The following is a 54769-nucleotide window of genomic DNA, read 5'->3' on the forward strand; positions in this document are numbered from 1 at the left end:
TCTTCCCGGACGCCGTGATCGCCAACGACGACGACGCCGTCTGCCTGGGCCTGAACGCGGTCTCCGACGGCAAGCACGTCGTGATGCCGATCGAGGCCACCCACCTCGCCGAGCAGGTGGCGCGGCGCGGGTTCGAGCCCGTGTTCGTGGACATCTCGGAGCTGCGCAAGTCGGGTGGCGGCCCGAAGTGCTGCACGATGGAACTGCGCGGCTAGACCTCGCCCACGCAGTGCCGTTCCGCTGTTCCAGCGTGGAGGGCTGATATGCCGGTTGACCTGCCCCGATGCTGCCAACGACGTCAGCGTCGGCAGGTCACCGTCTGTCGCTGACTGCGGCCTTCTGCGGCTGTCTCTGGAACATGTGTGGAACAAGAAGAGCCCCCGGCGAGATCATCGCCGGGGGCTCTTCAGGCTCTGCACGTGGTTGGCTTGACTCGCGCGGCGGTATCGGCTGTTCGCACGTCCGTTCGGGTCCGTGGACGACTGTCGGTGCAGATGGAGACGTCTTAAGCATCCCCGATCGAGTGAACTTCTATTTGCTGCTGCGGTCGTTTACCTATAACGCTACGGCCATTAAGACCATTCTGTCATGGTCTCAATGGGGCATCGATCATTGATCCGTATGGCGTAAGGACGGCTAATCAAGCCCTATTTCCGCAGCTCAAATCATGACGGCATCCACGACGGTTCGGAAGTATTTCCCGCTTCGGTGGACTTGTTCATGTCGGGAAGGTTGCGCAAGTTCGCCCACTGCAGGCGCTAGAGTCTCGATTACTCCAATGCTCCATGTGGGTTTCCAAGGGTCACCCCTTGGACAGGTCGGCGGTTGATGACTGCCGACCTATTTGGATGGGTTCAGGCCCATCTTCCTTCGAGCAAAGGAGAGCAAGCGATGCCGATCGTTCCTCTGAGGAAGCCCTCAAGGCCTCCGCGAGAGCCATCGTGGTCGCGCAAGGCCCAGGAGATCATGGCAAAGATCGCCATGCTCCTGGCGGCCTTGCACGTGGTGCTAGTTGAGGTTCGGACCCTCGCAAGCACCCTCGGGCTCGTGTAGCAGCAGCCCACCCTCGGCGGGGTCTCTCTTTGGAGAGGCCCCGTCTTCCATGTCAACCACTGTGTGACGGTGGCTGACGTGAGCAGCATAGCTTTCACTCGATCGGGTGGCGACCCTGCATCTGCAGCTCGTCTGACCAGGCAAATCTGCAGTAACTTCGCCGAGAATCTAAGTGTAGGCTTTCACCCTTAAGGACGAGTGCGATCACTGATTTGCAGCAACGTTCGACGTGCTTGATCCGCCTTGTGGGTGATTTTGTCCCGCATCGCGACCGGCGCAGTGGTTCCGGTGGTGCGTACTTTGGCTACTCTAAGTTGCTGACGTAAACCCGAATGGCCTACTCTTGAGGCCTGCTCGCGAGATCAGGTGAATAGGAAATTGTCGATCTTCTGGTTCGACTTCTCCCGCTGTCCGTCCAGCACCTTCGCGTAAACCTTCAGCAGCACGTCGACTGTGTGCCCTGCCCGCTCCGCGACCTCAGCCGGAGGAAGGCCGGCCGCAAGCCACGTCGAGACCGCAGCGTGCCGGAGCGAGTACGGCGTGTCCGCCAACGGCGATTCGAGCTGCTCAGGCGTGAGTGCGAGCTCACGAACGCGACCCCACGCGTGGGTGTAGACCGTCGCGTTGATCGGTCCGCCGCTGATCGTCCCGCGGAACAGCCGCCCATCTGGCGTGGTCCCGAAGGTCTCCAGGTGCCACCGGAGAATCGCGACCAGCACCGGCGGAATCGGCACGCGTCGGACGGCGCCCTCAGCCTGCCTCTTCAAGGAGCGTGTCTCCCACAACTCGCCAGAGTCGGTGTACCGCCCGTTCGCCCGCGAAGCCGACTTCTCCAGGATGAGTTCACCCCAGTCGGTCTCGGGCAGCTTGCAGTCAGGTTCCCTAAGTCGGTTGACCTCACACGGTCGGAGGGCCGCGTAGTACATCGTCGCGAAGAACCCGTAGAGGTAGTCGTACTGCCCCGTCGTGGTGCCCGCGTAGGTCACGGCCGCGAGGCACTGACGCCCTTGAGCCGGGTTCACCACAGACCGCGGGTCAACCTCACTCGTGCCCCGTTGCGTCGAGGACTTCAGTCCGGTGACCGGATTCGCGTCAAGTTCGCCGACGTCGACCGCGAACCCGAGCAGGTGATGAAGCACGCCCCGCCGGGTTCGCGTCGTCCACGCCGCCGCAGCCTTGCCATCGAGGTTCCGACCAAGTGACCGAAGCAGCCGACCGGTCTCGATCTTGTCGGCGAGCTCGCGAACCAGACGCGAGTTCGCCTCAATCCAGTCCACCGCGTCCTGCTCTGTGCTCGAAAGCGACCTGTTGCGAGTGTTGTCCGGCAGGAGGTGCGTCGTCAGTACCCGCCGCAGCACGCGAGCCGGAGGCGCGCCCTTCTGTGACCCCACGAACGCGGCCACCGGGATGGCCAAGGTGTCGACGTAGCGCTTCCGCGTGTTGGGCGCCGCCTCCTCCCACGACTCACTGATGAACTCCTGTGCGAGCTTCAACAGCGAACGCGCGGACTGCTTCTTGACCTCCGACTCCGGCAACCCCGAAGTGATGTCGAAGGCTTCGCCCTTCTTGACGAACTGCTTCAGGTCGGAGCGGCGGTTGTCCGCGAGCGCCTTGGACTTGTACCACTCCGAGTGCTGCTTTCCGGCCGTCGCCCAGCGGACCCCGTACGGCTTCGGGCGGACCTTCCCGTTGGCGTCCGGCTTGAGGACTTTCAGCGCGTAGATGCTGATCTTGTAGGTGAGGTTCACGCGGCATCACTCCGCAGGCCGAGCAGCCACGCGGCGAAATCAGCGCCAGAGATACGCAATGCCCCGTTCTGCATCTTGTGCACGACAGGAGCGGCACCGGGGATCTGCCGCCACTTGTAGAAGGTGTCCTTCGAGATGCGCATCCGGGCGCAGAACTCGTCGGCCGTCATGAAGTCGTCTGGCTTAGGCAGCTCGGACATGGTGTTCCCCCTCCTGTTCGTTACTTGCGCAGGCGTTGAGCTCGGACCCGTTCGGCGATGCCGGCCGCGAGTTCGCGTTCCGCGTCGTTGTCGTAGCCGGACCCGGCGTACTGCCAGTCGTTGACGACGACCACGGCCGCGGGATCGAGTTCGAGGCGCTCGAACATTTCGAGCTTCCGGAACGTGCGGCGTTCTTCGCGGATGGCGCGGAACGTCGTGGAGTAGTGCTTGGACTTGGTGAGGAAGTGGCCGCGGAACCCGAGCATGTGCGCCCACTTGCGCAGGTTCAGTTCCTCGAAGTCGGCCAGGCCGCCGAGGTCCCACGCGGTCTGCACCATCCGCCGGTGGTGCTCGGAGATCTGGAGGATGTCGATGTCCAGTTGGGAGCGGATCGGCCGGTCCGCCGTGTCCTTCGCGCCCGTGCCCTTGGTGGCGTACTTGGCGACGTAGCCCGCCAATCGAGCCTCGCTGATCTCGCCGGACTCGTCCTCCACCTGGGAGCCGCGGATTCCCTTGGTGTCGACCTGTTCGCCCCACAGCAGCTGCAGCGCCGAGCCGTCCGGCCGCGTGGTGTCGATTCGCACCGCCCGTGCAGCCGCCTTGATGCAGTCGCCGAGCAGTTCGGCCGTGGCCCATGCCGGGGTGGGGTCGTGAGGCCCGTCGGGACCGTCGACACGAACGACGGCGTGGAAGTGGACCAAGCCGCGCCGCTGGTATTCGGCGACCTTCGCGTAGGAGAGCCGGGCGTGATCTTTGAACTCGGAGACCTTCAGGCCGACCGCGCCAGCGAGCTTGCGGCGCAGGGCGATGGTGAACCGGTGCCACAGCTTCCCCGCGTGTGCCTGCCAGAGAACCGAGCCCGTGTAGTCGTAGGTGCCGGGGTCGACGGCACCGCCGATACGAGGGTCGTCGCCGTGGTGCCACTCGCCGCAGCCCGTGCAGGGCCGGACCTTGCCGGTCGTGGCGATCGGTCGGTTGTGGACCGGGCCGAACGACGGCGCGGTGAGCGTCGCGAAGACCCGCGGCTTCTCGGAGACGTCCGCGGGAACGCCCTTGCTGCCACCAGCCAGGCCCGCATGCATCAGGTGGTAGGCGTCGGCCGCGTACCGGTCGGAGCAAGCCGGGCAGACCGACTCTCGGCGGTTACCGCACGGGACCATGACGTCCCCGCCGATGTGCTCGATCACGCCACCGTTGAGGTCCTGGAGTTGCAAGGCGCCGGACAACCGGATGGGCGCGGCGCAACCACCGATCGCGGTCACCCGGTCTCGCCACGCCCGGAAGTCGACCGCCTTGACGCGTGCGGAGATGCGGTCTTCCAGAGTGAGCACGGATGACGCTCCTTCTGTTGTGGAGAAACGAAAGGGCGGGGCACGACCGGTGTTCTGGTCATGCCCCGCGTTGATCGAGAAGGGTCAGGCCGCAAGCTGGGCCGCGATGCGCTCCGCGTAGTCCTCGGGCACGTTCAGCGCGTCCTGGACGTCCTGCGCCGTCAGTGCACGGCCTTGAGCGCGGACCTCGTTCGCCTTGGCGTCCAACGCGCCCTGTAGATGCCCAGGAAGCCGCACGGCGGACCGAACAGGTGCCGGGGCAGCAACAGGCTTGGTGGGAACGGGAGCGACGACCTGAGCGGCCAGATCACGCGCGGCGTTGCACCGCTGCTGAATGACCGGCATGACTTCGGCCAGCAGGAACACCACGAGCGGGATCACGAGGTGCAGGAACACCATCCCGGCGTTGATCTGCCCGTCCGGAGGCCGCAGCGACGACCACACGTTGGTGACGAGCGTGGCCCCGAGCAGCACCCGCTTGAGCCACTTGACCGGTCGATCATCAACCGCCAGGCCGTGAGAGAGCATCTGTGCTTCCCACCGCAGGAGCGTGATCAGGATTCCGGCGAAGGCCGGTTCCACGAGCCACGCGCCCCACCACATCGGGTCAGACGGCCCGAGGTGTCCGGCGAGGAACGCTTGCACGCCAGTTGCGGTGAAGCCGAGGCCGCAGGTCAGGAAGCACCACATGGAGCGCGTGACCGAGACCCGGAACCGGTCCGCCTGCACGGCCGCCAGCAATGGGTTCGCGGTGAGCTGGTGGATGTCCTGCGCTTCATCGAGCTGAGCCCGCAGGCGCCGAACGGTTCGGGTCTCGCGAGGTTCGGAGGACTCGGTTTCGTTGGTGTGCTTGGACTTCCCGGACACCTGGCCACCTACTTCCCGTACGCGGCCTTGCGGAGGAGAACCCCGAGCCACAGCAATTCGGCAACGAGCACCAGGAGCCCGACGAACCCGAACAGCAGGTACATGCAGATCAGCGAGGCCGCAGCGGCGAACACGATGTGCGCGACGCGGGCGAAGCTGCGGAGATTGACCGGGACAGCGAGTACGAGCTTCATCAGGCCACGTCCTTTGCGTTCCTGGCGGGGTAGTGGATGCGGCGACGTTCAGCGCCGGACAGGCCGCCCACGACACCGAAGGCGTTGTCTCGGTACCGAGCGGGTCCGTTCGCTTCCCAGCTGAGTTGGTTCTCTCGGCACTCGGCGAGGACCGGGCAGGTGGCACACACAGCCTTGGCGGCGGCGGTTCGGCCGGCGGTGTGGAACAAGCTCGGATCGGCGTCGGCGCAGGCGGCCCGGTCACGCCAGGCGGGCGGTTCGCCGTCGAACAGGAGCTTCATCAGCACGCGGTAGCCGTGAGGTTCGGTGTTCACGCGGCCACCGCCAACGGCGAAGACGGGCTACGGCGTGCGGCCTGGACGACCTGGGCGACCTCATCGAAGGTGACCTGTTCCGGCAAGCACGCGGAGAGCCGGAAGGCGTTGGCAAGCACCGCCGCCGAGTTGGACTTGACCTTGCCGCCCAGTTCGACCACCGAGGCCGACGCCGCCAGCCCCAGCGTGATTCCGGAGCCGGTCCGTCCGGTTGCGGCAACCGACAGGGTTCCCGCGGCTTGCAGGGACCACGTCAGCTCGACCCCGTGCAGCGAGGCCGCCCAGACCAGCAGGCACGCGAGCCGATCAGTCGCGGTGCCGGAGGTGAACTCGGCATGCACCGAGCCGGACGGTGTTGAGATGACCAAGCGGTCCGGCCGGGGCAGGCCGAGTGTGCGGATGTGGCCGCGAATCGAGCGGAGCAGGCCGTCCAGACGTCGAGGTGCGCTGTTTTCAGGCATGACAAGACCTCCACGATTAGTGGCGAAAAGTGTTGGGGTGAAAGAAAGTCAGGCGATCGAACGGATGGAGCCGGTCTGTCCGTTGCGGACGAACTCCACGAGTTCGCGGATGTTGTCGTCCGTCGTGTACGCCGCGCGGACCCGGCGGGGAACGCGTGAGCGTTCGTCGGTGCGGTAGCCGATGCCGGCCGTTTCCGGGATGGCGGGGATCTGGTCGGCGATCGCACCTCGTTCGCGTGCGCCCTCACCCAGCACCATGTCCGGATGCGTCGGTGACGTGGTGCGCAGGCAGATGCGATTGGGGAACAGATCCCGGATCGACAGCGTGTCCTTGTCCGGTTCCTGGATGTAGGCGTCCGCGATGTGAAGGGTTGCGCGGCCCATCGAGGTGCCCCGAGCCAGCAGGGCCGTGATCTGTCGGGCGTATTCGGGCCGGTAGGCGACCAAGGAGCCGATCTCGTCCACGATCAGCAGGTTGAGCGGGTACTCACGCGACGGCTGGACCGACCGGAGCCCTGCCCGCTGCATCCGCTTCTGGGTGCGTTCCATGTCGTCGACCCACATCTCGATCAGCTCCAGGCACTCGCCCGCGTCATCGGCGTAGCGGTTCTCCGTGATCGGTTTGATGGCCGCGAACTCCAGGTATTTCGGGTCGCAGACCCACAGGCGGACGATGCCGTCCCTGATCAGCGGGGCCATCGAGCGCAGCTTGGCGAACGCCAGCGAGTTCTTGCCCGACCCGGTTCCGCCCGCCGTGAGGGTGTGCGTGCCCTGGACGGGTTCGGTCCAGTCGCCGCCGTACTCGTCCTCACCGAGAAGCACCGCCCGCAGGTTCACATCCTCGGAGTGCTCGGGCATGTCCGGCGCCGGGATGATCTCCGTGAACGGTTCGTCACGCTGGACCACGAGCGCCACGTAACCGGGCTTCATCAGCTCGATCGCAACGCGTTCAGCCTCGATCGAGTGCGCCAGCTCTTCAGCCTGCCGGGCGAAGTGCATCGGTGACTGGCCCTTGGCGAGCTTCACCAACACGGTGTCGATCGACGGCGAGTACGACCGGACCCGCACCACACGCGGGTAGTTCGTGACCCTCTTCCGGCGGTGCTCGGTCGTGAGCTTGTGGACGTCCATCAGGTCTCGCCAGCGTCCACCGGAGTAGGCCCCGAACCACCGACGCTGCCAGGCCCTCAGGACTGGCGCAGCCAGCGTGTCGAACGAGTCCGGGTGACCCCGGTACCAAAGCCCGGTCGCACCAGCCGCGCCGCCGAGGACGTAGCCGGTGGTCGTAGGGCCGAGCGTGCAGGCACCGGTAGCGACAACCGACGGCGCGAGCATCCATTCCGGGTTCCTAGCCAGCCACCGCGCCGCGCGGAACTCGGCGGCCACAACGCGCTTGCTTGCGTTCCACTTCCAACCCACTGTTGAACTCCCTGGTAGATGCGCGGCGGCCGACCCTCGAACGTGTCGAAGATCGGCCGCCGTGTTGATCAGTGCGGATCTAGTCCTTGGGCAGCTGCCCGCGGGCATAAGAGGTCTCCGTGGTCAGCACGCTGACCGAGCGGACGAACCGGCGCCGCAGGTCCGTGAAGCCCTCACGGCGAACCGGGATACCGTCCATTGCCGTGCGAAGCTGCTTCATCGCCTGGTCCAGGTTGGACACGGCGTTGTCGAGCTGGTGAGACATCGATCAGGCTCCCCACTCTTTGGCCTTCAAATTGATCTCGTGCCGCTTGGCCTGCTCCCGAAGCGCACTGAGGTCGTTCCGCGCGGTCCGCAAGTAGCCCTTGAGGTCGTCTGGCGTCGCAACCCGCCAACTGCCTGCCTTTCCAGGCTTCTCACTCATCTTGTTGATGAGCTTTTCCAGCGGCATGAGCAGTTCCTCAACGAAGTCCATCGCGCCCACGAACGCGCCGTACCGCTGCTGCGCCCGCTCGTTCAACATCTCTTGGATCAACTGGCCAACCTTTCAGTCCTCGGGTCTCCCACGTAGATGAAGCGGTACAGCGCCTGCTGCAACTCCAGGTGGTCACGCCAGCTTTCGCCGACGCCCGGGAAGCCGTGCTTCGCAAGGACTTCGCCGACCTCATGAACGAGGCCGAATGTGAAGCGCGGGTCATCACCGTCCGGATCAGCAAGCTCGATCGGGTACGAGCGCTCATCCATGCTGAAACTCCTTTCGGGAGGCATGGCAAACCCAGGAACAAAGGCGTACCTGGGCTCACCGAATCTCCCGGAGCACACGAAATGCTCCGGATTTAGGCATGGTTCGACTCACTGTGGAATTCTCAAAGAACAAAAATGAGCGTCCTGGCCCGACTCGAAGCGGGCTACCGGCCTACCGGGCAGGGCTCACGGGACTAAGCCGCGGGAGCCACCACGACCTGCGCCGCCGGGGTGAGGCCGTCTGCCTTGAACCACAGGCCGGACGCGGTGATCTTCCCGTCCTCCCCACGCATCTCGTAGGTGTTGATCACGGGGTTGACCAGCTCGATGTAGTCGCCCTCCTCGAACCCCGCACCGGGGTCGCGGGGGAGGTTCACGCGGATCTCTTCGCCCTTCGTCTTACGGCGACCCTCGGTCGGTCGGGGCTTGGCGAACAGCACCACCACGAACTGCTCTTCGTTCGTGTGGCGGTCGATCACGGGCACCAGCTGCCCGCCGTCCAGCTCGCGCATCTTCACGCAGGGCGCTTCGGTGATCAGGAGCTTGTAGTGGGACAGGATCACCGGGATGTCGTTCAGGGCCACGTTGGTACCTCTCGTAGTAGGTCTTGCTCTATCAATACAACCAACATAGCTAGTAGAGATAGAAGAGTCACTGGTCCGATCGGGTGATATTCAGCTTTGCTAGCTTTGTCGCTACAGTGTGTGCATGGCACTTGATCCCGCGGACCCGCGGCCGGCGTATCAGCAGATCGCTGATGACCTGCGGCGATACATCGCGTCCGACGCCGTGCAGGTGGGGGACAAGCTGCCGTCTCTGGCCGAGTTGCAGACGAAGTACGGCCGCGCCGTCATGACCTTGCAGAAGGCACTGGACGTGTTGCGCACCGCCGGACTCGTCATGTCCCGCCAGGGCGAGGGCACCATCGTGGTGAAGAAGCCAGAAGCCCACACGGAGGAGCCGGAACTTGGCTCCCCGCATGAGCTTCGGGCGATTTTGGAGAAGATCAGCGGCACACTCGACAACCTCAGCGAGCGCGTTTCCGCCGTTGAGACGGAGGTGTTCGGCTCTCCTTCAGGTGGTCCTCGATCCGGGTCAGACGATCGCTGAGTTCGTCCACCTTGGAATCCAACTTGGAGGCCAAGGCATACAGGTCACGCCACGTCTCCGCGGTCCATCCGGTCTCTGACACCTTGCCCTCCTTCGCTGCTACCGGTTGTTCTTCTGGTGTGTTGGCGGTTCTGCCCTCCGTGCGGTGAACCGTCGCCAGGCGACGATGCCCGCGTAGACCACGGCGAAGGACGTCAGAGCTTCTGCTGCTCGACCGATCACGCCGGCCTTTCCGGCCCTCCAGGACCGGTCTCTCCGAACCACTCCGCGTCGACTGTCAGCGCGTGTCGCCCGGCGAGCTGATCCGGCAGCTCCTCGGGCGTCGTGCCGACCTTTGCGGCGAGATCCGCGAAGTCGAGCTTCGGCCAGTCCGCCGTGAGTGCGTCGACTCGATCGGCGAAGGCCGTCGCGGCGCGCGAAAGGTTCCGCGCGAAACCGATCGCGAGCTCAGCCGCGTCCTGCCGCCCTGCCAGCTGCACGGTGATCTGGGAGTCGCCGCACATCACGACGAGCGACGGGTGGCCTTGTGCGTGTTCGACCAGCGATGCTTCTGCGTCCTCTTCTGGCTGCACCAGTACGTAGAAGCCCATGTGATCCACCTCCGTTAGCGCCTGGGTCTTGTAGAACCACAGTCGCCCGCACGGAGCATCGATCCAATATCAACTACCGATGGCCGTATCGCTGGCATCGATAAGTCCAGGTTAAGGGCGTAATCGACCCGCTACACTCGGCTCAGGTTCGGGGGTTGACCAGCGGGGGAGGGGTCGCGCGTGAGTTCGTCCAAGCAGCGCTGCCGCACCTGCGACACGATCTTGGCGAGCGACCGCAAGGGCGACCTGTGCGGCCGTTGCGAAGCCGCCCACGCCACCCACGCGCCGGTCCAGCGACCAGACTTCTGGCTTCAGCCGTCGATCCAGGACGCCCTGCGCACCTTCAACATCGGCCAGGTCTTCCGCGCGTACCGCCAGGCCCACAGCCCGACGTTGCCGCAATCGACCCTCGCGGCGTGGCTCGACATCACCCAGGGCCAGGTCAGCGTCATCGAGCGCGGACGCCGGCCGGTCACCGATCTCGAACGCCTTGAGCGCTGGTGCAACGCCCTGCGCGTGCCGCACGAACACCGGTGGTTTCGTGCGGGTTATCGCGATGCGGAAACCCAAGCGCCGCAAGAGAAATCACTTTCCGACCTTGGTCTTGCCTACGCGGCCTCTCTCCCGACTACGGTGGAAGTCGTAGCCGAGCTTGGGAGGCACGACATGGAGCGCCGCACCTTCCTGTCCAGCGCGTTGTTCTCCGTCGCCGCATCGGTCGCACCGAGCCGAGACTGGTTGCTCGCCACTCTGGACGAGGCAACCACGGCCACCGGCAAGATCAGCACCGAGCAGGTCCAGGCAATCCGCCGCACCTTCGGTGTCTTCCAGGAGCTCGACGTGATGCGCGGAGGCGGTCACGCCCGCGAACAGCTCGCGTCCTACCTGACCTCGCACGTCGTGCCGCTGCTGAAGTCGAACGACCCCGAGACCCCGAACGGCGCCGCGCTTTACGAGGCAGCCGCGGAACAGCTCTACCTTCTCGGGTGGATGGCGTTCGACAACGGCGAGCACGCCTTGGCTCAGCGCTACCTGATCCAGTCGCTCCGCCTGGCGGAAGCCGCGGGAAGCCCGGACCTTGGCGCGCACGTTCTGGCCGGCCTTTCCGACCAGGCGACGCTGACTGGCGAGCCGGAGCAGGCGGTGCAGCTCGCGAAGGCTGGACGCGCCGGGCTGCTCGCCAAGGGCAACTCGACCGCGTGTCTCGCCGACCTTTACGCGCTCCAGGCTCGCGCCGAGGCAGCGATGGGGGACGGGAAGGCCGCTGCGAAGAGCGTGCATCTGTCCGAGACGACGTTCGAGAACGTGTCTGTGGAGAACGAGCCCGAGTGGGCGCGGTTCATAGACCCCGCATATCTCAATGGCGAGCACGCCCACACTTTCCGCGATCTTGAACGCCCGGACGAGGCTGCGCACTTCGCTGGCTTGTCTATCGTCGAGTCCGAGCGACAGAATCGGGCGCGTCGTGGCTCAATGGCCCAGGCAGCTCTTGCGCGTTCAGCGATTGACGCCCACGACCTCGACGTCGCCGCTTCCGCAGGTATGGCAGCCGCCAAACTCGCTGCCACGGTGAAGTCGTCTCGCTCGGTCGAAGCGGTCGCAGATCTCCGTGCACGCTTGCGGTCTCACAGCGAATCTCCTGCTGTACGGGACTTCCTCGACGTATCGGGAGCGTTGCTTCCGTCTATGGGACCACGCCCCTAGTTTTCCATGTGATCACGGAATATTTTCCCGGGGAATGATCTGCTAGCCAATGGCAGTTCATCTCTGGAGACTCTGGGCCGGTCTGCGTAAACTCTTTGTGCTGAAGTCAGCCACGAGGAGAGGGTCGAGAGAACGCACATGCCCACAGGACTAGAGCTAGCTGTTGTGAAGGCTGTAGAGGGCTCCCTTAGGGCGGCTGTGACCCAGGTAGGAAAGCGTTTATGGAGGACGAAACTCTCACCAGCTGCTAAGCGCGATAAACTAGCCGCCAACATAGTTGACCAGCTAGTGAGCCATGACTTTACCGGTCAACTTCGTCTCACTGTCGTGCTTCCTGATCTTTCTTCCGGCGTGTCGCTTGCTCAGGTCAAGCGAAGTCTCACCGGACCGGTCTTTCAAGGTTTGCTGCACGAGCTTGTCGCTACTCGAATCATGGGTATGCCTGACCATGCTGCTCACCGAGTGCGTGAGAATCTACAGATAGCTACACGTCTGGAGTTTGCGCACGCTGATGGTGAAAAAATGATGGAGTTCGGCGGGATTCTGTTCGACGAGCTTGATCGTGTTGTGCAAGAATTAGTCGGCAAGCTCGAAAAAAGAGACAGCGGGCTGGCGGATCTCCGGCAAGCTGCTTCCGTAACGCTGAGCAATTCTAGCGTAGATGGCATAAAGCGCCACAATGCGTATCTGAAGCGCACGGTCAGTCTTGCCGAGGCTGCTGAAGCCATTGAATGGGAAGCTGCGTATCGAACCCAAGTTAGAGCTGCGCACGGATATATTGAACCTCCAGATTTTGAACGGAAACGAAAAGTCGCTATCAGTGACCTGTTTGTCTCGCCGAGTATCGTTTCTGTGGGCGTGGAAAGTCCAGTCACTGATGTATGGAGCCTGCAACCAGAGATCGACCGTAGTGTTCTCCTCGGAGATCCAGGCGGAGGTAAGTCGACAACAAGTAACGTAGTGGCTTGGTTTTCAGCAGGCGATGCTGACGGTCGTGTGCCGTTTCTTGTGATTCTTCGAAATTTTGTTGACGACAGCCAGTCAATCGTAGAGCACATAGAATCCAGGCTGTCTGCTCACTATCAGTGCCCGCCTCCAGCTGGTGTGGTTGAAGGTCTGCTTTTGTCGGGGCGCGGAATAGTAATCTTTGACGGCCTTGACGAACTCATCGACACCTCTCGTCGACGTGAAGTGACGAACCGAGTCGAGTTGTTCTGTGCACGGTACCCGTTGGCCAGAATTTTAGTTACCTCGCGACGAGTTGGCTACGACGAGGCCGCGATGGATCCTGCCGTGTTTGATGTGTATCAACTTTCTGAGTTCTCCGAGGGCAATGTCGAGGAGTACACCAAGAACTGGTTCAGCTGTGTGGATCTCGGCAATTCCCAGGACTCCAATTCGCTAGCCGACTCTTTCCTGGAGGAAAGCTCTGCGGTCAGAGAGCTTCGAACCAACCCGCTAATGCTCTCGTTGATGTGCATTATCTATCGGGGTCAAAAATGGATACCTAGAAATCGTCCTGAGATGTACGAGCACTGCGCGCGTTTGCTGTTTGATAAGTGGGATAGTAGCCGTAAAATTTATGTAGAACTAAAAGCAAGTGCATACGTTGACGGAGCCATAAAGCAGCTCGCGTATTGGATGTTCACGGATCCTGAGGCGGGCAACGGAGTAACAGAGAGCTCCTTGATTAAGGAGGCTGTGGAGTTCTTGCGACCCGCATTCAACTCCGAACCTGAGGCCGAGCAGGCAGCTCGACAGTTCATCGGATTCTGTCGAGGACGTGGGTGGGTGCTGACCGATGTCGGGACAACGGCCGACGGCGAGACTCTGTTCTCATTCATGCATCGAACTTTTATGGAGTACTTCGCCGCATATGAACTCACCAGGCTTTCTGATGGCCCAGAGAAAGTGGCAAAAGTAATTCTGCCGCATGTAGCGGTGGCAGAGTGGGAGATCGTTGCTGAGCTCGCCGTTCAGATCTCAAATAAGCACTCCAAGGATGGCGCGGCGAGACTTCTGGAGGCCCTCTTAAATGATAAGCGCTATCGAAGCGCGGCCTCGAAGCAGAATATTGCTCGATTCGCTATGCGATGCTTGGGATTCGTCCACGTCCCAGTGCCCCTCGCCGTGCGAATAGGCCGAAGCTTCGCGGAGTCTCTACACGATTTCTGTTGTCGGGAAGTCTATGTAAAGCCTGAGTATTTCGCAGTGCTTCCAGAGTTGCGTGCCGTGGTTTCGAACGAGATCGAATCGGTCCTGCGTGAAAAAGTAGGTTCGAACGACGAGGCCTGTAGGCAGGCCGCCATTGAACTCATTATGGAGCTTCCGACGGTCATGGCGGACCCTGATCTGACGAATGCGAAAAGCGTGGACTACGTAGAATGGTGTACTCGTAGAAAGTCAATCTTTGAGGAATTCTCGGAGCAGATTCTCTCGTGTGGGCGACCTGTCATCTGGTTTTCCGCTTGGCGACACAATTTCATTTCTCTTGAGAGGTACATGTGTGACGTGCCCGATCGTGAACCCGATCCGCTAAGTACGCTATTTCGCGGCCACAGATTTCCCGTCCAAAAGCGAGGATGGGGAGATTGGGGTTCATTCATTCCATTTCGTCTGCTTCAATCCGGCATGGATGATAAACCGGGCTTTCCGGTAACGGTTGACGAGCTGGAGTGGCTAGGCTCATTTATTGATCGGCTCGGATCGCCTCCTTGGGTGTCGTCCGTCGACATCACCAAATTCAGGTCCCGCAAAGGCTTCGATGAAGGTGATCTGTTGGTTGAGAAGTTTTCGACCGATCAAGGATGGACTCTTGTTAGGTTGATGTTGATCGGAATCGAGGGAGGTCAAGACGCGACTAAAAGGTCAGACTTGGAATCGAGGGGGTATGTATCTGTATTGGATCTACTGGCAAGAAAGAGAGGCGAAGACCAGCCGATTCCGGGATGGCTGGCTGATGCGATCAACGGCATGCAACCAGACCGTCGCGACTTTGTGTGGTCGTGGCTCAATCGGGAAACTGATCTTGTCAGGGCCTGAATTCCTCAAAGCAGGTCACGCTCTCCGGCGTGTTCAGAGTTTCTTTTCTTCATCAAGGCGGCCCCTGCGGGGCCGCTCGGTCGCACTGGCTCATCCCGTCCGGCAGGTGCTTCACGGCCCCGTCCCTTTGTCGCTCGGGTAAGCGGGCGGGGCCCGGCCTTCGGCCACCCACCCGCACCCGGCGACGGGAGGCAGGGCCTACACCGACCGGACGGGACAGCGACCGACCGACCCCACAGGCACCGCGAACGCCGGCAGAAACTGCACTCGCCGAGGGCGCCTCTAGGATTCGCCGATGCTGTTCACCGCGCTCCGTCACATGTTTCAGATGCTCTGGCTGACGCTCCGTGAGGTCGGTCAGAGCGTGTTTCTGGGCATCGCGACTCTTCTGAACCCCGCGCTTGCGGAGGCCATCTGGCGACCAGAACGGACGCAGGGTACCGAAGCCGCCCTTGAGGTCCGACTGGAAGAACTCTCGAACACTATGGCTAGATCGGCCGAACTGGTAGCGGAGGTAGAAGCCGCCCTTGAGGTTCGCCAAGCGGCAGTGGCGAAGCTCAAGTCCGAGGCCGAGACTGCGCAACGCGTGGCTGAGCTCTCTGAGGAGCATCGGAACGCTGTAGCCACCCTCCTGCGCGGAACCGTTGCGAAGGAGGGCAAAAAGACCTTCTGGCTTGGAGCGCTGGTCAACCTGTTCTTCTTTGTGGCAGGTGTCGTTGTGACCCTTCTTGTAGGTAAATAGGTCGTACTGTTCACCGGCTGTAGGTCCGCCAATGCAGTTCCAGGAGGGACGGGTGCGCAGTAGCTCCCCCGCCGCCCTGCTCCCGGCCATCGTTTAACTCCCAGAGAGCTGCGCCAAGAGCGCTACGCGTCCCTACGGGATGGCCTGCGGCCACTCTTGACACAGCTCTCTGGGAGCTAAGCGCAGCAGGGACGAGGGGACGGGGGAGGAGTGGTCGTTGTCGCTGTGGCCCCGGTAGAGTGCGGCGGAGGCGGATCGACCATAACGCCTGGTCAGAGTGGCAGCAGTACAGCAACGCGAGTGGCCAGAGCCGACCATGACCGACCAACATCGGCCGTCTGACCTCGACAAAAGCCCTGGTAAACCCTTGTGTGGCCAGTTCGCATCGAGAAGGTCAGGTTGGGAAGAGCGCCAAGTGGTCGGCTTGATCGAGCTGGTCACCACTGCTCCCAGTCGCGAGGTTGATGCTCCAGAGGCCGGTGGTACCAGCGAACGCGCTTCGGGCGCCTGCCACGGCTCGGGGTTACCTCCCAGCGCCGACCAGCGTTATCGATCACCAGCGCCCACTTCACTCGGCAGTCAAGGCCGTGAAACATGGCAGGTTGGCTCGCCGACTCCGGGGCCATGTGAGCGAAGTTGACCTCTGATGACCAGTTCAGAGTGTCCTGTGGAGGAATCTGCATCCGCTCGCTAAAGATCATTTGGGTTGTTACGCCCGGTGTAACAGTCCAGGCACGGGGCTCGGGGTGTTCCTTGTCCGCACCTGGTTGAACATCGGGGACATCCCAACGCGTGCGAATCTCGTATGCGACTCGGATCAGCTCGACAGGCAGGTCGGTGGAGTTCCGGGCAAAGAACGTGATCTTGCCGGTCTCGACCCTGTCCTCAGACCACGGAAGCTTGCGTTCGTACTCGGCGGTCGTCCAGATGCCGACTCGCTCAACCTGTGCGCGGTCGCGTTCGTTGCGATCGCGCATGAAGACCAAGAACGCGATAACGATGGAAAAGGCTCCCAGCCACGCTGGGACAGTGCCCATGTCCAACGCCATGATCGCGACCGTAGCAGTGCGCGCGTAGCGAGCACCGGATGCGCGCGATGCGACGAGCGCGCTCGCTTGGCTTGGCTTGGCTTGGCTTGGCTTGACCGAGCTGGGCGCGGTGCTCGGCCACCTGTGGACAGCTCAAGGCCTTGAAGACGTCGACCAGCCCACAGGCTTGCCCGCAGGCAACGAATCGCCGGTCTGTGGAACATGCGTGGAACGCTGGGGAGTGAGACCGGCGCAACGGCCGCGCAGGTGCTGTTCTGGGGAGGTTTCGCCTGAATCAGGCAGTTCCGCACGATGGAACTCCGAGGCTGATCAGGTGTGGAAGGCGGAACGCTCCCGGCGATGATCGCCGGGGGCGTTCTGTTTCCTGCGGCTCTGGTCACGAGTCGCTCGAAGTAGTTCCGCAGGCTCGCGCCCGTCTCGACGCGACAACGGCACGGGGACAGGCACGGGACAACGCTTCCGTCAGGCGCCGCACGAGGAACCGCGGGGCTGACCGGTTCGCGGGTTTGATCTGCGCTCGGTGAAAGCCGAACCAGGCTTTCGCCAGCGCAGATCAGTCGCGTGGAAGCGTTCCGCTGAACTCTTGCGTCGACGCCCCGAGGCGCGGACGAGTCACACGCTTTGCAGCGGCGGATACGGCTCGTCGGGCGGTGACGGGGGAGTGAGCTTGGCGTTGAGCGCCTGAGCTTCCTGAAGCTGATCTTCCAGGGTGACGATGCGGCACGCCGCGTCCAAACCCGTGCCCTGGTCGACCATCGCACGCACACGGGCTGCCAGACGCAGCTGGTGGCGGCTGTACCGGCGGTGGCCGCCGGCCGAACGCTGCGGCTCGATGAGCTTCGCCTCGTCCAGGCTGCGCAGGAAGTTCGCCGACGTGTCGAGCAGTTCCGCGGCCCGGCCCATCGAGTAGGCGGGGTAGTGCTCGTCGTCGAACTTCTCCGCTGTGGTCTGCGGTTCGTTGTCCGCAGGTTGGTTGTTGTCTGGGGTCATCGCGCCTCCGCATCACGAGGGGCCCCGATGCCGTAGCACCGGGGCCCCAGGGTTGTTGGGTTTCACTTCCACCTAGCCGACCGTGAGATCGGCATCCTCTGTCCGCATGCCCAGTACTGAAAGCGAGCGCTGCGGGGATCGCGTGTGCGTAACCGAAGACCACCTTCCAATCTGATGGAACCGCGGTACCCGTTCGGCGGAGTTCAGCCGAAAGCGGGCGATCCGATGGTGTGCAACCCTTCCCTTCTCCTCTGAGTACTGCCTTTTCTCTCACGCGGCTGTCGGCACCGGACCTCGTGCACATGCCGGATTCACCTCACCGACCGCCCTTGGTCACCTGCCGGAACCCCTTCCACTGATCGGCTCCGGCACATCTGACCGTCTTGCACCTGCAACTTGCATTTCGACTTCAACTCGGAACTGCGTCTTGCACTTGCTGGTCACGCGGTTGTCGGCTCCGGGGTCTTGCGCACTGCGTCCGGTCTTGCTCGCCGACTTCCCCTGGTCGCTGCCTCGAGCCCTCGAAACGACGAGCCCTGGCACGCCTGACCGTCTTGCTTCACGGGCAGTTCATCATCTCCCGTGTCATCTTCTCTCTCGTCCAACGAGGAGAAGACTACACACACCGGATCGACAATGTCTACCTTCGCCACCACAGATTTACTCTGACGGGTGACATAGCCGTTCTCGCCTGGTTCGATCCGGATGGCTGCACGGCGTCGGTGTTCGCAGTTGAAAGCTGGTCAATCAAACCGGGTTGATGTAGTTTCGGCCCCGTGGTCGCAGACCGTAGAACGCCGGACGCACCGCTGTTCCTCCGCCTCGCCGGGGAGCAGCTGCGCTGGGATCTGCTGCGTGAGCTGGCCAGGAGCGACCTGCGCGTCGGTGACCTGATCACCGCGGTGGGCCAGCCGCAGAGCCTGGTGTCCTACCACCTGCGCAAGCTGCGCTCGGGAGGCCTGGTCTCCAGTCGCCGCAGCTCCGCTGACGGCCGCGACACGTACTACCGCCTCGACCTCGGCCGGTGCGCGGAGCTGCTCGCCGGCACGGGACAGGGCCTGCATCCGGCCCTGGACCTCGTGCCACCGGCACCGCCCGCGGAGGAGTCGGTGCGAGGCAGGGTGCTGTTCCTGTGCACCGGCAACAGCTCCCGTTCCCAGATGGCCGAGGCGCTCCTGCGTCATCGCGCGCCGCGCGTCGAGGTCATGAGCGCGGGCAGTCACCCGAAACCGTTGCATCCCAACGCGTTCGCGGTCATGCGTGAACGCGGCATCGACCTGTCAGGGCACCGCAGCAAGCATCTCGACGAGTTCGCCGGGCAGCACTTCGACCACGTCATCAGCCTCTGCGACAAGGTCCGGGAGGTGTGCCCGGAGTTCCCCGGCCATCCCGGCCTCGTGCACTGGAGCATGCCCGACCCGTCCGCCGCGGGTGACACCGCTGAGGTCGGCTACCCCGCCTTCAGCCGTGCGGCCGATGAGCTGTCGACCCGAATCGGATTCCTGGTGCAGAACCTGGCCCACCCTCGCCCACAGGAGACGCGATCATGACCGAGGACTTCGCGCACGTGCGCTACCTGGTCGACGACGTCCAGGCCGCAGTCGACTTCTACACCGCCCACCTCGGGTTCACGCTGCGCTCGTCGGCGGCTCCGGCCTTCGCCGACGTCGTGCGCGGACCCTTGCGGCTGCTGTTGTCCGGCCCTGCGAGCTCCGGCGGACGTCCCATGCCGGACGGTGAGGTTCCCCAGGCAGGGGGCTGGAACCGGATTCATCTCGTCGTCGGCGACCTGGACGCCGAGATCACCCGGCTGCGTCAGGCCGGGGTCCGCTTCCGCAACGACGTCGTCGCCGGGCCCGGTGGCCGTCAGATCCTGCTGATCGACCCCGCCGGAAACTTCGTCGAGCTGTTCGAGCCACGCCGGTGACATCACCCGCGCCACAGCTGGCAAGGCGTCTGGGCACGAGGGATGCGGTGATCATCGGTCTCGGCTCGATGATCGGCGCCGGCGTGTTCGCCGCCTTCGGCCCCGCCGCGCGAGCCGCCGGAACCGGGTTGCTGATCGGCCTGCTGATCGCGGCGGTCATCGCCTACTGCAACGCCACCGCGTCCGCGCAGCTCGCCGCGACCTACCCGACGTCCGGCGGCACCTACGTCTACGGCCGCGAACAACTCGGCCACTGGTGGGGGTTCACGGCGGGCTGGGGCTTCGTCGTCGGCAAGACCGCGTCCTGCGCCGCGATGGCACTCACGTTCGCCACTTACGCCGTCCCCGGCCCCTGGTGGGCGCAACGGCTCGTCGCAGTGGCGGGCGTGATCGGACTCGCCGCCCTCAACTACCGCGGCGTCACCAGAACCGCCGCCCTCACCCGAGTCCTCGTCACCGCCACGCTGATCGCCCTCGCGACCATCGTCGTCGGCATCGCGACCGGCGGTGCGGCGAGTGCCGACAACCTCGGGGGCTGGCACGCGCTGGGGACCGGCGGGATCTACGGCACGCTGCAGGCCGCCGGGTTGCTGTTCTTCGCGTTCGCGGGCTTCGCCCGGATCGCCACCATGGGCGAGGAGGTCCGCGATCCGCAGCGCACCATCCCCCGTGCCATCCCGATCGCCCTGGGCATCACCGTGGTCGTCTACGTCCTCGTGGGGTCCGCCGCACTGCTCGCCGCAGGCCCCGACCGGCTCGCCGCCGCAGCAGCGCCTCTGACCGAGGCCGTCACCGCCGCCGGTTCACCCGGCCTGGCCCCGGTCGTGCGCATCGGTGGTGCGCTGGCCAGCCTCGGTGCGCTTCTGGCGCTCATCGCAGGCGTCGGCCGGACCACCCTCGCCATGGCCCGCAACCACGACCTGCCCCACTGGCTGGCCGCCGTCCATCCCCGCCACCAGGTGCCACACCACGCCGAGGTCACGCTCGCCGTCGTCGTCAGCGTTCTCGTGCTCACGACCGACCTTCGATCCGTGATCGGGTTCTCGTCGTTCGGCGTGCTGATCTACTACCTGATCGCCAACCTCTCCGCCGCGCGCCAAGGGACCGAGCAGCGCCGCTGGCCCCGCGCGCTCAACGTCGTCGGCGCCGCCGGGTGCGTCACGCTCGTCGCGACCCTGCCCCTGCCCTCGGTGCTCGCCGGTCTGGTGATGTTCGCCGCCGGCCTTCTGGGACGCCTGCTCGTGCTGCGGGTGCGCTGACACCTTCAGGCCTCCAGCGCCCACCGCACGTACCGCATCGTCGCCGAGAAGCCGGCCTTCTCGAAGATGCCGAACGCTCCGGACGAGTTCGCCGAGTCCACGCTCAGCAGCGCACGGTCGTAGCCCTGATCGACGGCGGCCCGCAGCGCGTGCCCGGTCAACGCACTCGCGACCCCCTGCTTCCGGTGCTCCGGCAACGTCCCCAGCACCATGAAGTGTGCGTCGCGAATCCCGGTGGCCTCCGTGTCGGCCTCCCAGCTCAGCGTCACCAACACACCGACCGCGGTCCCGCCGGCATCGCGCCGCAGGAAGCTGACCGAGGGCCGGAACGTCTGGTTGGTGACCTTGTTCTTCCACAGCTCCACGGGCATCGGCACAGAGCCCCAGTTCTCCCGGTAGGCCTCGTTCCGCACGAGCCGGAACTCCTCGTCGGTCGCCTCCGACCACGGCTCGATCCGCGACCCGTCGGGCGCCTCCACGTCGCGGAGCGTGTGCTCCATGCGCTGGTAGTAGCGGACCGGGGTGAAGCCGTGGGAGCGCAGAAGTTCGGGCAGGCCCGCGATGTGCTCGGCCTTGTGGACGTTGATCGCGAGCTTCAGCGCCGGGTGATGCAGCGCGTGCAGGACGTGCGCCGCCTCGATCCCGGCCCGCACGAGCCGCGTGCCGATGCCCTGACGGCGGTAACGAGGGTGCACGCCCCCGTCCAGCGAGACGCGGTGGACCTCCGAGGCGGCCGGCCGGTACTGGATCTTCATGTAGCCGACCATGAGATCGCCGTCGAAGGCCGCGAGGCTCGCCCGTTCCAGGTCCGCGTACGGATCGACCAACTCGGTGAGCGTGTCCTCAGCGGTGTAGTTCTCGCCGATCCTGTCGGCGGTCTCCATGGCGTTGAGAAGGTCGGCCGACGTCTGGGCGTCGTCGCGGGTGAGAGGTCGCCACGTGAGGCCTTCGCGCATGCGGCGACCGTAATCAGGCCCGCACGGGCTGTCGCCCCGGTTTCGGCCAGGTGAAAGCCTCACAGCATGGACGCACGCGCCATCGCCACATCGGCCCTCGGCCGCGACCCTGGCCCGCTCACACCGGTGAGCAGCCGTTCGCACCACGTGTACGTGGGTGCCGACGTCGTGGTGAAACTCATCGCCGCGGACGACCACTCACGGCTGGACCGGGAGATCGCACTCGCGCCGCACCTGCCGCCGGGCCTCACGGCTCCGCTGCTGGCGAGCGGACAGCGGCACGACGTCCGCTATGCCGTCTACACCCGCGTCCCCGGCACCGCGCCAGGCATGGACCTCCCCGGCACAGGCGAACGGGCCGCACTCGACCTGGCCCGGCAGGCGATCGAACGACTCGACGCCCTGCACGCCTGGACGCCCCCGGAACCGGCCGGGCTGATCCTGGCCGAGGTCCTGGACCACGGCGGCTTCACCGGCAGGGACGCACTCGTCGCCCAGACGGAGAAACTCGCGGGCGTTGTCCCGCCGAACGTGCTCGACGGCCTCAAAGCGATCGCGTCACGCGCCCCGGAGCACGCCCTGAACACCGTCCCGGTCCACGCGGACTGCCACTGGGACAACTGGCTCGCGAACGGCACCGAGCTGACCGCACTGCTGGACTTCGAGTGGGCCCGCTTCGGCGACCCGCTCGACGACTGGTTCTTCCTGGCCAGGTTCAGCGGCCCGCACATGCACGCCGTGCTCGAAGCCATCGCCGACGCGACCGAGATCCCGCTGGACGACCTGCGCGTGGAATGCGAGGTGCGCGAGGCGTCGCACCTGATAGCCGACCTGCCCTTCGACCATGCGAGGGTCCTGACGCTCCTGGAACAACTCGTGGCCGGCATCTGGTGGCCGCAGTAACTTCGGACGCGTGCCCACCATCCTCGCGATCGGCTTCGATCCCCACACCATTCCCGGCTTCGACCCCGCGCCCGTCGCCGCCGGCATCGAGCAGGGCAGCAAGGCGTTCGCCGAGCTCGGACTCACCGAGGACCTCTTCCTCATCGACTTCGAGGAACTGGACGGCCGCGCTCAGGCCAAGCTCGTCGAGAAACTCGGAAGCAGGCAGTACGACGCCGTTCTGATCGGCGGTGGCATCCGCAAGGGACCGGGTTTGCTGGAGCTCTTCCAGACCGTGGTCAATCTCGTGCACTGGCATCAGCCGGACGCCGCGATCGCCTTCAACGAGAGCCCCAGCGACAGCCCGGACTGGGTGCTGAAGGCACTGGAGCAGAAGCGGAAGAGTTAACCCACAACATCGGGTGAACCGAGGACGCGGCCTCTCCGTACCCCTCTCCAGAACGAGAAAAACGCTGTCCAGCGATCAAGTCCCCGCAGGTCAGCACCGCGCACCCCAATAAGACCACGAAGCGTGACCGCATCACTCGATCGCGTGGTCGTGGACTTAACCCATAACGAGAGCCGGGCTAGCAGCGAACTAACAGACAGCTCCGCCAGTTCGTCAGGAGGCAACGATGAACTTACGCAGGACTCACAAGGCTCGTTGACTGTCTGTCAGCAACGGATAGCCCAACCCATCGGAAACGTGACGAGAGTCACCCATCGGGCGCTCAAGCTTGCCTGCGCTCGTGACGCGAGGTTACGTTCTCGCCCGCCGATAACGGTTTGGTCACCGGCAGGACACAGGAACCACAGCACCAAGGGTCCAAAGTCCCCCGGAAACCCCCGCCCGGGTTTGCCGGAGACCAAGCTCCCCGACGCAGGAGGCTCCCCCTTGGCCCGGCACAGCAAAGCCGATGGCCGAACCGTGTACACGGTCGTGCCCAAACAAGAAGTGAAACCCGGCGCTCACCGCGTCGAGGACGACAAGGTTCCGCTTGCTCACCGTGTGAGCGCGATCGTCGTCGCAGCAGGTGTCGCCGCCGGCACCGCAGCCATTGCCAACGCCGCCACCAGCGGCACCTCGACGGAACTCGCCGCGGGCGCGGCCGAGCTGGGAGCTCTCCCCGACCAGCAGGTCAAGACGATCCAGACGGTGCACGACGTCAACCCCGGCAACCAGGTCGGCCGCCTTCTGCAGTTCCAGCAGATGTACGCGCAGCAGACCTTCGAGCAGGCCACCAAGGCCGCCGCGGACGCGCACGCCCAGCGTGAGGCCGCCGCCAAGGCCGAGGCTGAGCGCCAGATCGAGATGCGCAAGCCCGCCAAGCAGCGCGAGGTCGAGGGCTGGATCAGGGACGCCATCAAGGTCCTGCAGGCCAACGGCACCAACATCGACAACAACAGCGTCGACGAGATCTACACGATCATCATCAAGGAGTCGAACGGCAACCCCAACGCCGTGAACAACTGGGACTCCAACGCGATGCGCGGTACGCCGTCGAAGGGTCTGATGCAGTGCATCGACCCGACGTTCAACGCCTACAAGCTGGCCGGCTACGACAACATCCTCGCGCCGGTCGACAACATCATCGCGGGCGTTCGCTACACCTACGCGCGCTACGGCGGCTTCCACAACCACCCCGGTCTGGTCAGCATGGGCCTCGGTGGCGGGTACCGGGGGTACTAAAGAGGCCAAAATCGCCGTGTCGGGGGTGCGCAAAACCTATCGGCGGACGATGCTGTCAAACAGGTTCACCCACAAGCATGGCGGCCCTAGCGGGCACACGCCCGGTAGTGCTCCCATCGAACGCGATCCCCGAACGCAGGGAGTGGCCGATGAACGAGCAACAGGCACGCGACGACGAGCTGGAGAAGATCCGCTCGGAGGCGACGAGTTGGCTGGCCAAGATGGCCAAAGCCCAGCATCGTCCCAACGTCGAGCAACGCAGGCCTGAGCACGACGCCATGACACCCGCGAAGAAGTAGGCAAAGAAGACAGCAGAGCGCCTCGGCTACGGCCGGGGCGCTTCTGCTTTGAAGGCCGACCACAGCAGGTTCAGCGGATGGTCCGCCGGATGCTTCGCCAGTTCGTCCGTTCGGGCGAAAACGCCCACAAGCCGCTCCATTGAGTCATCTGCGAGCTCAACGACCCGGAGGCCGCCTCCCTCCCGGAGCTCGTTGTTCGACGCCACCACGCCCAAACCAGACGTCACGATCATGGCTCCCTGGACGAGGTTGGAGCGCAGCAGCGAGATGCCGTACTGGATCTCATCGATCTCAGCGGCGATGTCGAGCCCCTGGCGGTAGTCCGGCCCGAACCAGCCCCGCAGGAACTCCGCGATCAGCCCCGCCCCCGGCACGACCAACGGGACCGACCTCAGCTGAGGTACCCGCACGCGGTCGCCGACAACCGTCTCCGGCAGGTTCGTCAGCAACGCGAGGCCGCCGCGCCGCCACTCGATCACGTCGAACTCCGGCCGCTCCCAGCCCGCGCCGGCCCGCGTCACGACGCTGCCGCACACGACGTCGACCTCGCGCGTCTCCAGCTTCGTCCAGATGTCCTTGGTGCGGATGTGCACGACCTTGAGGTCCACGTCGCGTTCGCGGAACTCGTCCGACACGTGGTGCCACGCCTTCGCGAGCGTGTCCAGCATGTATCGCGTCGTGCCCACGGTGACGGTCGTGCCGAGCTTGCGACGGCACTCGTGAATTCCGTCGAGCCACTCCGCGAGCGTCTCTCGCGCCAATTCGACGAGTGACTCACCAGTCGGCGTGAACAGCACGTCCTTTCCGCGTCCCTGCTTCACCACGAGCGCTTCGCCGCACAGTTCCAGGAAGTTCCTGTTCAACGTGTCGAGCTGCTTCTGCACACTCGACTGCTCTCGTCCCAACGCCCTCGCGGCGCGTAGGGCCGAACGGGTCTCGTGCACGGTCAGCAGGGTCCTGAGCTGGTCCATCGTGGTATCCAGTAGAGCACCGGGCATGTTCAGCAAACGGTGCAGCGAGGTGCTGGTGGGAAGCACCAACTGGGACGAGCCGGACATGGGACCCTCTCTGATGTTCTGCCGATCAGTTGAACTGAACTTGACCGCATTTCGCCGACAAATTATCTGCAGATCCTGTCGGCAAATCCCTGGACACTTATAGCGCGGGTGTACAAAACTATCCGCGGCGACCACGCGTGGGAGCCGATTCCGGGGGGAATCATTGGGGGGTGGGGGTCCGCCAGCGCAAGCCGGTGGGCCCCCAAGTATTACCCTCAGCCGTTGTGACGGCTTCCGCTCGCCTGGACTGGGGCACCACCTACCAGGTCACCGTGCTCGAACTCGGACTCGCCTGCTGCGGAGTCGAAGTGATGGCAGCTCTCGACCGCCTTTCCGACCTCGGCGTCACGCCGGTCGACGGCGCGGGCGAGGCGCACGTTCTCGTTGTCTCCGGCACCGTCACGGACGTCATGTTGCCTGCTGTCCTCCGCAGTTTCGAGGCCATGCCCGAACCCCGTTACGTGATCTCCGTGGGCGCCTGCAGCAACACCGGCGGCCCGTACTGGGATTCCTACAGCGTCACCAAGGGGATCGACCAGGCCCTGCCCGTCCACGTGGCCGTTCCCGGCTGCCCGCCGCGGCCGGAAGCGCTGCTCGAAGGCCTCAAGGCGCTGCATGGACTGGTGAACGCGTGAGCACCCCGAAGACGGCGTTCAGCCAGACCGTCCACCACGTGGAGCTCGCCGACTGGCTCACCACGGCTGCGGCTCACCACGACCAGGGCTTCGTGATGTTCGACTGGCTCGGCGTCGAGGACGCGGGCCGGCCGGGCGCAGCAGGCCAGCGCCACGCGGTGTTCCTGCACGTCATCGACCCGCGGACGCGCGAGGGCGTCATGCTGCGCACCGAGATCGCGGAGACCGACGCGTTGCCGAGCGTCGCCCACCTCTGGAAGGGCGCGCGCTGGCACGAACGCGAGGCCGCGGAGATGTTCGGCATCACCGTCGACGGCGAACCCGAGCACCTGCTGCTGCCCGACAGCTTCGAGGGCCACCCGCTGCGCAAGGACTTCGTGCTGGCCTCCCGCGTCGTGCGTCCGTGGCCGGGCGCCCTCGAACCGGGCGAGGACAACACGAGCGCCCCGAGCCGCCGCCGCACCGCACCACCTGGCGTTCCGGACCCGTCCTGGGGCCCGCGCCGCGAAGAGGAGAGCACGTCGTGACGAACCTTCCGCCACGCACGAGGGGCGTCATCGCGCTGTTGGAGGCCAACTGCACGGTCTGCATGATCTGCGCGCGCGAGTGTCCTGACTGGTGCATCCACATCACGTCGCACACCGAGGTCGAAGAGCAGCCCGGCAGCGCCCGCCCGCGCAGCCGCAACGTGCTCGACCGGTTCGCGATCGACTACGGCCAGTGTCTGTACTGCGGCATCTGCGTCGAGGTCTGCCCGTTCGACGCCCTGCACTGGGCGCCGGAGTTCGGCTATCCGGGCACGGGCTCGATCGACGGCGAGGGCGCCGTCGCGGAGCTCGTCCACGAACGGGACGTGCTGTCCACATGGGTCGAGAAGGTGCCGCCGCCGCCCCAGCTCGACCCGGCCGCGGAGGCGGCACCCGAAACGGCGACAGGAACCGGACGACGGCCTGGTTCGTTGAGGGGTAGGACGTAAAACCCGGAGGCGAAAACCGTGCACAAGCACTTCAACGGGTTGAAGACGGCCGTGCTGCTCGGCGGGATGAGCGCGCTGATCGTGCTGATCAGCAGCCTGTTCGGCCGGACCGCACTGGTCATCGGCCTGCTGTTGGCCTTGGGCGTGAACGCCTACGCGTACTTCAACTCGGACAAGCTCGCGCTGCGCGCGATGCGGGCGGTACCTGTGTCGCAGGTGGAGCAGCCAGTGCTCTACGCGATCGTGCGGGAGCTGTCGCAGAAGGCACGCCAGCCCATGCCCAGGCTCTTCCTGAGCCCGACCGCCGCACCGAACGCGTTCGCGACGGGCCGCAACCCGCGCAACGCCGCCGTGTGCTGCACCACGGGCATCCTGGACCTGCTCGACGAACGCGAGCTGCGCGCCGTGCTCGGCCACGAGCTGGCGCACGTCTACAACCGCGACATCCTGATCAGCTGCGTGGCCGGAGCGCTGGCCGGCGTGATCACGATGCTCGCGAACCTGGCCCTGTTCGCCGGGATCTTCGGCGGCGGTGACGGCGACGACGACGGACCGGGCCCGCTCGGCCTGCTGCTGATCGCGCTGCTCGGCCCGATCGCGGCCACCGTCGTGCGCCTGGCCGTGAGCCGCTCACGCGAGTTCCAGGCCGACCAGGCGGGCTCGGAACTCACCGGCGACCCGCTGTCGCTCGCGAACGCGTTGCGCAAGATCGAGCTGGGGACGCGGGCGGCGCCGCTCGCACCGGAGCCGGAGGTGGTGTCGCAGAGCCACCTGATGATCGCGAACCCGTTCCGCTCGGGGGACCAGTTCTCGAAGTGGTTCTCGACCCACCCGCCGATCGCCGACCGCATCCGCAGGCTCGAAGAGATGGCCCGGCGCTAACGCCCTGCCGTCGCCACGGCCATGAGGTACTCGCCGTACCCGGACTTGCCGAGCTTCTCGCCGAGCGCGTAGCACTCGTCGGCGGAGATGAAGCCCATGCGCAGCGCGATCTCCTCGGGACACGCGATGCGCACGCCGGTCCGGTGTTCCAGCACCTGCACGAACTGCCCGGCCTCGAGCAGCGAGTCGTGCGTGCCGGTGTCGAGCCACGCGAACCCGCGGCTCAGGTCCACGAGCTGCGCCCGGCCCTCGTTCAGGTACGCGAGGTTGACGTCGGTGATCTCCAGCTCGCCACGAGGCGACGGCTTGAGGCTCCGCGCGATGTCCACCACACCGTTGTCGTAGAAGTAGAGCCCGGTGATCGCCCGGTTCGACTTCGGCTTGGCGGGCTTCTCCTCGATGGACAACAGCTTGCCGGTCGCGTCGACCTCGCCCACGCCGTACCGCTCGGGGTCCTTCACCTGGTACCCGAACAGCACGCAGCCGTCCAAAGAGGACGCGTGCTGCTGCAGCGTGGTGGAGAAACCCTGGCCGTAGAAGATGTTGTCGCCCAGCACCAGCGCCACGTCGTCGCCACCGACGAAGTCAGCGCCGATGATGAACGCCTCCGCGAGCCCGTTCGGCGCGGCCTGCTCCGCGTAGGAGAAGCTCATGCCCCACTGGGAACCGTCGCCGAGCAGCCGCCGGAACTGCGGCAGGTCGGTGGGAGTGCTGATGATCAGCACTTCCCGGATGCCGGCCAGCATGAGCACCGACAGCGGGTAGTAGATCATCGGCTTGTCGTACACCGGCAGCAACTGCTTGGAGACGGCCTGCGTGATCGGGTGCAGGCGCGTCCCACTGCCACCGGCGAGGACGATCCCCTTCACCGGTAGTTGGTGAACTGGATGGCGATGCCGAAGTCAGAGCCCTTCAGCAGTGCGATGACGTCCTGCAGGTGGTCCTTCTTCTTGCCGGACACCCGCAACTGGTCGCCCTGGATCTGCGCCTGAACGCCCTTGGGCGCCTCGTCGCGGATCTTCTTGGCGATCTCCTTGGCCTTCTCGGACGTGATGCCCTGCACGAGGTTTCCCGTGACCTTGAACACCTTGCCGGACACCGCGGGCTCACCGATCTCGAACGCCTTCATCGAGATGTTGCGCTTCACCAGCTTCTCCTGGAAGACGTCGATCGCCGCCTTGCAGCGCTCCTCGGTCTCGGAGGTGAAGGTGATCGCCTCCTCGCCGGCCCAGGCCACTGTGGTGTTGGTCCCGCGGAAGTCGAAGCGCGTGCTCAGCTCCTTGGAGGCCTGGTTGAGCGCGTTGTCGACCTCCTGCCGGTCCACCTTGCTCACCACGTCGAACGACGGGTCCGCCACGACTTCACTCCTCAACGATCTCGGGGTTCACAGCCAGCGTCGATGCTACTGGGGTACCCCGATTTGGGGCCTCCCGAAGGGGTTATGTATTGTTCTGCCCGCACCGTTACGGCGGTGTGGGGCGGGTTGCCCGAGCGGCCAATGGGAGCGGACTGTAAATCCGTCGCGAAAGCTACAGAGGTTCGAATCCTCTACCCGCCACGCAGGACTGATGGGCCTCTGACCGGACTGGTCAGGGGCCCATCGTCGTATCTTCGTATCGTCGTGTCGGACCGAGGGGGATCTCAGTGCGTACGCAGATGGCTACCGAAGCCGGCCGGACAACGGCACCGAGCGAGGACCGCGCGCTCGTCGGCCCGAACCTGGTCGCCGTGCTCGACGGTGTGACAGCGAAGCCCGAGACCGGTTGCGAGCACGGGGTCGGCTGGTTCGCCGACCAGCTCTCCGGCGAGATCCTGCGGTTCGCCCACCTCGACCCGGCCGCGGCGCTGAAGGAAGCGATCGCGCAGGCCGCTGAGCTGCACTCCGGTACGTGCGACCTCGATCATCCCGACACGCCCAGCGTGGCGATCGCGATGGTGCAGACCAAGGGTGACGTGCTGCGGTACCTGGTTCTCGGGGACGCCACGGTCGTGGTCGACATCAAGGGCGAGTTGCTCGTGGTGAGCGATACGCAGACGCGGCGCACGGCTGGTGCGAAGGCCGTGGACGTCGAGCACGCGTTCACCGGTGAGGTGCCGTTGGCGGACGTGCGGCGCGTTGCGATCCTCTCCGACGGTGCCGCGCGTGCGGTCGACCTGTTCAATCTCTTCGATTGGCGTCAGGCGCTCGAACTGATGGCCGCGAACGGGCCGGACGACCTCATCCGCAGAATGCGCGCGGTCGAAAAGGAAGACGCCAAGGCCGTCGATTGGCCTCGCAAGAAGATTTCCGACGACGCCACTGTCGTCTATCTCGATCGGTGACGACCGGCTGCACGCGCTCGACGCCGTTCTGAGGAAAGCATCGAGCGTTCGTTTCGCTGAGGTCAGCTGGCCCGACGAGATGGTCGAGGCGGTGCTGGACGACGGTCTGCGCGCTGCCATGGCGGTGAAGTCGTTGCCGGGAACGGTGTGCGCGTGCCTGGGTGATGTCCGCTTCGAGTTTCTCGGCGCACGGCGGGAAGTGCTTGCCGTGGTTGTTTTCCACCGCGGCGGCGCGCTCGCCTGGCACGGATGGGGTGGTCACGCGATCCTCGTCGACGAGGAGGCGTTGCTGCGCTGGCTGGACAGGAAGGACGATCTACCGAGCTGCCCGGAGTGGGTCGCCGCGGTCCCGCCCGCGCTGACGTGGACGACGCGGCGCATGCTCCGGCCGGTGCGGCGGACCGCTGACTCCAGCCTCATCGCTCACGCGCACAAGCTGCTCGACAGCGCTGATCCGGTCACCAAGGTGCTGCAACTGTTGGTGTGGCGAGGTTCCGGCAGAGGTGAGCACCTGCACGAGGAGATTCCCGGACTGCTCCTGCGTGGCGTGCCGATCTCGAAGATCGGCGCTGCGTTGAAGGATTCGCGCGCCGCAGAACCGCACTACGCGGGTGCCGTCCGGCACGTTCTCGGTGGCGACGGCCGGGAGAGGCAGCGGCTCGACGTGGCCCGGCTGCCCCGGTCCGTCCGGATCCGCCTGGGCGACGCCGCGAGGCAAGCAGGGACCGAGGTCCCGCAGTGGGCGATCCCCCTGCTCAATGCCTAGGCGCCGGCTCCACCCCGCGGCGGTGCGCGATCGCCGTCATGTTGTTCTCGCCCCAGTCTCCCAACGGAAGCAGCGCCTCGTTCAGCCGCGCGCCCAGCGGGGTCAGTGAGTACTCGACGCGCGGCGGTACTTCGTGGAACACCTCGCGGTGCACGATCTCGTCCGCTTCCATCTCGCGCAGCACCTGGATGAGCATCTTCTCGCTGATGCCCGACACGGAGCGGCGCAGTTCGCCGGTGCGCACCGGGCCGTGGTGCAGGGCCCAAAGGATCAGTGCTTTCCAGCGGCCGCCGATCACGTCGATCGCCGCGTCGAGGCCGCACGCGTACTGCCGTGGCTTCATCCAGGATCCTTACCAAAAGGTGGGTACCTGACAAAATAGTAGGTACTTGTCGTCCAGTCAGCATAAGAACGAGCATTCACGGCATGGGGATCAAGAAGACCGTGAGCGTGCTCGGCCTGGGCCGGATGGGCAGCGCGCTCGCCAAGGCCCTCGTCGAAGAGGGCTACGAAGTGACCGTGTGGAACCGCACGCCGAAGGTGCTCGAGAACACCAGAAGTGTTGCCACACCGGAAGAAGCGTTCAAGAGCGACGTCGTCGTCACCTGCCTGCCCACGTACGACGTCCAGCAACCGTTGCTCACCAACGAGATCAAGACCCTCGTCAACCTCACGTCCGGGACGCCGGAGCAAGCCAGGCGAACCGCTCAGTGGGCGAAGGACAACGGCGTCGAGTACGTCGACGGCGTGATCATGGCTGTGCCGCAGCAGATTCGCACGCCTCAGGCGAGGATCTTCTTCAGCGGAAACGAGAACCACCACGTGCTGCAGGCGTTCGGTGAGCCGGTGTACGTCGGCGAGGACGCGGGACTCGCCGCTCTCCACGACCTGGCGTTGCTCGGCATCATGTGGGCCACGTTCGGCGGCTACCTGCAGGCGGTCGCGCTGATGGGCTCCGAGGGCATCAAGCCGGAGCAGTTCACGCCGATGGCCATGAGCTGGCTGAACGAGATGAGCACTCTCCTGCCCGAGATGGGCGCGGTGACCCAGACCCGCGACTACGAGACCGACGTGTCCGCGCTGGACATCAACGTGTCGGGACTGCGGCTGCTCACCGAGGCCAACGAGGAACAGGGTCTCGACGCCACCATCCCGAAGGCCCTGCACGACCTGTTCGAACGCGCCCAGCGCAACGGACACGGCAACCACAGCATCGCGAGCGTCATCGAGGAGATCCGCAAGTGAAGTACCTGGGGAAGAAGGCCGTCGTCACGGGCGGCACGCACGGCATGGGGCGCGCGACGGTCGACAAGCTGATCGAGGGTGGCGCCGAGGTGCTGCTCACCGGGCGCAGCACGGAGAAGGCCGAGGGCATCAAGGCGCACGCCATCGCGTCGGACGCGGCGAGCCTCGACGACATCACCGAGCTGAAGCAGCAGGTGAGCGAACGACTCGGCGAGATCGACCTGCTCTTCATCAACGTCGGGTACGCGACGCTGGTCGAGATTCCGGACGTCACCGAGGACGACTACGACCGCACGTTCGACGTGAACACGAAGGGTGCGTTCTTCACCGCGCAGAAGCTCGCGCCGCTGATCAAGGACGGCGGCTCGATCGTCTTCACCACGTCGATCGCGCAGACCGGTGGCGCCGTGGGGATGAGCGCCTACTCCGGGGCGAAGGCCGCGGTGCGGTCGTTCGGCAGGTCGTTCGCGGCGGAGCTCGCGCCTCGTGGCATCAGGGTCAACGTGGTCAGCCCCGGCTTCATCGACACCCCGTCGATGGGCGTCACGGGCGTGCCGGAGGACACCCTCCAGCGGTTCAAGGAAGAGGGCGACCGGATCACGCCGCTCAAGCGGCACGGCACCGCGGACGAGGTCGCCGACGCCGTGCTCTTCCTGGCGTTCGACGCCACCTTCACGACCGGCGCCGACCTGTCCGTCGACGGCGGACTGGGCCAGGGGATCAGCGCCTAGGAAGAATCTTCGGGCAACCTGTCACACCTTCGCCGGCTGCCGGGTCGACCAGGCAGAAGACGACGAAGGAGAACGAAGATGAGGATCGCCAACCCGATCTTGTCCGTGCCCGGCGCGATGAAGGCGCTGCTGGACCTGTCGGAAGCCGCGGCCAGGACGGGTCTGGACGGGGACTACGTCGAGTTGATCTGCCTGCGGGTCAGCATCATGAACGGCTGCGGCATGTGCATCGACTACCACACCAAGCTGCTGCGCCAGGCGAACGTGGCGGACGAGAAGGTCTACGCCGTCGCGGGGTGGCGGGACGTGCCGTACTACAGCGACGCCGAGAAGGCCGGGTTCGCGCTCGCCGAGCAGATCACCCACGTGCACGTGAGCGATGACGTGTGGAACGAGGCGGCGAAGCACTACAGCGAGGAGGAGCTCGCGGGTCTCGTGATCGCCATCGGCGCGATCAACCTGTGGAACCGCATGAACGTTGCCACGCAGCAGAAGGTGGCCTGAAAAAGGTGAAGCCGGCGCGCAAGAGCTTCCTCTCTCTTGCGTGCCGGCTTCAGCGCGGAGCATACCCCATATCGAACAGATGTTCGATCACTGGGCGATCAACACGCCGATCAGATCGCGGCGAGTGCCGCCCGGCCGTCGTCGGTCAGTTCCGCGCAGACGCGAAGGCCGAAGCTCGTTGGCTGCGAAGGGCGCAGCAGTCCCGCGTGCACGAGGTCATGCGTCGCCATCTGGTCGCAGCAGGGCAGTCCGTCGACGTACAGATCGGGTTCGACCCCGCCTGTGACCTCGGCGCGTCCCGCGGCGACAGCCCGCAGCATCGCTCTCGCTCTTCCGCTGAGTTCCATCTCGACCCCCCAGGAGTGTTCGAATCCGTTGTCCCCTTTGTCGATATGGAGGCCGGATCCGTTCCACAAGTACGGGTTCGTTTGGCTTCTTCGCTTGTGTGAACGGGTAGATCATGTCCCACTAGGCCGATCGGGTTGCGAAGACACGCCGGAAGAAGAGCGCAACGCGGGACGGCGCGCCCAGGTCGTCCAGCTCGGCCGATAGCCGTTCGAGTACCAGAACGGAGTCGACCGCGGGTTCGGCAGAGCGTGGTGGAGCAGCGTCGACGCCACGCCGGCGTCGTCCAGAACGGCGTGCGCGTGCGCCGCGAGAGCGCTGCCCGCTCCGCTGCCGCGCACGTCCGGCCGGACGCCGAGATGCCCGAGGTACGCGAACGGGCGCGCCGTGGCGAACCGCTCGATCCATCCCGCGTCCTGCGGCATGTCGACGTAGATCATGCCGACGGGCGTGTCGTCCAGGACGGCGAGCCACATCGCCTCGTGGTCGCGGCCGAGCACCTCGGCCAGCGCGATCCGCAGGTGCTCCGCGGTGTTCGGGCGTTCGGTGACCAGACCGAACGCCGCGTCGTACCGGACCGTGTGCATGTTCAGTTCGACGGCGACGTCCAGGTCGGCGGAGGTCGCGGGACGGATGCGCACCCCGGACGGCCGCGCCGCGGAGGAACGTCCGGCAAGGCGTTCGGCGACCACCGTGAGCGGCGCGAAGCCGTGGTGCACCAACGGCAGCGCGGCCGCGGTCTCGTGGCTCGGCACGGTCACGATCGCCACGGTCTCCGGGTCGTCCAGGCCGGTGAGGCGGGTCTCCCACTCGTCGAGCAACGCCGGCAGGTCGCAGCCGGGCTGCCACGTCAGGCTGTGCGTGCGGTGGGCGCCCCAGGTGAGGAGTAGGGAGTCCGGATCTGTCTCGCGGTAAGAGAAAATCTCGGTCACGCCCCATCTGAGCATGGCAGGGTCGGGCTGTGGAGATCTTCGTCGTGGATTCGTTCACCGACCGGCCCTTCGCGGGCAACCCCGCCGCGGTCGTGCTCCTCACCGAGCCGCGCGACGACGCCTGGATGCAGCACGTCGCCGCGGAGATGAAGCACGCCGAAACGGCCTTCGTCACCCCGGACAACCACCTCCGCTGGTTCACGCCCGAGGTCGAGGTGGACCTCTGCGGGCACGCCACCCTCGCCACCGCGCACGTCCTGGGTGGAGAGCAGGCGTTCACCACGCGTAGTGGGGTGCTCACATGCGCAAATGACGATGGATGGGTCCGCATGGACTTCCCCGCGGACCCTCCAGAGTTGACTGACCCGCCAATCGGTCTAGCGGAAGCGCTGCCACATGCGACGATCAAGTCCGTGTCGCGCGGGCGCTTCGACTACCTGATCGAGTTGGGGAGTGCCGCGGAAGTCCGATCCTTGCGACCTGATGTCCAAGGACTGGCACAAATCTCGTCACGCGGAGTAATCGTGACGGCCGCCGGCGACGGCGACGCGGACATCGTCAGCCGGTGCTTCTATCCGGCCGTCGGCATCCCGGAGGACCCCGTCACCGGATCGGCCCACTGCACCCTTGCGTCCTATTGGGTGCCTCGGCTCAAGCGGGCTGACCTGCTGGCGGAGCAGGCGTCGCCACGCGGAGGGGTCGTCAGGACCACCCTCGCGCAAGATCGCGTACTGCTCTCGGGGCAGGCCGTGACGGTGCTCCGGGGACACCTCGCCGTGTAGCCACGTCTGGGTGAATCGATGTCACTAGACGTGCTCGACCTGCCATTTCGTCCCCCGAGCGGGGTACATTGGTGCCCCTGGAGGGGTCCTGATCGCGAAGTGCGGGACCCCTCAGTCACGCCTAGAGGTACCCCCACCCAGGCCGACGAGGAGGCTGGATGTCCGACCGAGCGTCGGCCCCCGTGTCGGACTCGGCCGCCTGGTCGGCCAAGTCGACCAACCGCGCGTTCAGCGCGTTCGCCGTCACCCTTCTGGTGGCCGGCATCGCCTGCGCGGCCATGGTCGCGATCTGGCTCCCCGAGAGGGAGACGCCCTCTCTCTTCTGGATCGGCCCTCTGCTCGTCGTCGGCTTTCTGCTGGCGGAACAGCTCGCGATCAACGTCGACGTCCGCAGCGGCGTCGCGTGGACGATCTCCTTCACCGAGATCCCGCTGGTACTGGGCCTGCTGGTGGCGCCGTTCGAGATCGTGCTCGCCGCGCACGTCGTCGCGGGCGTGGGCACGTTGCTCGGCAGGCGGATCCTGGACAGGGCCGTCTACAACGCGGGCCTCATGTTCATGGAGATCTCCGTGGCGTTCGCCGCCGCCGAGGCCGTGAACCGGATGATCGGCGCCGGCGGTCCGTTCTGGGCGGGCGCGTTCGTCGGAACCATCACCGTGCCGCTCCTCGCGAGCGTGCTGGGCCTCTGCGCGTTGCGCCTCATGGGCAAGTCGATGCGCGTCGGCAACAGCCTTCGTCTCGTGTTGCAGACGCTGGTCGTGGCGCTGCTGAACACCTCGATCGGCCTCGTCGGCTACCAGATCGTCGCCACCACCGACTGGGGCGGCGTCCTCATCATCCTGGTGCTCGCGGGCATCGTGGCCACCTATCTCGCCTACTCCGGGCTGCTGCGCGAACAGCGCGACCTGGAGGCCCTGAGCGAGGTCAGCCTCCGTGTCGCGAGGTCGGGACAGCACGGCACCGGCCCGCGTCAGCCCGACGACGACCTCACCACCGGCGTCGAAGAGGACGAGTGGCAGCTCATCGCGGAACGCATCCGCGAGCAGCTCAACGCCAACAGGGTCGTGCTGCGCCTGCGCACCGATCCGCAGGAAGCCATGATCACCCTCGTCGCCGGCGAACCGCTGCCCGACGAGATGACCGCGACGGACCCGCGTGCCGTCCGCGAAGACCCCGTTCTGCAACTGCCGGGCACGCACGTCCGCTACTACCGCGTGGCCGACGCGACCGAGGACGTCACGGAGGCCCTGCTGCGCCGTGATGCGCAGGAAGCACTGGTCGTCCCGTTGCGCGGCGCGACCCAGCTTCTCGGTGCCGTCGAGGCGCACGACCGGTTGTCCCGCTGGCGTGGTTTCGGCAAGGCCGACATCCAGCTGCTCAGGACCCTGGCCTCGCACCTCGCGACGGCCGTCGACAACCGGCGGCTGCTGGCCCGCCTGCGCCACGACGCCTACCACGACCCGCTGACGGGTCTGCTGAACCGGCCCGGCTTCCGCGAGGCTTGCGCCGAGCCGCTGCGCGAGTCCCAGAGCGGTGTGGTGCTGCGCATCGACCTCGACATCCTGTCGACCGTCTCCGACGCGCTGGGCCAGGCCTGGGGAAACCGGATGGTCGTCGCCGCCGGGCGCCGGCTGCGGGACGCCCTCGGCGCCGACGTGCCGCTGGCTCGCCTGGAGGGTGGCGCGTTCGCCGCGTACCTCGACGACGAGCGTGCGGCCACCGCCCACGAGACCGCGGAACGGTTGCGTGCGGGGCTTTCCGTGCCGTACCCCGTCGACCGGCTGACCGTCGAGGCCTCCGCGGTCGTCGGCTACGCGTCCAAGGCGGACTCCGAGACCGAGGACCCGGATCCCGACGCGTTGCTGCAGCGGGCGGATGTCGCCGTGCGCGCGACGTCCGAAGGCACGCCGGTGAAGGCCTACGCGCCGTCGATGGGCCACCTGTTCCTGCGCCGCTTCCAGCTCGTGACGCAGTTCCGCCAGGCCGTCGAGACCGGCCAGATCTCGGTGCACTACCAGCCGAAGGTCGCCCTGCCGTCACGTCAGGTCGTGGGCGCCGAAGCCTTGGTGCGCTGGACACATCCGGAGTTCGGCCGCGTCGACCCTGACGAGTTCGTGCCCGCCGTCGAGGCCACCGGTCTCGTGGACGTGCTGACCGACTTCGTGATGGATCGAGCGTTGGAACGCGTGCGCCGCTGGCTCGACCGCGGGCTGCGGATGTCCATCGCGGTCAACCTGTCGGTTCGCACTTTGGGCGACGAAGACTTCCCGAATCGCGTCGAGGCCGCCCTGGAGCGCCACGACGTGCCGTCGGGTCTGTTGACCTTCGAACTCACCGAGTCCGGCGTCATGGCCGATCCTGAGCGCGCTCTGCCGGTGCTGCGGCGCCTGCACGCGATAGGCGTCGTGCTGGCGGTCGACGACTTCGGCACCGGCTACTCGTCCTTGGCCTACCTGAGGCAGTTGCCGGTCGACGAGGTGAAGATCGACAAGTCGTTCGTGCTCGGGATGGGCACGGATCTCGGCGACATGGCCGTGGTCCGGTCGATCGTGGAGCTCGGGCACTCGCTCGGTCTCGTGGTCGTCGCCGAGGGCGTCGAGGACGACGCCGCGCGGGATCAGTTGGTGGGCATGGGCTGCGACGTGGCTCAGGGCTACCTGATCTCGCGACCGCTGTCCGAAGATCGCTTCGAGGCCTGGCTGCGCGCCCGAACGGTGCAGGTCAGGGGTGCTCGCGATGAGACGGTGCTCACCTTGGTCCACTAAGAGGACCCCCGGATTTCGTTCTTGGTTGCCGCGTGTTGTAGAGTTCTCCTCGCTCGGCAAGAACGAAAGAGCAAGCCCCTTTAGCTCAGTCGGCAGAGCGTCTCCATGGTAAGGAGAAGGTCTACGGTTCGATTCCGTAAAGGGGCTCCACTACTGGCCGCAGTGCTGAGCGCTGCGGCTTGTAGTTGTGTAAAGCGGTGTAGCTCAGTTGGTAGAGCAAGCGGCTCATAATCGCTGTGTCGCCGGTTCAAGTCCGGCCACCGCTACTCAGCAGGATCCCCGCCGGGCGGTAAGCCCGCACCGGGTGCCTCAATCTGAGGCCGGGGCAAGTGCGCTCTCAGGAAGGCAAGGACCGTGGCTGCAACCGACGTACGCCCGAAGATCACCCTCGCGTGCGAGGAGTGCAAGCACCGGAACTACATCACCAGGAAGAACCGTCGCAACGACCCGGACCGCCTGGAGATCAAGAAGTTCTGCCCGAACTGCAAGACGCACCGCTCGCACAAGGAAACCCGCTGAGCGCGTAGCCACTCTTCGACGAGGCCCGTCCCACATCCGTGGGGCGGGCCTCGTCGCATATAGGCTCACTCGGTGCCTCTCGACCCCGTTTTCATCGGACGCAGTTATCCGCCGTCGCAGCCGTACGACGTGAGCCGCGAGAAGATCCGCGAGTTCGCCGAGGCGATCGGCGCGACCAGCCCGGCCTACCTCGACGCGGAAGCCGCGAAGGCGTTGGGGCACAAGGACGTCATCGCGCCGCCGACGTTCGCCATCGTCGTGTCGATGAAGACGAACGAGACCGTCATGTTCGACCCGGAGCTGAAGCTCGACTACAGCCGCGTCGTGCACGGCGACCAGAACTTCACGCACCACCGCGCCATCACCGCGGGCGACCAGCTCGTGTGCGTGGCGCACATCGACGCCATCACGTCCCGCATGGGCAACGACATGGTGACCGTGCGGACCGAGATCACCACGGTGGACGGCGAGCCCGTCACCACCGCCAGGTCGATGCTCGTCGTGAGGGGAGAAGACGCGTGACCGTCGAAGTCGGAACGGAACTGCCGGCGCTGTCCGTGCGCCTCAAGCGCGACGACCTGGTCCGCTACGCGGGCGCCTCGCTGGACTTCAACCCCATCCACTGGAACGAGAAGACCGCGAAGGACGTCGGCCTGCCGGACGTGATCGCGCACGGCATGCTGACCATGGCCGTGGCCTCGCGGATCGTCGCGGAGTGGATCGGCGACCCCGGTGCGATCGTCGAGTACGGCTGCCGGTTCGGCAGGCCCGTCGTGGTGCCCAACGACGACGAGGGCGCGCTGGTCGAGGTCACGGCGAAGGTCACCAAGGACTTCGAGGACGGAACTGTGAAGGTCAACATCACCGCGGCTTTTGAGGGCAAGTCGGTGTTGACAGGCGCTTTCGCCCGCGTGCGCGTCGCTTGATCTTGTGATCAAGAACACCACCGGGCGATCCGGTCCGGTGGTGTTTGTGGTGCTCAAGGGAGATTCGGGTCCGGTCGGCACCTCGGTTGCACGACCCTGATTCGTCTTCTCCGCCGGCGTGTGGGTAGGCTGTGCGACAGGCCGCTCGGCAAGTGCTTGAGCGGTCTGGTTGGAATGGACGGGACAGGCTCCCGTACACTTCCTGCTTGGCCAGGGGATCCCAGCTGGGGTCTCAAAGGGGTGTAGCTCAACTGGCAGAGCAGCGGTCTCCAAAACCGCAGGTTGCAGGTTCAAGTCCTGTCGCCCCTGCTGTCGAAGCGCGTCATGGGTGGAGTGGAGGCACGGCATGAGCGAGGGCCGCGAGCAGGACCAGCCGGAGGAGCGCGAAGGCGCTGTCCGGCCGTCCACTGCTGCGGCGCGACGTGAACGTCGTGCCTCCTCCCGCCCGGCCGCCCGCAAGGACGGCAGCAGCGCTGAGTCGAAGAAGAGCGTCGCCAAGTCCGAGGAGTCGGACGAGGACGCGAAGAAGGGTCGCCCGACCAAGACCCGTGAAGGGCAGGAGAAGCGTCCCTCGCTGATCGGGCGAGGCTTCCGCTACCTCCGCGAGGTCGTCAGCGAACTCCGCAAGGTGATCTGGCCGACGCGCAAGCAGCTCGTCACCTACACCGGCGTCGTGCTGGTGTTCGTGGTCTTCATGGTTGCGCTGGTGTGGGCTCTCGACCTCGGCTTCGGCGCGGCTGTTTTCGAGTTGTTCGGCTAAGCCGCACAGCTGCCGCTGCAATCAGGAAGCGAGATCCACAGTGACCTCCGATAACGGCGTCGACGCCCAGGAGAAGACCGACCTCATCGACGACGAGGTGTCCGAGGACACCGCTGCCGACGAGACGGTCGAGTCGGAGGCTGTGGACTCCGAGGCCACTGACACCGCGGACGAGTCCGACGAGGCCGTCGCCTCCGAGGACGGCGACGTTCTCGCGATCGACGAGACGCCGATCGACGAAGAGCCCGAGGACCCCGCCGAAGAGCTGCGCCAGGCCCTGCGCCGCGCGCCCGGCGACTGGTACGTCGTGCACTCGTACGCGGGTTACGAGAACAAGGTCAAGGCGAACCTCGAGACTCGTATCCACACGCTCGACATGGAGGACTACATCTTCCAGGTCGAGGTGCCGACCGAAGAGGTCACCGAGATCAAGAACGGCCAGCGCAAGCTGGTGCAGCGCAAGGTGCTGCCCGGCTACATCCTGGTCCGCATGGAGCTCACCGACGCGTCCTGGAGCGCCGTCCGCAACACGCCGGGCGTCACCGGGTTCGTCGGAGCCACCTCGAAGCCCTCGCCCCTCACGATCGACGAGGTGCTGAAGTTCCTGCTCCCGCAGCAGGAGCAGAAGCCGGCCGAGGGCAAGAAGGCCGCCTCCACCACCGTGTCGAAGCCGACCATCGAGGTCGACTTCGAGGTCGGCGAGTCGGTCACCGTCATGGACGGCCCGTTCGCCACGCTGCCCGCCACCATCAGCGAGGTCAACGCGGACGGCCAGAAGCTGAAGGTCCTGGTGTCGATCTTCGGCCGGGAGACGCCGGTCGAGCTGTCGTTCAGCCAGGTCTCCAAGATCTGAGCGGTCTCCTTCACCGGATGACCGATCGGCCACGCTGCGGCTGGCAGAGCCGCGCGCGGACACTGCAATAACAGGAAGTACGGACAATGCCTCCCAAGAAGAAGAAGCTGTCAGCGATCATCAAGCTGCAGATCAAGGCTGGTGCCGCCAACCCGGCGCCTCCCGTTGGTCCCGCGCTGGGTCAGCACGGCGTCAACATCATGGAGTTCTGCAAGGCCTACAACGCCGCGACCGAGTCGCAGCGCGGTCAGGTCGTGCCGGTTGAGATCTCCGTGTACGAAGACCGCTCGTTCGACTTCAAGCTGAAGACCCCTCCGGCCGCGCGACTCATCCTCGCCGCCGCTGGTGTCGACAAGGGATCGGGCGAGCCCCACCGCGTCAAGGTCGCCAAGGTGACCATGGAGCAGGTGCGCAGCATCGCCCAGGTCAAGATGGTCGACCTGAACGCGAACGACATCGACCAGGCCGCGAAGATCATCGCCGGCACCGCCCGTTCCATGGGCATCACGGTCGAAGGCTGACCACACCCTCTTTTAGCAAGCGTGGGAGAGCCGAGCGCGGCTCATTCACCACGAACTGATCCACGAAGGACAGAGTTATGAAGCGCAGCAAGGCCTACAAGGCCGCATCAGAGCTGGTGGACCGGGAGCGGCTGTACTCGCCGCTCGAGGCCGCCAAGCTCGCCAAGGAAACGTCCAAGGTGAAGCTGGACGCGACCGTCGAGGTCGCGATGTGCCTCGGCGTCGACCCTCGCAAGGCCGACCAGATGGTCCGCGGCACCGTGAATCTGCCGCACGGTACGGGCAAGACCGCCCGCGTGATCGTCTTCGCAACCGGTGACAAGGCCGCTGAGGCCGAGGCCGCCGGTGCGGACGCCGTTGGCTCCGAGGACCTGATCGAGCGCATCCAGGGTGGCTGGCTCGACTTCGACGCCGCGATCGCGACCCCCGACCAGATGGCGAAGGTCGGTCGCATCGCCCGCATCCTGGGCCCGCGTGGCCTGATGCCGAACCCGAAGACGGGCACCGTGACCCCCGAGGTCGCGAAGGCCGTCAACGAGATCAAGGGCGGAAAGATCAACTTCCGCGTTGACAAGCAGGCCAACCTGCACTTCGTCATCGGCAAGGTGTCGTTCGACTCCGAGAAGCTGGTCGAGAACTACGCGGCCGCGCTGGACGAGATCCTCCGCGCGAAGCCGTCCGCGGCCAAGGGCCGGTACGTCAAGAAGGTCGTCGTCTCCACGACGATGGGTCCTGGCATCCCGGTCGACCCGAACCGCACCCGCAACCTGCTGGTGGACGAGGCCTGAGCCTCCCCGGTTCGTTAGCTAGCTGAGAAAGGCCCCCGGTTCGCCGGGGGCCTTTCTGCTGTCTCAGTGCTGGAACGTCTGCCGGTAGTCGCTCGGGGACTTCCCCACCAGCTTCAGGAAGTGGTGGCGGAGGTTGTTGGCCGTGCCGATGCCGCTCAGGCCCGCGATCTTCTCCACGGACAGGCTGGTGGATTCCAGCAACGCCTGCGCCCGCGCGACGCGTTCGTTGAGCAGCCACTGCAACGGTGTCGTGCCGGTCGCGGCCTGGAGCTTGCGGTAGAAGGTCCGCGGGCTCATCGCGGCCCTGCGGGCCAGGTCGTCGATGGTCAGCGGCTCGTCGAGACGGGTGCGTGCCCAGTCGAGTGCCGATTCCAGACTTTCGCTGTTGTCCGGCGGGACCGACAGGTCGATGACCTGGCTCCGGCTTCCCGGGCGGTGTCCCGGCACGATCATCCGGCGGGCCAGTTGGTCGGCGACGTGGGCGCCCAGGTCGCGGCGCACCAGGTGCAGGCAGAGGTCGAGCCCGGCGGTCATTCCCGCGCTGGTCAGCACGTCCCCCTCGTCGACGTAGAGCACCGAGTCGTCGACCTCGATCTTCGGATGGCGCTCGGCCAGCAGAGCGGTGTGCATCCAGTGCGCGGTCGCTCTGCGACCGTCGAGCAGGCCGGCAGCGGCCAGTGCGTAGGCCCCGACGCACTGGGAGACGATCCGCGCACCGTTGTCGTGGGCCTTGCGCAGTGCGGAGACCAGCTCTGGTGGCACGGGTGCGTTGTCCTCGATCACCTCTTCCGGCACCCACGACACGAAGACGGTGTCCGCGTGCACGACGTCATCGAGGGTGTGGGTGGTGTGCAGGGTGAATCCGGGACCGGTGCCTCGCGTGCTGGATCCGGTTCCGCACAACCACAACTCGTACCAGGGGTCGGCGAGGTCGGGTTGTGGCGTACCGAAGACCGCGGCGGGGATGCCCAGCTCGTAGAGGTCGGCGACGCCGAAGTCGCTGGGCACGATCAGGGCGACGGAGCCGGCACTCATGGGATCCAGCCTATGGCAGGAATTTGGTGACAGGGGTCATTCCGGTCACTGGTTGAGTTGATCACGCGCGGCGAAGCTGGACCCATGACTTCTGAAGCGATCACCGTGCTGGGGCTGGGCAATCTTGGACGCGCGCTCGCGGAGACGTTTCTGCGCGCGGACCGTGCTGTGACGGTCTGGAACCGTTCTGCCGCAAAGGCCGAGGGACTCGCGGCGACCGTCGCCGGCACCGCGGCGGACGCGGTGGCGGCGAGTGGGCTCGTGGTCGTCGCGATGCTCGATCATCAAGCGGCACAACAGGTTCTGACTGGCGTGGACGTACGCGGGAAGGCGTTGGTGAACCTCACCTCCGGCACTCCTGGCGACGCTCGCGAGCTGGCTGGGTGGGCTGCGGCGAACGGGGCCGAGTACCTGCACGGCGCGGTGTACGCGGTGCCCCAGACGATCGGCACCGATGCGTCGTCGATCATCTACAGCGGATCCGCGGTTGTGCACGAGCAGTGGCAGAAGTCGTTGGCGGAGCTGGGAAAGGTCACGTTCCTCGGGGATGACGCCGGTCGTGCCTCCGGGTACGACGTGGCGATCCTGTCCGGGATGTACGGGCTGCTCGGCGGGTTCCTGCACGCGACAGCGCTGGCGCGGGCCAACGGGATCGAGGCCGGTGAGCTCACGCCGATGTTGTTGTCGTGGTTGACCGATCTTCAGCCTGCGCTGACCATGTTCGCGGGGGAGATCGACGGCGGGAGTTACGCCGGTGGCGAGTCGAGCCTGGCGATGAACCAGTCCGGGCTGGCCACGTTGATCCGTGCGGCTGAGGCGCAGGGTGTGCCGTTCGCCGGGCTCGACGCGTTCAAGGCGCTGGTCGATCGGCAGGTTGCCGAAGGGCGCGGGGAGGAGAGCCTCGCCCGCGCCGTCGAGTCGTTCTAGCTGCAGGTGCTTTCGGACCAGTCGGTGATGACCCAGCCCGCGTTGATCTTCTCCACGACGAACGTGCCGAGGCGCGGGCCGCCCTCGACGGTCAGGGCGCAGGAGTCGATGGTGACCTTGGTGGTGGTCGGGGTCTTGAGCATGTCCGGCGGGAACATGACCTGCTGGTACTTGTCGACGCTGGTGACCTTGGACTTCAGGGTCTTGACCGCGGCCGCGCAATCGCTTGCACCTTGGGCGTTCGCGAACTTCTGCCGGGTGTCGTCGCGCAGGAAGAGCGTGCAGGCGCGGGTCGTGTCGGCGAACGACACGTGCTTGTAGAACATGCCGACGGTGCCCTGCAGGCCGGCCGGTGCTGCCAGACCCTGTGCCGCGCCCGTCACGCCGCCGCTGTTGCTGGCGATGTCGCCGGGATCGTCGACGCCGAAGAAGTGGTTGTAGGCCCAGACCGCGGAGAAGACGACGAGCAGGAAGAACAGCGCCCGCCAGAAGATGCTGCTGCCGAGCACGACGAGCCACCAGCGCTTGCCGCCGGGTTGCTTCGGGGCCTGGGGTGCCTGGCCCGTCGCCTCCTGGTAGCGCTGGTACTCCTGGAAGCGCTGGAACTCCTGGAACTGCCGCAGCTGCTCCGGATCCACCTGCGGGGCGGGCGGCTGCGGCTGCTGCGGCTGGCGGGGCGCGAGGTCCTTGCCGGGCTCGTCGGTCACAGGTCACATCATGCCGATTTGGAACGGCGGTACACAGTCGAGTACTGTTTTGCCTGGTTCTACCGAAGACCGCAGGTGTTCTCCCCAGGGAGAGCGAAGGCCCCGTTGCAACACGGGCGGCCCGCGCAGGGAGGACGAGGTCAGTCTTACGACGCCCCGTGCTGCTTGTGCGCGAGGGCGTTTTTGTTGTTTCGGAGCCTTCTCACCGGGTCTAACCCAGCCCAGAGAGGAGGCGATCATGGCGAAGCCCACGAAGGTTACGGCGGTCGCTGAGCTCGCGGATTCGTTCCGCACCAGCTCGGCAGCGGTTGTCACTGAGTACCGTGGCCTCTCCATGGCGCAGCTCACCACGCTGCGTCGCGCTCTCGGCGCGGGCACCAAGTACACCGTCGCGAAGAACACGCTCGTCAAGCTCGCTGCCGCGGACGCCGGTGTGGAGGGCCTCGAGGCTCTTCTGTCCGGTCCGACCGCCATCGCGTTCGTCGAGGGCGAGCCCGTGGACGCCGCCAAGGCGATCCGCGACTTCGCGAAGGACAACAAGGCCCTGATCATCAAGGGCGGCTACATGGATGGCCGCCCGCTCTCGGTCGACGAGGTCGCCGCTATCGCGGACCTCGAAACCCGTGAGGTGCTGCTCGCGAAGCTCGCGGGCGCGATGAAGGGCAACCTGGCCAAGGCCGCGGGTCTGTTCAACGCCCCGGCTTCCCAGGTCGCTCGCCTGGCTGCTGCCCTGCAGGAGAAGAAGGCCGCCGCGGCTCCCGCCGCCGAAGCCGACGCTCCCGCCGAAAGCTGATCACCCAAAGACACGCCCGACGCTTTCGCGCGGGAGATTAGAAAGGACCGCCGATCATGGCGAAGCTCAGCACCGAAGAGCTGCTCGACGCGTTCAAGGAGATGACCCTCCTCGAGCTGTCCGAGTTCGTGAAGCAGTTCGAGACGACCTTCGAGGTCACCGCCGCGGCGCCCGTCGCCGTTGCTGCCGCCGGCCCCGCCGCGGCTGCCGAAGAGGCCGAGGAGCAGACGGACTTCAACGTCGTCCTCGAGTCCGCCGGCGAGAAGAAGATCCAGGTCATCAAGGTCGTCCGCGAGGTCGTCTCTGGTCTGGGCCTGAAGGAGGCCAAGGAGCTCGTCGAGTCGGCTCCGAAGGCGATCCTCGAGGGCGTGGCGAAGGACGTTGCCGACGCCGCCAAGGAGAAGCTCGAGGCTGCGGGCGCCAAGATCACCGTCAAGTGATCTCAGCCCCTGTTGGGGCTGGCGTTTTGCCTTGTAGTGCTTGAACGGGCGTGTATCCCCTTTGTTGGGGGTGCACGCCCGTTTTGCGTTCCGCGGCTTTGTGTTGTGGGTCGCCTTGCGGGCGGCCTGCTTGCGTTGCGTGCTTCCCCTGGGGGCTCTGCCCCCAGACCCCCGGCAATCTGATCGGGGGGGGTCCGCGCCACGCGTGGGTTGATGGCACGCCTGTTGCGTTGGGCGGCTGCCTGTTTCGTAGTTTGGGTGCGTTGGCGGTGGGTCCCGTCACGAGCCGCACCAAGAGCGGGCCACATGCGTGAAGGGGTGTCAAACGGACGAAAAGCGTGTCCGTTTGACACCCCTTCACGCATGCAGCAAGTGCTGTGGTGCGACTCGTGACGGGACCCACCGCCGGGCCCGTTCGGTAAGGACGGCTCGCCTTCGGCTTCGCGGTGGTCTGTGTTTGGGGTCACATTGGTCTCGTAATTATCGGTTGGCGGGCAGTGGTCTAGGGGCTCGTGACCGTTTTGCGAGGTCACCCTGTGTGGTGTTATCTGAACGCAACCGCCATTAGGCCAACTGGTGAGTAACCTGCCGCGAACGAACTCGTTGCCCAGGTGTGACGCCGATCGCTGCGGCGTCCTCGGGCGTGTGCGGAGGTGCGGATGGGCGTCGAGGTGGTCGTCGAGGGTCTGACCAAGTCCTTCGGCAAGCAGACCATCTGGCAGGACGTCACGCTCACGTTGCCGCCGGGTGAGGTCAGCGTGATGCTCGGGCCTTCCGGTACCGGCAAGAGCGTGTTCCTGAAGTCGTTGGTGGGGCTGCTCAAGCCGGAGCAAGGCAAGATCATTATCAATGGGACGGATCTCGTGCGGTGCTCTGAGCACCGGTTGTACGAGATTCGGAAGATGTTCGGCGTGCTGTTCCAGGACGGTGCGTTGTTCGGGTCGATGAACCTGTACGACAACATCGCGTTTCCGCTGCGGGAGCACACTCGCAAGACGGAGGCCGAGGTTCGGCGGATCGTCCTCGAGAAGATGGAGATGGTCGGTCTCGTCGGGGCGGAGAAGAAGCTGCCCGGTGAGATCTCCGGCGGTATGCGCAAGCGGGCTGGTCTTGCCCGTGCGCTGGTGCTCGACCCCGAGATCATTTTGTGCGACGAACCCGACTCCGGGTTGGACCCGGTTCGCACGGCGTACCTCAGTCAGTTGCTGATCGACCTGAACGCCCAGATCGACGCGACCATTCTGATCGTCACGCACAACATCAACATTGCTCGTACCGTGCCGGACAACCTGGGGATGTTGTTCCGGCGCGAGCTCGTCATGTTCGGGCCGCGCGAGGTGTTGCTGACCAGCGACGAGCCCGTTGTCGAGCAGTTTCTGAACGGGCGGCGGCTCGGGCCCATCGGCATGTCCGAGGAGAAGGACACGGCCACGATGGCGGCCGAGCAGGCGCACGCGGACGCCGGGCACTCGGACGGGTCCACGTCCGAGGACGTCCGGGGGATCATCCCGCAGATCGAGCCGACTCCTGGGCTGCCGTTCCGGGATGCTGTGCGGCGGCGCAAGGACCGGGTCATGTCGATCATCCATCAGCTGCCCTACCAGGCTCAGCAGGGGATCATCGAGAGCCTCACCACTGAGGAGCAGGTGCGGTACGGCGTGCACGCCGGTGCGCCGGCGGCTGCGCCCACGCCCAGCCCCTGGCCTCGGCAGGGTGGTGTGCTGTGACCACGCAGACCTCGTTCCCCGGCGCCGGTGCGCTGCGGGAGACCGGGAAGTTGTGCCAGCTCGGGATCGACGTCGTGCGGACCACGTTCCGGCGGCCGTTCCAACTTCGCGAGTTCATTCAGCAGAGTTGGTTCATCGTCAGCGTGACGGTGCTGCCCACGGCGCTCGTGTCGATTCCCTTTGGCGCGGTCATCGCGTTGCAGCTGGGGTCGCTCACGCGGCAGATCGGTGCGCAGTCGTTCACGGGTGCGGCCAGCGTGCTCGCGATCATTCAGCAGGCCAGTCCGATCGTGACGGCGCTGCTGATCGCGGGGGCCGGTGGCTCGGCCATCTGTGCGGATCTCGGCTCGCGGACGATTCGCGAAGAGATCGACGCGATGGAAGTGCTCGGAGTCTCGCCGATCCATCGGCTCGTGGTGCCGCGGGTGCTTGCTGCGATGTTGGTGTCCGTGCTGCTCAACGGCATGGTCAGCGTCGTCGGCGTGCTCGGTGGCTACTTCTTCAACGTGATCATGCAGGACGGCACGCCGGGCGCTTACCTCGCGAGCTTCTCCGCGTTGGCGCAGCTGCCGGACCTGTGGATCAGTGAGTTGAAGGCACTGATCTTCGGGTTCATCGCGGGCATCGTGGCCGCCTACCGGGGGCTCAACCCCGCCGGTGGGCCCAAGGGCGTGGGTGACGCGGTGAACCAGGCCGTGGTCATCACGTTCCTGCTGCTGTTCTTCGTCAACTTCGTCCTCACCACGATCTACCTGCAGGTCGTGCCCGCGAAGGGGAGCTGATGGCGAACAAGGTGCTGTCCACTCTGGACGGGTTCGGCGACCAGCTGTCGTTCTACATCAAGGCGCTGGCCTGGACGCCCCGCGCGTTGAAGCGGTACTCCAAGGAGACGATGCGGCTGCTGGCCGAGGTCAGCTTCGGGTCGGGAGCGCTCGCGGTCATCGGCGGCACGATCGGCGTGATGGTCGGGCTGTCCGTGTTCACCGGCACCGTGGTTGGCCTCCAAGGATTCACGGCGCTCAACCAGATCGGCACGAGTGCGTTCGCGGGGTTCGTTTCCGCTTACTTCAACACTCGTGAGATTGCGCCGTTGGTCGCTGGGCTGGCTCTTAGTGCCACGGTCGGGTCTGGGTTCACGGCTCAGCTCGGCGCGATGCGGATCTCCGAGGAGATCGACGCGCTGGAGGTCATGGGCATCCCCAGCCTGCCGTTCCTGGTGACGACGCGGATCATCGCCGGGTTCGTCGCGATCATTCCGCTGTACGTGATCGGGTTGCTGACGAGTTATCTGGCGGCGAGAACGATCACCGTGGAGTTCTACGGGCAGTCAGCCGGTACGTACGACCACTACTTCAACCTGTTCCTACCGCCGATCGACGTGCTCTGGTCGTTCGGCAAGGTGCTGGTCTTCGCGGTCGTGATCATCATGACCCACTGCTACTACGGCTACCGCGCTTCCGGCGGTCCGGCCGGTGTCGGTGTGGCGGTCGGGCGCGCGGTGCGGACCGCGATCGTCACGACGGCGCTGCTCGACTTCTTCCTGAGCCTCGCGATCTGGGGCGCTACGACGACGGTGAGGATCGCCGGATGAGGAAACGCGTGCTGGGCATCGCCTTTCTTCTCGCGATCGCCATGTTCCTGTCGCTCACGGTGGCGCTCTACAAGGACGCCTTCGGCGACTACGTGAAGGTCACGCTCAAGACCGACCACATCGGCAACCAGCTGCAGACCGCGAGCGACGTCAAGGTGCGCGGGCTGATCGTCGGGTCGGTGAAGGCCGTCCGCACCAGCGGCGAAGGCGCCGAGCTGGAGCTGGCGCTGCTGCCGGACAAGGTCGAGCAGATCCCGTCCAACGTCAGTGCGCGACTGCTGCCCAAGACGTTGTTCGGTGAGCGGTACGTGAACCTCGTGCTGCCGCAGCAGAAGAGCGCGGCCATCACGCAGGGCGCCGTCATCGAGCAGGACCGGACGAGCAGTGCGATCGAGCTCGAACGCGTGCTGGACAACCTGATGCCGGTGCTGCAGGCGATCCAGCCGGAGAAGCTCGCCACCACGCTGACCGCGTTGTCGCAGGCTCTCGACGGCCGCGGCAAGCCGCTCGGCGAGACGCTGGTGTCGCTGGACTCCTACCTCGGTGAGCTCAACCCGCAGCTGCCCGCGTTGAAGGAGAACATCTCCAAGCTCGCCGACGTCTCGAACGTCTACGCGGACGCCGCGCCGGACCTGTTGCAGGCGCTCAACGACATGACCACGACGACCAAGACCGTCGTCGACCAGCGGGAGAACCTGCTGGCGCTCTACGGGTCGCTGACCACGACGTCGCAGGACGTCACCAGCTTCGTCACGGTCAACAAGAACAACATCATCGCGCTCGCCGACACCAGCCGCCCGACGCTGGAGCTGCTCGCGAAGTACGCGCCCGAGTACCCGTGCCTGCTCAAGGGACTCGCGGAGTTCGAACCGGTGATCAGCAAGGCGTTCGGCGAGGGCACCAACGAGCCCGGCCTGCACATCACGCTGGAGATCACGCAGAACCGCGGCAAGTACAAGCCGAACCTCGACGAGCCCGAGTACAAGGACAAGCGCGGTCCCCGTTGCTACGACCTGATCCCGCGGCCGAACCCGTTCCCGCAGTACCCGCCGGAGGGTCCGGTGCAGGACGGGTCGAGCTCGCCGCCACCCGCCCGCGTCGCGAACGACGGTGTCCTGCCGCCGGCCAACGCGGGCAACGTGACGGTGCCGCAGTCCGCTGACGTGCTGCGTCTCGCCAACTCGCCGGAGGAGGCCAGGTTGATCGCGGCTCTCTTCGGACCGCGCGTCGGCGTCGACCCGCAGGACATGCCCGGCTGGTCGAGCCTGCTGCTCGGGCCACTGGTTCGCGGGACGGAGGTGACGGTCAAGTGAAGGGCGTGCTCGCTCCGCTGCTCAAGCTGATCGCCTTCGCGGTGGTCACGATCCTCGCCACGTCGCTGCTCGCGATCACCATCGCCAACGTGAACCTGGCCAGTGCCACCGAGTACAAGGCCCAGTTCACCGACGTCACCGCGCTGAACGAGGGCGACGACATCCGCATCGCCGGCGTCCGCGTCGGGCAGGTCGACGGCATCAAGGTCGTCGATCGCAAGACCGCCGAGGTGGAGTTCTCGATCGACGGCGACCGGAAGCTTCCCGAGGCCGTGACCGCGACGATCAAGTACCGCAACCTGGTGGGACAGCGGTACATCGCGCTGGAGTCCGGCACCGGTGACACCAAGGCGGTGCTGGCCGAGGGCGGCACGATCCCGTTGGAGCGCACCAAGGCCGCTCTGGATCTGACGGTGCTGTTCAACGGCTTCAAGCCGCTCTTCCAGGCGCTGTCGCCGGACGACGTGAACAAGCTGTCGTTCGAGATCATCCAGGTGCTGCAGGGAGAAGGCAGCACCATCGACAGCCTGCTGCAGCACACGGCGTCGCTGACCAGCACTCTGGCCAGCAAGGACAAGGTGATCGGCGACGTCGTCGACAACCTCAACACCGCGCTGGAGACCGTGAACTCGCGCGACGAGGACTTCAACAACCTCGTGATCACGTTGCAGACGCTGGTCTCCGGGCTCGCCCAGGACCGCCAGCCGATCGGTGACGCGATCACCGCGCTCGGCGACCTGACGCAGGCCACCTCCGGGCTGCTGGAGCAGGGCCGCGAGCCGTTGAAGAACGACATCGCGCAGCTCGGCATCGTCTCGAAGACGCTGGGGGACAACGAGGTGCTGGTCGACCAGATGCTTCAGCGCCTGCCCAACAAGCTGGAGACGATCACGCGGACCGCGACCTACGGCTCGTGGTTCAACTTCTACCTGTGCGAGGCCAGCGGCCAGGTCGCCGTGCCGCCGGTCATCAACAACCCGATCCCGATCACGGCGTTGCCGGTGACACAGCAGAGGTGCCGCCGATGAAGACTTCCAACCCGATCCGGACCGGCGCGATCAGCCTGACCCTGATCGCCCTGCTGCTGCTGGCCGCATTCTACTCCGACGACCTGCCGATCGTCGGCGGTGGCACGAGCTACGCCGCGGACTTCAGCGAGGCCGCGGGACTGGTGCCGGGCAACGAGGTCCGCGTCGCCGGCGTGAAGGTCGGCAAGGTCACCAAGGTCAAGCTCAACGGCGACAAGGTGCGGGTCACGTTCAAGGTCAAGGACGCCTGGGTGGGCGACCGGACGACCGCGATGATCCGCATCAAGACGCTGCTGGGCCAGAAGTTCGTGGCGCTGGACCCGCAGGGCACCCAGCCGCTCTCGCCCGGCAACCCGATCCCGAAGGAACGCACGCTCGCGCCGTACGACGTGAACGAGGCGTTCAACGGGCTCGCGACCACGGTCGGGCAGATCGACACCAAGCAGCTCGCGGACAGCTTCACGGTCCTGTCCGACACCTTCAAGAACTCGCCGGAGCACGTCCGGGGCGCGCTGGACGGCCTGTCCGCGTTGTCGAAGACGATCTCCTCGCGCGACGAGCAGCTGGCGAAGCTCCTGGACAACACCAGGCAGCTGACCAAGACGCTCGCGGACCGCAACGCGGAGTTCGAGAAGCTCCTGTCGGACGGCAACCTGCTGCTCGGCGAGCTGCGCAAGCGCCGCGAGTCGATCAGCGCCCTGCTGACCGGCACGCGCGACCTCTCCCGTGAGCTCAGCGGTCTGGTGAACGACAACCAGAACCAGCTCAAGCCGGCGCTGGAGCAGCTCGGCCGCGTCACCACGATCCTGGAGCGCAACCAGGAGAACCTCGACCGCAGCCTCGCGCTGATGGCGCCGTTCTACCGGGTGTTCGCGAACACCCTGGGCAACGGCCGGTGGTTCGACACCTACATCTGCGGTCTGCTGCCGCCCTCGGTGAATCTCGGCGTCGTCGGGTTCAACGAGGAAGGCTGCCTGCCTCCGGGGGTGCAGCGATGACTGAAGTCGCGAACAGCAAGGTCGGGCGGTTCATCGCGATCGCGTGTGTGCTCGCGCTGGTCGTCACGGCGGGGCTCTGGTGGGTCTTCAACGGGATGAACGGGCGCAAGGTCACCGCGCACTTCGCGGCGGCCGTCGGCGTCTACCCCGGTGGTGACGTGCGGATCCTGGGCGTGAAGGTCGGCACGATCGACGAGGTCACGCCCGAGGGCAAGACGGTCAAGGTGGTGTTCACCGTCGACCGCGACGTGCGAGTGCCGGAGAACGCGCAGGCCGTCGTGGTCTCACCGAGCGTGGTCAGCGACCGGTACGTGCAGCTCGCGCCCGCCTACACCGGCGGGCCGACGCTGGCCGACAACGCCGTGATCCCGCGCGAGCGCACCGCGACGCCGGTCGAGCTGGACGAGCTGTACTCGTCGCTCGACAAGCTCACGACCGCGCTGGGCCCCAACGGAGCGAACGCCGACGGAGCGTTGGCGGACCTGCTGAACTCGGCGGCCGCGAACCTCGAAGGCAACGGTCAGGCGCTCAACGACACGTTGAAGAACCTCGGCCAGGCCACCCGCACGCTGTCGGGGTCCAAAGAGGACCTGTTCGCCACCGTCGACAACCTGCAGAAGTTCACCGCGATGCTGGCGGCCAACGACAGCCAGGTGCGCGACTTCAACAAGCAGCTCGCGGACGTGTCGAAGATGCTCGCGGACGAACGCGGCGATCTGGGAGCGGCTTTGAGCGAGCTCGCGACCGCGCTGGGACTCGTGCAGGGGTTCATCAAGGACAACCGCGAGGTGCTCAAGTCCAATGTGGACAAGCTCGCCTCGATCACGCAGGTGCTGGTGAACCAGCGGGCGGCTCTGGCCGAGACGCTCGACGTCGCCCCGCTTGCCCTGGGCAACCTGCAGAACTCCTACAACGCGGCGTCCGGCACGCTCGACACCCGCGCGAACATCAACGAGCTGAACCAGCCGCCGATCGTGCTGATCTGCAAGCTGATCCAGCAGGCGACGCCGAACAACGTGCCGCCGGTGCTGACGAACACCTGCAAGCAGCTGGAGCCGATCCTGACCGGCGCGATTCCGCTGAAGCCGCCGGCCGAGATCATCAGCGACCTGAACGCGGGCAAGCTGCCGTTGCCCCTGCCGCTCGCGGGGGTGCCCCAGTGAGGAAGCTGGTCGTAGGGCTGACGGCGTTGTTGCTCGTGTCGGGCTGTGGTTCCGGCGGGTTCGACGGCGTCTACAACCTGCCGCTGCCGGGTGGCGCCGACGTCGGTGATCACCCGTACCGGGTCAAGGCGCAGTTCAAGGACGTGCTGGACCTGGTGCCGCAGGC

64 protein-coding genes, 4 tRNA genes and 1 pseudogene (2 of these 69 running past the window's edge) are annotated in these 54769 nt (G+C 65.8%); 45 read left to right on the forward strand and 24 right to left on the reverse strand.

Going from position 1 to position 54769, the window contains the following annotated elements:
- Positions 1-215 carry the final stretch of a dimethylargininase gene (ddaH, locus tag SK854_RS21350; protein ID WP_406601800.1) on the forward strand. The gene continues 688 nt to the left of window position 1, outside the view, so the window shows 215 of its 903 coding nt (coding positions 689-903); the start codon falls outside the window, past its left edge; it ends in the stop codon at positions 213-215.
- 1200 nt (positions 216-1415) lie between these two features.
- On the opposite strand, the gene SK854_RS21355 is transcribed toward ddaH, so the two are convergent.
- The 12 genes from SK854_RS21355 to SK854_RS21410 form a co-directional block, all read right to left on the reverse strand.
- A complete protein-coding gene (locus tag SK854_RS21355) occupies positions 1416-2801 on the reverse strand; it encodes a tyrosine-type recombinase/integrase (protein ID WP_319976846.1) in 1386 nt (461 codons plus the stop codon).
- Entirely contained in the window at positions 2798-3001 is a 204-nt protein-coding gene (locus tag SK854_RS21360) for a helix-turn-helix transcriptional regulator (RefSeq protein WP_319976847.1), read from the reverse strand. Before SK854_RS21360 ends, SK854_RS21355 begins: the two co-directional genes overlap by 4 nt.
- A 20-nt stretch (positions 3002-3021) precedes the next feature.
- On the reverse strand, positions 3022-4332 hold the full coding sequence (locus SK854_RS21365; RefSeq protein WP_319976848.1) for a replication initiator: 1311 nt from the start codon (positions 4330-4332) through the stop codon (positions 3022-3024).
- Positions 4333-4416: 84 nt separating this feature from the next.
- Positions 4417-5199: a hypothetical protein gene (locus SK854_RS21370; RefSeq protein ID WP_319976849.1), complete on the reverse strand. Its 783-nt coding sequence runs from the start codon at positions 5197-5199 to the stop codon at positions 4417-4419.
- Positions 5200-5207: 8 nt separating this feature from the next.
- Positions 5208-5393, reverse strand: coding sequence for a hypothetical protein (locus SK854_RS21375; protein ID WP_319976850.1), 186 nt, complete (start codon positions 5391-5393; stop codon positions 5208-5210).
- Positions 5393-5707 (reverse strand): WhiB family transcriptional regulator, encoded by a 315-nt coding sequence (locus SK854_RS21380; protein ID WP_319976851.1) that lies wholly within the window; start codon positions 5705-5707, stop codon positions 5393-5395. The genes SK854_RS21375 and SK854_RS21380 overlap by 1 nt, the downstream gene beginning before the upstream one ends.
- Complete coding sequence (locus tag SK854_RS21385) at positions 5704-6168, reverse strand: hypothetical protein (RefSeq protein ID WP_319976852.1); 465 nt, start codon at positions 6166-6168, stop codon at positions 5704-5706. The genes SK854_RS21380 and SK854_RS21385 overlap by 4 nt, the downstream gene beginning before the upstream one ends.
- A gap of 48 nt (positions 6169-6216) precedes the next feature.
- Positions 6217-7587: an FtsK/SpoIIIE domain-containing protein gene (locus tag SK854_RS21390; RefSeq protein WP_319976853.1), complete on the reverse strand. Its 1371-nt coding sequence runs from the start codon at positions 7585-7587 to the stop codon at positions 6217-6219.
- A 79-nt stretch (positions 7588-7666) separates the two neighbouring features.
- The gene (locus SK854_RS21395; RefSeq protein ID WP_319976854.1) at positions 7667-7852 is read right to left on the reverse strand and encodes a hypothetical protein; all 186 of its coding nucleotides are present in this window, start codon (positions 7850-7852) and stop codon (positions 7667-7669) included.
- Positions 7853-7855: 3 nt separating this feature from the next.
- Positions 7856-8122, reverse strand: a complete 267-nt coding sequence (locus SK854_RS21400) for a hypothetical protein (protein ID WP_319976855.1) — start codon at positions 8120-8122, stop codon at positions 7856-7858.
- Positions 8119-8331 (reverse strand): hypothetical protein, encoded by a 213-nt coding sequence (locus SK854_RS21405; RefSeq protein ID WP_319976856.1) that lies wholly within the window; start codon positions 8329-8331, stop codon positions 8119-8121. The genes SK854_RS21400 and SK854_RS21405 overlap by 4 nt, the downstream gene beginning before the upstream one ends.
- Before the next feature lie 194 nt (positions 8332-8525).
- Complete coding sequence (locus SK854_RS21410; RefSeq protein ID WP_319976857.1) at positions 8526-8915, reverse strand: hypothetical protein; 390 nt, start codon at positions 8913-8915, stop codon at positions 8526-8528.
- Positions 8916-9039: 124 nt separating this feature from the next.
- Between SK854_RS21410 and SK854_RS21415 the strand changes: the two genes are divergently transcribed.
- The gene (locus tag SK854_RS21415) at positions 9040-9441 is read left to right on the forward strand and encodes a GntR family transcriptional regulator (protein WP_319976858.1); all 402 of its coding nucleotides are present in this window, start codon (positions 9040-9042) and stop codon (positions 9439-9441) included.
- A 218-nt stretch (positions 9442-9659) separates the two neighbouring features.
- Here SK854_RS21415 and SK854_RS21420 read toward each other — a convergent pair whose 3' ends face one another.
- Complete coding sequence (locus SK854_RS21420; RefSeq protein ID WP_319976859.1) at positions 9660-10031, reverse strand: hypothetical protein; 372 nt, start codon at positions 10029-10031, stop codon at positions 9660-9662.
- Between the two features lie 180 nt (positions 10032-10211).
- On the opposite strand from SK854_RS21420, the gene SK854_RS21425 reads away from it, so the two are divergent.
- The 3 genes from SK854_RS21425 (at position 10212) to SK854_RS21435 (ending at position 15519) form a co-directional block, all read left to right on the forward strand.
- A complete protein-coding gene (locus SK854_RS21425) occupies positions 10212-11735 on the forward strand; it encodes a helix-turn-helix domain-containing protein (protein ID WP_319976860.1) in 1524 nt (507 codons plus the stop codon).
- Between the two features lie 327 nt (positions 11736-12062).
- Entirely contained in the window at positions 12063-14777 is a 2715-nt protein-coding gene (locus tag SK854_RS21430; RefSeq protein ID WP_319976861.1) for an NACHT domain-containing protein, read from the forward strand.
- A 295-nt stretch (positions 14778-15072) separates the two neighbouring features.
- Entirely contained in the window at positions 15073-15519 is a 447-nt protein-coding gene (locus tag SK854_RS21435) for a hypothetical protein (RefSeq protein WP_319976862.1), read from the forward strand.
- 437 nt (positions 15520-15956) lie between these two features.
- On the opposite strand, the gene SK854_RS21440 is transcribed toward SK854_RS21435, so the two are convergent.
- Together SK854_RS21440 and SK854_RS21445 are read right to left on the reverse strand one after the other, a co-directional pair.
- Positions 15957-16568: a hypothetical protein gene (locus SK854_RS21440; protein WP_319976863.1), complete on the reverse strand. Its 612-nt coding sequence runs from the start codon at positions 16566-16568 to the stop codon at positions 15957-15959.
- Positions 16569-17180: 612 nt separating this feature from the next.
- A complete protein-coding gene (locus SK854_RS21445; protein WP_319976864.1) occupies positions 17181-17558 on the reverse strand; it encodes a helix-turn-helix domain-containing protein in 378 nt (125 codons plus the stop codon).
- A gap of 776 nt (positions 17559-18334) precedes the next feature.
- On the opposite strand from SK854_RS21445, the gene SK854_RS21450 reads away from it, so the two are divergent.
- Genes SK854_RS21450 through SK854_RS21460 form a run of 3 tightly spaced genes read left to right on the forward strand, consistent with a single transcriptional unit; the run spans position 18335 to position 20744 of the window.
- Positions 18335-19108: an arsenate reductase/protein-tyrosine-phosphatase family protein gene (locus SK854_RS21450; RefSeq protein WP_319976865.1), complete on the forward strand. Its 774-nt coding sequence runs from the start codon at positions 18335-18337 to the stop codon at positions 19106-19108.
- A complete protein-coding gene (locus SK854_RS21455) occupies positions 19105-19485 on the forward strand; it encodes a VOC family protein (protein ID WP_319976866.1) in 381 nt (126 codons plus the stop codon). Before SK854_RS21450 ends, SK854_RS21455 begins: the two co-directional genes overlap by 4 nt.
- Positions 19482-20744: an APC family permease gene (locus SK854_RS21460; protein WP_319976867.1), complete on the forward strand. Its 1263-nt coding sequence runs from the start codon at positions 19482-19484 to the stop codon at positions 20742-20744. The genes SK854_RS21455 and SK854_RS21460 overlap by 4 nt, the downstream gene beginning before the upstream one ends.
- A gap of 5 nt (positions 20745-20749) precedes the next feature.
- Here the strand turns inward: SK854_RS21460 and SK854_RS21465 are convergent, their stop codons facing one another.
- Complete coding sequence (locus tag SK854_RS21465; RefSeq protein ID WP_319976868.1) at positions 20750-21700, reverse strand: GNAT family N-acetyltransferase; 951 nt, start codon at positions 21698-21700, stop codon at positions 20750-20752.
- Positions 21701-21766: 66 nt separating this feature from the next.
- On the opposite strand from SK854_RS21465, the gene SK854_RS21470 reads away from it, so the two are divergent.
- The 4 genes and pseudogenes from SK854_RS21470 (at position 21767) to SK854_RS21485 (ending at position 24571) form a co-directional block, all read left to right on the forward strand.
- Positions 21767-22603, forward strand: a complete 837-nt coding sequence (locus SK854_RS21470; protein WP_319976869.1) for a phosphotransferase family protein — start codon at positions 21767-21769, stop codon at positions 22601-22603.
- A gap of 10 nt (positions 22604-22613) precedes the next feature.
- Positions 22614-22991, forward strand: a complete 378-nt coding sequence (locus SK854_RS21475) for a hypothetical protein (RefSeq protein WP_319976870.1) — start codon at positions 22614-22616, stop codon at positions 22989-22991.
- Positions 22992-23921: 930 nt separating this feature from the next.
- Positions 23922-24272 (forward strand): annotated as a pseudogene (locus tag SK854_RS21480) (transglycosylase SLT domain-containing protein); the annotation flags it as partial.
- 149 nt (positions 24273-24421) lie between these two features.
- Complete coding sequence (locus SK854_RS21485; RefSeq protein ID WP_157512956.1) at positions 24422-24571, forward strand: hypothetical protein; 150 nt, start codon at positions 24422-24424, stop codon at positions 24569-24571.
- Positions 24572-24597: 26 nt separating this feature from the next.
- On the opposite strand, the gene SK854_RS21490 is transcribed toward SK854_RS21485, so the two are convergent.
- On the reverse strand, positions 24598-25629 hold the full coding sequence (locus SK854_RS21490) for a LysR family transcriptional regulator (protein ID WP_319976871.1): 1032 nt from the start codon (positions 25627-25629) through the stop codon (positions 24598-24600).
- A 224-nt stretch (positions 25630-25853) separates the two neighbouring features.
- Between SK854_RS21490 and SK854_RS21495 the strand changes: the two genes are divergently transcribed.
- The 4 genes from SK854_RS21495 to htpX are packed head-to-tail and all read left to right on the forward strand — an operon-like array spanning position 25854 to position 28122.
- Positions 25854-26264, forward strand: coding sequence for an NADH-quinone oxidoreductase subunit B (locus SK854_RS21495; protein WP_319976872.1), 411 nt, complete (start codon positions 25854-25856; stop codon positions 26262-26264).
- Complete coding sequence (locus SK854_RS21500) at positions 26261-26791, forward strand: NADH-quinone oxidoreductase subunit C (protein ID WP_319976873.1); 531 nt, start codon at positions 26261-26263, stop codon at positions 26789-26791. The genes SK854_RS21495 and SK854_RS21500 overlap by 4 nt, the downstream gene beginning before the upstream one ends.
- Positions 26788-27240: a 4Fe-4S binding protein gene (locus SK854_RS21505; protein ID WP_093606362.1), complete on the forward strand. Its 453-nt coding sequence runs from the start codon at positions 26788-26790 to the stop codon at positions 27238-27240. The genes SK854_RS21500 and SK854_RS21505 overlap by 4 nt, the downstream gene beginning before the upstream one ends.
- Before the next feature lie 18 nt (positions 27241-27258).
- The gene (gene htpX / locus SK854_RS21510; protein WP_319976874.1) at positions 27259-28122 is read left to right on the forward strand and encodes a zinc metalloprotease HtpX; all 864 of its coding nucleotides are present in this window, start codon (positions 27259-27261) and stop codon (positions 28120-28122) included.
- On the opposite strand, the gene rfbA is transcribed toward htpX, so the two are convergent.
- Positions 28119-28991, reverse strand: a complete 873-nt coding sequence (gene rfbA / locus SK854_RS21515; protein ID WP_319976875.1) for a glucose-1-phosphate thymidylyltransferase RfbA — start codon at positions 28989-28991, stop codon at positions 28119-28121. The genes htpX and rfbA overlap by 4 nt on opposite strands.
- Positions 28988-29479 (reverse strand): YajQ family cyclic di-GMP-binding protein, encoded by a 492-nt coding sequence (locus SK854_RS21520; protein ID WP_319976876.1) that lies wholly within the window; start codon positions 29477-29479, stop codon positions 28988-28990. Before SK854_RS21520 ends, rfbA begins: the two co-directional genes overlap by 4 nt.
- 120 nt (positions 29480-29599) lie before the next feature.
- Here SK854_RS21520 and SK854_RS21525 point away from each other — a divergent pair.
- The 3 genes from SK854_RS21525 (at position 29600) to SK854_RS21535 (ending at position 31210) form a co-directional block, all read left to right on the forward strand.
- Positions 29600-29680, forward strand: a tRNA-Tyr gene (locus SK854_RS21525).
- Between the two features lie 98 nt (positions 29681-29778).
- Entirely contained in the window at positions 29779-30444 is a 666-nt protein-coding gene (locus tag SK854_RS21530) for a protein phosphatase 2C domain-containing protein (protein WP_319976877.1), read from the forward strand.
- Positions 30445-30523: 79 nt separating this feature from the next.
- A complete protein-coding gene (locus SK854_RS21535) occupies positions 30524-31210 on the forward strand; it encodes a hypothetical protein (protein ID WP_319976878.1) in 687 nt (228 codons plus the stop codon).
- On the opposite strand, the gene SK854_RS21540 is transcribed toward SK854_RS21535, so the two are convergent.
- Positions 31200-31553, reverse strand: coding sequence for a winged helix-turn-helix transcriptional regulator (locus SK854_RS21540; RefSeq protein ID WP_319976879.1), 354 nt, complete (start codon positions 31551-31553; stop codon positions 31200-31202). The genes SK854_RS21535 and SK854_RS21540 overlap by 11 nt on opposite strands.
- Positions 31554-31636: 83 nt before the next feature.
- Here SK854_RS21540 and SK854_RS21545 point away from each other — a divergent pair, with 83 nt between their 5' ends.
- The 3 genes from SK854_RS21545 to SK854_RS21555 all read left to right on the forward strand — a co-directional run bounded on the left by SK854_RS21545 (position 31637) and on the right by SK854_RS21555 (position 33690).
- Positions 31637-32455 carry an NAD(P)-dependent oxidoreductase gene (locus SK854_RS21545; RefSeq protein ID WP_319976880.1) on the forward strand — a complete coding sequence of 273 codons (819 nt, stop codon included), beginning with the start codon at positions 31637-31639 and terminating at the stop codon, positions 32453-32455.
- Positions 32452-33186: an SDR family NAD(P)-dependent oxidoreductase gene (locus SK854_RS21550; protein ID WP_319976881.1), complete on the forward strand. Its 735-nt coding sequence runs from the start codon at positions 32452-32454 to the stop codon at positions 33184-33186. The genes SK854_RS21545 and SK854_RS21550 overlap by 4 nt, the downstream gene beginning before the upstream one ends.
- A 78-nt stretch (positions 33187-33264) precedes the next feature.
- On the forward strand, positions 33265-33690 hold the full coding sequence (locus SK854_RS21555; protein ID WP_319976882.1) for a carboxymuconolactone decarboxylase family protein: 426 nt from the start codon (positions 33265-33267) through the stop codon (positions 33688-33690).
- Positions 33691-33800: 110 nt separating this feature from the next.
- Here SK854_RS21555 and SK854_RS21560 read toward each other — a convergent pair whose 3' ends face one another.
- Both SK854_RS21560 and SK854_RS21565 read right to left on the reverse strand, forming a co-directional pair.
- The gene (locus SK854_RS21560) at positions 33801-34010 is read right to left on the reverse strand and encodes a hypothetical protein (RefSeq protein ID WP_319976883.1); all 210 of its coding nucleotides are present in this window, start codon (positions 34008-34010) and stop codon (positions 33801-33803) included.
- Positions 34011-34148: 138 nt separating this feature from the next.
- On the reverse strand, positions 34149-34967 hold the full coding sequence (locus SK854_RS21565; protein WP_319976884.1) for a GNAT family N-acetyltransferase: 819 nt from the start codon (positions 34965-34967) through the stop codon (positions 34149-34151).
- Positions 34968-34996: 29 nt separating this feature from the next.
- Here SK854_RS21565 and SK854_RS21570 point away from each other — a divergent pair, with 29 nt between their 5' ends.
- The 12 genes from SK854_RS21570 to rplA all read left to right on the forward strand — a co-directional run bounded on the left by SK854_RS21570 (position 34997) and on the right by rplA (position 42881).
- Positions 34997-35749: a PhzF family phenazine biosynthesis protein gene (locus tag SK854_RS21570; protein ID WP_319976885.1), complete on the forward strand. Its 753-nt coding sequence runs from the start codon at positions 34997-34999 to the stop codon at positions 35747-35749.
- Between the two features lie 158 nt (positions 35750-35907).
- Positions 35908-38514 carry a putative bifunctional diguanylate cyclase/phosphodiesterase gene (locus SK854_RS21575; protein WP_319976886.1) on the forward strand — a complete coding sequence of 869 codons (2607 nt, stop codon included), beginning with the start codon at positions 35908-35910 and terminating at the stop codon, positions 38512-38514.
- 74 nt (positions 38515-38588) lie between these two features.
- A tRNA-Thr gene (locus tag SK854_RS21580) sits at positions 38589-38664 on the forward strand.
- A 43-nt stretch (positions 38665-38707) separates the two neighbouring features.
- Positions 38708-38780 (forward strand) — tRNA-Met (locus SK854_RS21585).
- A gap of 88 nt (positions 38781-38868) precedes the next feature.
- The gene (gene rpmG, locus SK854_RS21590) at positions 38869-39033 is read left to right on the forward strand and encodes a 50S ribosomal protein L33 (RefSeq protein WP_319976887.1); all 165 of its coding nucleotides are present in this window, start codon (positions 38869-38871) and stop codon (positions 39031-39033) included.
- Between the two features lie 72 nt (positions 39034-39105).
- Positions 39106-39555 (forward strand): MaoC family dehydratase N-terminal domain-containing protein, encoded by a 450-nt coding sequence (locus tag SK854_RS21595; RefSeq protein ID WP_319976888.1) that lies wholly within the window; start codon positions 39106-39108, stop codon positions 39553-39555.
- Positions 39552-39959: a MaoC/PaaZ C-terminal domain-containing protein gene (locus SK854_RS21600; protein WP_319976889.1), complete on the forward strand. Its 408-nt coding sequence runs from the start codon at positions 39552-39554 to the stop codon at positions 39957-39959. Before SK854_RS21595 ends, SK854_RS21600 begins: the two co-directional genes overlap by 4 nt.
- A gap of 236 nt (positions 39960-40195) precedes the next feature.
- A tRNA-Trp gene (locus SK854_RS21605) sits at positions 40196-40268 on the forward strand.
- A gap of 37 nt (positions 40269-40305) precedes the next feature.
- A complete protein-coding gene (gene secE / locus SK854_RS21610; protein ID WP_319976890.1) occupies positions 40306-40719 on the forward strand; it encodes a preprotein translocase subunit SecE in 414 nt (137 codons plus the stop codon).
- Between the two features lie 40 nt (positions 40720-40759).
- Positions 40760-41572 (forward strand): transcription termination/antitermination protein NusG, encoded by an 813-nt coding sequence (nusG, locus tag SK854_RS21615; RefSeq protein WP_319976891.1) that lies wholly within the window; start codon positions 40760-40762, stop codon positions 41570-41572.
- An 86-nt stretch (positions 41573-41658) separates the two neighbouring features.
- Complete coding sequence (gene rplK / locus SK854_RS21620) at positions 41659-42093, forward strand: 50S ribosomal protein L11 (RefSeq protein WP_030478269.1); 435 nt, start codon at positions 41659-41661, stop codon at positions 42091-42093.
- 77 nt (positions 42094-42170) lie between these two features.
- Positions 42171-42881: a 50S ribosomal protein L1 gene (rplA, locus tag SK854_RS21625; RefSeq protein ID WP_319976892.1), complete on the forward strand. Its 711-nt coding sequence runs from the start codon at positions 42171-42173 to the stop codon at positions 42879-42881.
- Positions 42882-42944: 63 nt separating this feature from the next.
- Here the strand turns inward: rplA and SK854_RS21630 are convergent, their stop codons facing one another.
- Complete coding sequence (locus tag SK854_RS21630) at positions 42945-43916, reverse strand: helix-turn-helix domain-containing protein (RefSeq protein WP_319976893.1); 972 nt, start codon at positions 43914-43916, stop codon at positions 42945-42947.
- Between the two features lie 84 nt (positions 43917-44000).
- Between SK854_RS21630 and SK854_RS21635 the strand changes: the two genes are divergently transcribed.
- Positions 44001-44843 (forward strand): NAD(P)-dependent oxidoreductase, encoded by an 843-nt coding sequence (locus SK854_RS21635; protein WP_319976894.1) that lies wholly within the window; start codon positions 44001-44003, stop codon positions 44841-44843.
- Here SK854_RS21635 and SK854_RS21640 read toward each other — a convergent pair.
- A complete protein-coding gene (locus tag SK854_RS21640; RefSeq protein ID WP_319976895.1) occupies positions 44840-45550 on the reverse strand; it encodes a hypothetical protein in 711 nt (236 codons plus the stop codon). The genes SK854_RS21635 and SK854_RS21640 overlap by 4 nt on opposite strands.
- A 238-nt stretch (positions 45551-45788) precedes the next feature.
- Here SK854_RS21640 and rplJ point away from each other — a divergent pair, with 238 nt between their 5' ends.
- The 10 genes from rplJ to SK854_RS21690 all read left to right on the forward strand — a co-directional run.
- Positions 45789-46343 (forward strand): 50S ribosomal protein L10, encoded by a 555-nt coding sequence (gene rplJ / locus SK854_RS21645; protein ID WP_319976896.1) that lies wholly within the window; start codon positions 45789-45791, stop codon positions 46341-46343.
- A 56-nt stretch (positions 46344-46399) separates the two neighbouring features.
- Positions 46400-46783: a 50S ribosomal protein L7/L12 gene (rplL, locus tag SK854_RS21650; protein WP_090065888.1), complete on the forward strand. Its 384-nt coding sequence runs from the start codon at positions 46400-46402 to the stop codon at positions 46781-46783.
- Positions 46784-47442: 659 nt separating this feature from the next.
- Complete coding sequence (locus tag SK854_RS21655; RefSeq protein WP_319976897.1) at positions 47443-48510, forward strand: ABC transporter ATP-binding protein; 1068 nt, start codon at positions 47443-47445, stop codon at positions 48508-48510.
- A complete protein-coding gene (locus SK854_RS21660; RefSeq protein WP_319976898.1) occupies positions 48507-49292 on the forward strand; it encodes an MlaE family ABC transporter permease in 786 nt (261 codons plus the stop codon). Before SK854_RS21655 ends, SK854_RS21660 begins: the two co-directional genes overlap by 4 nt.
- Positions 49292-50101, forward strand: coding sequence for an MlaE family ABC transporter permease (locus SK854_RS21665; protein WP_093606336.1), 810 nt, complete (start codon positions 49292-49294; stop codon positions 50099-50101). The genes SK854_RS21660 and SK854_RS21665 overlap by 1 nt, the downstream gene beginning before the upstream one ends.
- Positions 50098-51414, forward strand: coding sequence for an MCE family protein (locus SK854_RS21670; protein WP_319976899.1), 1317 nt, complete (start codon positions 50098-50100; stop codon positions 51412-51414). Before SK854_RS21665 ends, SK854_RS21670 begins: the two co-directional genes overlap by 4 nt.
- Positions 51411-52442 carry an MCE family protein gene (locus SK854_RS21675; RefSeq protein WP_319976900.1) on the forward strand — a complete coding sequence of 344 codons (1032 nt, stop codon included), beginning with the start codon at positions 51411-51413 and terminating at the stop codon, positions 52440-52442. The genes SK854_RS21670 and SK854_RS21675 overlap by 4 nt, the downstream gene beginning before the upstream one ends.
- The gene (locus tag SK854_RS21680) at positions 52439-53440 is read left to right on the forward strand and encodes an MCE family protein (protein WP_319976901.1); all 1002 of its coding nucleotides are present in this window, start codon (positions 52439-52441) and stop codon (positions 53438-53440) included. Before SK854_RS21675 ends, SK854_RS21680 begins: the two co-directional genes overlap by 4 nt.
- Positions 53437-54603, forward strand: coding sequence for an MCE family protein (locus tag SK854_RS21685; protein ID WP_093606333.1), 1167 nt, complete (start codon positions 53437-53439; stop codon positions 54601-54603). Before SK854_RS21680 ends, SK854_RS21685 begins: the two co-directional genes overlap by 4 nt.
- Positions 54600-54769, forward strand: partial view of an MCE family protein gene (locus SK854_RS21690; RefSeq protein WP_319976902.1) — the start only. Its footprint extends 970 nt past the window's final position; only the first 170 of its 1140 coding nucleotides appear in the window; it begins with the start codon at positions 54600-54602; the stop codon falls past the right edge of the window. The genes SK854_RS21685 and SK854_RS21690 overlap by 4 nt, the downstream gene beginning before the upstream one ends.

This window comes from Lentzea sokolovensis (genome assembly GCF_033949975.1).
GTDB classification, from domain to species: Bacteria; Actinomycetota; Actinomycetes; order Mycobacteriales; family Pseudonocardiaceae; genus Lentzea; species Lentzea sokolovensis.

Coding starts and splice junctions, on each gene's coding strand:
- SK854_RS21360 (WP_319976847.1), bottom strand. CDS start 3,001: ATGTCCGAGCTGCCTAAGCCAGACGACTTCATGACGGCCGACGAGTTC.
- SK854_RS21375 (WP_319976850.1), bottom strand. CDS start 5,393: ATGAAGCTCGTACTCGCTGTCCCGGTCAATCTCCGCAGCTTCGCCCGC.
- SK854_RS21385 (WP_319976852.1), bottom strand. CDS start 6,168: ATGCCTGAAAACAGCGCACCTCGACGTCTGGACGGCCTGCTCCGCTCG.
- SK854_RS21395 (WP_319976854.1), bottom strand. CDS start 7,852: ATGTCTCACCAGCTCGACAACGCCGTGTCCAACCTGGACCAGGCGATG.
- SK854_RS21405 (WP_319976856.1), bottom strand. CDS start 8,331: ATGGATGAGCGCTCGTACCCGATCGAGCTTGCTGATCCGGACGGTGAT.
- SK854_RS21415 (WP_319976858.1), top strand. CDS start 9,040: ATGGCACTTGATCCCGCGGACCCGCGGCCGGCGTATCAGCAGATCGCT.
- SK854_RS21420 (WP_319976859.1), bottom strand. CDS start 10,031: ATGGGCTTCTACGTACTGGTGCAGCCAGAAGAGGACGCAGAAGCATCG.
- SK854_RS21435 (WP_319976862.1), top strand. CDS start 15,073: ATGCTGTTCACCGCGCTCCGTCACATGTTTCAGATGCTCTGGCTGACG.
- SK854_RS21440 (WP_319976863.1), bottom strand. CDS start 16,568: ATGGCGTTGGACATGGGCACTGTCCCAGCGTGGCTGGGAGCCTTTTCC.
- SK854_RS21445 (WP_319976864.1), bottom strand. CDS start 17,558: ATGACCCCAGACAACAACCAACCTGCGGACAACGAACCGCAGACCACA.
- SK854_RS21455 (WP_319976866.1), top strand. CDS start 19,105: ATGACCGAGGACTTCGCGCACGTGCGCTACCTGGTCGACGACGTCCAG.
- SK854_RS21465 (WP_319976868.1), bottom strand. CDS start 21,700: ATGCGCGAAGGCCTCACGTGGCGACCTCTCACCCGCGACGACGCCCAG.
- SK854_RS21470 (WP_319976869.1), top strand. CDS start 21,767: ATGGACGCACGCGCCATCGCCACATCGGCCCTCGGCCGCGACCCTGGC.
- SK854_RS21485 (WP_157512956.1), top strand. CDS start 24,422: ATGAACGAGCAACAGGCACGCGACGACGAGCTGGAGAAGATCCGCTCG.
- SK854_RS21490 (WP_319976871.1), bottom strand. CDS start 25,629: ATGTCCGGCTCGTCCCAGTTGGTGCTTCCCACCAGCACCTCGCTGCAC.
- SK854_RS21530 (WP_319976877.1), top strand. CDS start 29,779: ATGGCTACCGAAGCCGGCCGGACAACGGCACCGAGCGAGGACCGCGCG.
- SK854_RS21535 (WP_319976878.1), top strand. CDS start 30,524: ATGGTCGAGGCGGTGCTGGACGACGGTCTGCGCGCTGCCATGGCGGTG.
- SK854_RS21540 (WP_319976879.1), bottom strand. CDS start 31,553: ATGAAGCCACGGCAGTACGCGTGCGGCCTCGACGCGGCGATCGACGTG.
- SK854_RS21545 (WP_319976880.1), top strand. CDS start 31,637: ATGGGGATCAAGAAGACCGTGAGCGTGCTCGGCCTGGGCCGGATGGGC.
- SK854_RS21555 (WP_319976882.1), top strand. CDS start 33,265: ATGAGGATCGCCAACCCGATCTTGTCCGTGCCCGGCGCGATGAAGGCG.
- SK854_RS21560 (WP_319976883.1), bottom strand. CDS start 34,010: ATGCTGCGGGCTGTCGCCGCGGGACGCGCCGAGGTCACAGGCGGGGTC.
- SK854_RS21575 (WP_319976886.1), top strand. CDS start 35,908: ATGTCCGACCGAGCGTCGGCCCCCGTGTCGGACTCGGCCGCCTGGTCG.
- secE (WP_319976890.1), top strand. CDS start 40,306: ATGAGCGAGGGCCGCGAGCAGGACCAGCCGGAGGAGCGCGAAGGCGCT.
- rplK (WP_030478269.1), top strand. CDS start 41,659: ATGCCTCCCAAGAAGAAGAAGCTGTCAGCGATCATCAAGCTGCAGATC.
- rplA (WP_319976892.1), top strand. CDS start 42,171: ATGAAGCGCAGCAAGGCCTACAAGGCCGCATCAGAGCTGGTGGACCGG.
- SK854_RS21630 (WP_319976893.1), bottom strand. CDS start 43,916: ATGAGTGCCGGCTCCGTCGCCCTGATCGTGCCCAGCGACTTCGGCGTC.
- SK854_RS21635 (WP_319976894.1), top strand. CDS start 44,001: ATGACTTCTGAAGCGATCACCGTGCTGGGGCTGGGCAATCTTGGACGC.
- rplJ (WP_319976896.1), top strand. CDS start 45,789: ATGGCGAAGCCCACGAAGGTTACGGCGGTCGCTGAGCTCGCGGATTCG.
- rplL (WP_090065888.1), top strand. CDS start 46,400: ATGGCGAAGCTCAGCACCGAAGAGCTGCTCGACGCGTTCAAGGAGATG.
- SK854_RS21655 (WP_319976897.1), top strand. CDS start 47,443: ATGGGCGTCGAGGTGGTCGTCGAGGGTCTGACCAAGTCCTTCGGCAAG.
- SK854_RS21665 (WP_093606336.1), top strand. CDS start 49,292: ATGGCGAACAAGGTGCTGTCCACTCTGGACGGGTTCGGCGACCAGCTG.
- SK854_RS21670 (WP_319976899.1), top strand. CDS start 50,098: ATGAGGAAACGCGTGCTGGGCATCGCCTTTCTTCTCGCGATCGCCATG.
- SK854_RS21680 (WP_319976901.1), top strand. CDS start 52,439: ATGAAGACTTCCAACCCGATCCGGACCGGCGCGATCAGCCTGACCCTG.
- SK854_RS21685 (WP_093606333.1), top strand. CDS start 53,437: ATGACTGAAGTCGCGAACAGCAAGGTCGGGCGGTTCATCGCGATCGCG.